Source organism: Pseudomonas sp. MF4836 (genome assembly GCF_002018875.1).
Classification (GTDB): Bacteria; Pseudomonadota; Gammaproteobacteria; order Pseudomonadales; family Pseudomonadaceae; genus Aquipseudomonas.
On record NZ_MVOL01000005.1, the window covers coordinates 285,550 to 340,828 of the forward strand.

Here is a 55,279-nt window from a genome sequence, read left to right on the forward strand (position 1 = left end):
TGGGCCTGCTGGCCAGCCGCTCGGTGAGCAAGCCGCGCACCGACGAGTCGTCATCTCACGCAGTAGGTTGAGCAGGGCAAAATCCGGGCACAAAAAAAAGCGACCCTAAGGTCGCTTTCTTTGGTGCTTCCAAGCGTTCAAGGGGCTTGGAGACTGAATAATGGCGCAGCGGACGGGACTCGAACCCGCGACCCCCGGCGTGACAGGCCGGTATTCTAACCGACTGAACTACCGCTGCGCGTAGCGTTGAAAGTAAGTGGTGGGTGATGACGGGATCGAACCGCCGACCCTCTGCTTGTAAGGCAGATGCTCTCCCAGCTGAGCTAATCACCCTTTACCTTCGTTGCGGGGCGCATTCTCTCACAAAAATTCATAACGTGCTGATTTAAATAAACAATTTATTAAAAAAAGCAGAAATAATTGCAAGATAACGGGCACCCGCAAAATACAGGCACAAAAAAACCCGCGTTAGCGGGCTTTCCGTGGTGACCTGGCGTTCAGCGTTCCAGGTAACCGAATATGGCGCAGCGGACGGGACTCGAACCCGCGACCCCCGGCGTGACAGGCCGGTATTCTAACCGACTGAACTACCGCTGCGCGTAACACTTGAAGCGAATGGTGGGTGATGACGGGATCGAACCGCCGACCCTCTGCTTGTAAGGCAGATGCTCTCCCAGCTGAGCTAATCACCCTTCACTTTCGGTGTGGCGCGCATTCTACGGAGCGACCCGAACTCTGGCAAGCACTTTTTATAATAATTTTTTCATGCCTTCCAAAGGCTTAGCGAAGGGTTGGCCTGAGCAGCCGCGAAGAGAATAATGCCCTCCTTTGTATAAAGGAGAGATTCACCCCATGTGGTTCAAAAACCTGCTTATCTATCGCCTGACCCAAGATCTGCCCTTTGATGCTGAGGCGCTGGAAACCGCACTGGCCACCAAACTGGCGCGTCCATGTGCAAGCCAGGAGTTGACCACCTACGGTTTCGTCGCGCCGTTCGGCAAAGGCGAAGATGCGCCCCTGGTCCACGTCAGCCAGGATTTCCTGCTGGTTGCCGCGCGCAAGGAAGAACGCATCCTGCCTGGCAGCGTCGTACGCGACGCCCTGAAGGAAAAGGTCGAAGAGATCGAAGCCGAACAAATGCGCAAGGTCTATAAAAAGGAGCGCGACCAGATCAAGGATGAAATCATCCAGGCTTTCCTGCCCCGCGCCTTTATTCGTCGTTCCTCGACCTTTGCCGCCATCGCGCCGAAACAGGGCCTGATCCTGGTCAACTCGGCCAGCCCGAAACGCGCTGAAGACCTGCTCTCCACCCTGCGCGAAGTGCTCGGCACCCTGCCGGTACGTCCGCTGACCGTCAAGACTGCACCGACCGCGATCATGACCGACTGGGTCAAGACCCAGGAAACCGCGGCCGACTTCTTCGTGCTCGACGAGTGCGAGCTGCGCGACACCCATGAAGATGGCGGCATCGTGCGCTGCAAGCGCCAGGACCTGACCAGCGAAGAGATCCAGCTGCACCTGAGCACTGGCAAAGTGGTCACCCAGCTGTCCCTGGCCTGGCAGGACAAGCTGTCCTTCATGCTCGACGACAAAATGACCGTCAAGCGCCTGAAGTTCGAAGACCTGCTGCAAGACCAGGCAGAACAGGACGGCGGCGAAGAAGCCCTCGGCCAGCTGGACGCCAGCTTCACCCTGATGATGCTGACCTTCGGCGAATTCCTGCCGGCACTGGTCGAAGCATTGGGTGGCGAAGAAATACCACAAGGCATCTGACCCTTGCGGGACCCGGCCTGGCCGCAGCCGCAACGCCGCAGCCAAGCCAGCTACTGTTTATAGACGCCACCGCCCGGGTGGCGTTTTCACATAATAAGGAACAGGCCATGCGTGCACTGGCTGCATTGAGTCGTTTTGTCGGCAATACCTTCGCTTACTGGGTGCTGATTTTCGCCGTGGTGGCGTTCCTGCAACCCGGCTGGTTCATCGGCCTCAAGGGCGCCATCGTGCCGCTGCTGGGCCTGGTGATGTTCGGCATGGGCCTGACCCTGAAGCTCGATGACTTCGCTGAGGTCGTACGCCATCCATGGCGGGTGGCGCTGGGGGTGGTCGCGCATTTCGTGATCATGCCGGGGGTGGCCTGGCTGCTGTGCCAGGTGTTCCATCTGCCCGCGGAAATCGCGGTCGGGGTGATCCTGGTGGGCTGCTGCCCGAGCGGCACCTCATCCAACGTAATGACCTGGCTGGCACGGGGCGACCTGGCGTTGTCCGTGGCCATCGCCGCCGTCACCACCCTCCTCGCCCCGGTGCTGACCCCGGCGCTGATCTGGATGCTGGCTTCAGCCTGGCTGCCGGTTTCGTTCATGGAGCTGTTCTGGTCGATCCTGCAGGTGGTGTTGCTGCCAATCGTGCTGGGCGTGGCGGCCCAGCGCCTGCTGGGTGATCGGGTGCGGCACGCGGTGGAGGTATTGCCCCTGGTGTCAGTGGTCAGCATCGTGATCATCGTGACCGCCGTGGTCGCCGCCAGTCAGGCGAAGATCGCCGAATCGGGCCTGCTGATCATGGCCGTGGTCATGCTGCACAACAGCTTCGGCTACCTGCTGGGCTACTTCACCGGCAAGCTGTTCAAACTGCCGCTGGCCCAGCGTAAATCCCTGGCACTGGAAGTCGGCATGCAGAACTCCGGCCTGGGCGCGGCGCTGGCCAGCGCGCACTTTTCACCCCTGGCGGCAGTGCCCAGCGCGCTGTTCAGTGTCTGGCACAATATTTCCGGAGCGCTGCTCTCGACCTATTTCCGCCGCATGAGTGAAAAGGAAGACCGCAAGCAGGCCGCGCAACCCACAGCCGAGTAAGCGCGGGCTTGATCGAGGGTTTATTAGTGGGCACTATACTGCGCATCGCGGGGACGACCTCGCGGCTCGATCGAGTTATCAATCTGGGGACGGCCCCATCAATCGATGGAGGTGTTCATGTCCTGGATCATTCTGTTTTTTGCCGGCCTGTTTGAAGTTGGCTGGGCCGTCGGCCTGAAATACACCGACGGCTTCAGCCGCCCGCTGCCCACCGCCCTGACCGTGATCGCCATGGCCATCAGCCTGGGCCTGCTGGGCCTGGCCATGAAGGAGTTGCCCCTGGGCACCGCCTATGCGATCTGGACCGGGGTCGGCGCAGTCGGCACGGTGATCGCCGGAATCATTCTGTTTGGTGAATCCATGGCCCTGGTCCGACTGCTGAGTGTCGGCCTGATCATCGCCGGGCTGGTCGGTCTGAAGGTCAGCGCCAGCTGACGGCAAGAAATCCGATGCCAATAAAAACGCCCGCAATCATGCGGGCGTTTTTTTGCCTGGCTGAAACTAGCGCACGCTGCCGCGCAACTGCCCCACCAGCGTCTGCAAGTGGGCCGGCTCGGCGGCCTCCACCGCCACCGGCGGACCGGCCACCAGGGTCACGTGCGACCAGAGCCGGCGAAACAGCCCCTTGCCCGGATCGCGGCTGAAGAAGCTGCCCCATAATCCTTGCAGCGCCAACGGAATCACGGGCACCGGAGTCTCCTGCAGAATCCGCGTCAAGCCACCCTTGAACTCATTGAGCTCGCCATCGGCGGTCAGTTTGCCTTCCGGGAAGATGCACACCAACTCACCGTCCTTCAGGTACTGGGCAATCCTTTTGAAGGCCTTTTCGTAAATCTGCAGGTCTTCGTGACGCCCGGCGATGGGAATGGTCCCGGCCGTGCGGAAGATAAAGTTCAGCACCGGCAGGTTGTAGATTTTGTAATACATCACAAAGCGAATCGGCCGACGCACCGCACCGCCGATCAACAAGGCATCGACGAACGAGACGTGGTTGCACACCAGCAGGGCGGCGCCTTCGTCGGGGATCAAGTCCAGGTTACGATGTTCGACGCGGTACATCGAGTGGCTCAGCAGCCAGATCATGAAGCGCATGCTGAACTCGGGCACGATCTTGAAGATGTAGCCGTTGACCAGAATGTTCAGCAGCGACACCACCAGGAACAAATGCGGGATCGACAGCTTGGCCACACTCAGCAACACGATGGAGACCAGCGCCGAGACCACCATGAACAAGGCATTGAGAATATTGTTGGCGGCAATCACCCGCGCCCGTTCCTTCTCCGGCGTGCGCGACTGGATCAAGGCGTACAGCGGCACGATATAGAAGCCACCGAACACACCGAGCCCGAGGATATCGAGCAACACCCACCAGCTCTGGCCAAACCCGAGCACCGCCAACCAGCTGTGCCCTTCAGGGTTGGCGCTCAGTGGAATGCCCCCCGAATGCCACCACAGCAACAGGCCGAAAATCGTCAAGCCCAGGGAGCCGAAAGGCACCAGGCCGATCTCGACTTTGCGCCCGGACAGCTTCTCGCACAGCATGGAACCGAGCGCGATACCCACCGAGAACACGGTCAGGATCAGCGTGACCACGGTCTCATCGCCGTGCATCCACTCCTTGGCGTAGGCCGGAATCTGCGTCAGGTAGATCGCCCCGACAAACCAGAACCAGGAGTTGCCGACAATCGAGCGCGACACTGCCGGCGTCTGCCCCAGGCCCAGGCGCAGGGTGGCCCAGGACTGGCTGAAGATATTCCAGTTCAGGCGCATTTCCGGGCTGGACGCAGCGGCCCGTGGAATGCTGCGACTGGCCAGATACCCCAGGACCGCGACGCCGATCATGGCCGTGGAGACGATGGGTGCGTAGTGCGCCGAGGACATCATGATCCCGGCGCCGATGGTCCCGGCCAGGATCGCCAGGAAGGTGCCCATTTCCACCAGGCCGTTGCCCCCCACCAGCTCTTCTTCACGCAGGGCCTGGGGCAGGATCGAATACTTCACCGGACCGAACAGCGCCGAGTGAGTGCCCATGGCGAACAGCGCCACCAGCATCAGCGACAGATGATCGAAGGCAAAGCCCACGGCGCCGACCACCATGATCGCGATTTCACCCAGTTTGATCAGACGGATCAGCGAGTCCTTGGCGAACTTTTCGCCAAACTGCCCGGCCAGCGCCGAAAACAGGAAGAACGGCAGAATGAACAACAAGGCACACAGGTTGACCCAGACCGAGCGATCGCCCTCGATGGTCAGCTTGTAGAGAATGGCAAGAATCAGCGACTGCTTGAAGATGTTGTCGTTGAATGCACCAAGGGACTGCGTGATGAAAAACGGCAAGAAGCGCCGCTTGCGGAGCAAGGTGAACTGCGAAGGGTGACTCATCTTCCATGTCCCTGAGTGGCGTGGATGCTGGTTATTGGAATGTCGATCTTTGATCCAGGCCACAACCTTACCTAATCCTGAGCAATTATTTCGCTAATCCTGCGATGCAGGGCGAAACAAACAGCTCGCCTTTATAGGCGCCTTGCACGGTGCGCTTGGCCACGATCAGCCACATGATCGCCAGTGCCAGCACCAGCACGCTGCCAAAGATACTGAAGAAGCTCAGGTTCAAGGTGCTTGCCAATTTCAGGGTGGCCAGCGCGTACACCCCCAAGGGAAAGGTAAAGCCCCACCACCCGAGGTTGAACGGGATGCCGGCACGCAGGTAGCGCCGAGTGATCAAGACCGCCATCAACATCCACCACAAGCCGAAGCCCCACAGCGTGATCCCGGCGACCAGCCCCAGCCCGGCTGCGATTTCGCCGATGCCCGGCAAGCCATTGGCGGCGAAGATCGCCGGCGCGTCGCTCCCCAGCAGCAACATGCCCAGGGCCCCGGTGCCGATCGGTCCGAGGGCCAGCCAGCTCGAGGCGGCCATGCTCTCGTGAGGCAATTTGTGCAAGGCCATGCGCAGCATGAGGATGGTCAGGATGCTGAAGGCCACGGGCAACGAAAACGCCCACAGCACGTAACTGGTCACCAGCACTACCCACTGCGAGTGCGCCTCAAGCAAATGGGGTGCAAGCAGGCCGCCACTGGCCGCCGCTACTTCCGCAGCCACCACCGGCAACAGCCAGACGGCCGTCATCTGGTCGATGCTGTGCTCCTGGCGGGTGAACATCATGTAGGGGATCAACACCCCGCAGGCCAGCGACAGGGCCACATCCAGCCACCACAAGACCTCGGCCAGCGACACCACGCCCTGGCCCCAGCGCGGTACGCCAAATAGCAGGAAGCCATTGATGATGGTCGCCAGCCCCATGGGAATGGTGCCGAAAAACATCGAGACCGTGGAATGGCCGAAGATCCGCCGCGCTTCATCGAAAAACAGCATCCAGCGCGCGGCATAGGCCGCGCTGAATAACAGAAACAGAAAAATGGTGAACCACCACAAGCCTTCGGCCAGCAGGTGCAAACCCGGGACTTGCAGCGGCAACTGGGCCAGGGCCAACGCCAGGACACCGGTGCCCATGGTGGCGGCGAACCAGTTGGGGGTGAATTGCCGAATGGCTTCCCGTGGGTGCTGCAACTGGCTCAGCGGACGGCGCTGGCTGGCGGGAGTTTTAGAGCATTGCATGGCGTGCCTCCTGTCCTCTGATGAGGTGGAGCCCATGATAGAAGCGAATCGAATATCTATATAACGGGTAATTTCTCTATCTGTTATCTACTTTGCAGATATAGATCAGACGCTGCCTTCGCTTTCGATCACCAGGATTCGCGCCACGCCTTGTGGATGGGCCACATGCTCGGTGCCGACATCCGCATAAAAGATATCGCCCACCTCCAACTGCACCGCCTTTTCAACGCCCGCCTCCCGGTAACGCATCTGCACGCAGCCATCGAGCACCACAAACACCTCCTGGCCATCGTTGATGTGCCATTTATAGGGCTGGTCGGTCCAGTGCAGGCGGGTGGTGATGCCGTTCATGGAGGCGATATCCAGCGCCGCCCAGGCACGCTCACCGGTGAAGGATTTGCTGCGAGTAATCTTGGTCACGGCGTGCTGCTCCATAACGGGGTCCATGCGCCCTGGCGCTTCAGGAACCCAAGGCTAACCCAAGGCGACAGGAAATCGGCGGCTGTTTTATCACCGGCCATTAGCGGTGCAGGCGTTGGCCGAACCTTGACGCACCAGAGCCAACAAGGCGCCGAGGGCCAGCATGATCAAGACCGCGCCATAGCCATCGGTGGTGGCGATCAGGCCGAAGGTCCGGGTCAGGTTGCCGGCCAACAGCGACGGCAGGCAGAACGCCAGGTAACTCAGGACATAAAACGCCGACATCAACCCCGCCCGCTCATGGGGCAAGGCCAGGGGCACCACACTGCGCAGCGCCCCGAGAAAGCCGGCGCCAAAGCCGCTGCCGGCCACCAGGGTGCCGAAGAAAAACAGCGCCAGGCTGGCGCTGTGCACCGCACACAGAATCAACATGACCCCGGCGGCCAGCAGCCCGGCGCCGAGGCGCAGCACCTTGTCGGCCGGGCGATTGCGCAGGGTGAAAATCATCAGCGCACCGCTCAGGGTCAAGACGGCAACCAGGCCGCCTCCTATCAGGTTCGAAGTGGACCCGGTGGCCGCCCGCACCAGGGAAGGCGCCAATGACAAGTAAAAACCGCCCATGGCCCAGACCGCTATATCCACCGGCAGCGCCAGCCACAAGGCCCGTCGCGCCTGGGGCGGCACATGCAGAGTCGGACGCAGCGAGGCCCAGGCGCCTGGCTGGGGGCTGACACTTTCCGGCAAGCGCCAGACGTACAACGCCTGCGCCACGAACAACAGCAACAGAATCCAGTAGGCCAACTGCAGCGGCAGCGGCGCGAACTCCACCAGCAACCCCGTGCCCATGGCGCCGCAGGCCATGCCCAGCAAGGGCGCCACGCTATTGACCAACGGCCCCTGCTGGCGATCCGTATCGAGCAGGGCCGCGCCCAGCACGCTGGTGGCCATGCCGGTGGCAAAGCCCTGCATCACCCGCGCAGCCACCAGCCACGCCACGCTGTGGCCATTGATAAACAGCAGCATCGCCAGAATATCCAGGAGCAAGGCAATAAAGATCACCGGCTTGCGCCCCAGGTAATCCGATAACGAACCCACCGTCAGCAAGGCGGCCAGCAGGCTCAGGGCATAGACGCCGAAAATCAGGGTCAGGGTGGCGGGGGAAAACCCCATGGCCTCCTGGTACAGGTGATACAGCGGGGTCGGCGCGCTGGAGGCAGCTAGGAAACTGAGCAAGGTGATAGCCAAAAACACCAGGCTGGGACGGTTTGACACCGGGGTGTCGGCAAGGCTGGACATGGGCACGCTCCGCTAAAGCTAATATTTTGCTTTTGCGCAGTGTGCTACTGGCTCGAGCTTAAAGCAAATTCTTTGTGTTAAGGTGCCGCCCATGGCTATTAAAGAAGGTTTACGCCCAGGCGGCCGCAGCGCCCGGGTTCAGGAATCCATCCACTCGGCAGTCCGCGAACTCCTGGAACAACAGGAGCGCGCGACCCTGACCGTGCCGCAGATCGCTGTACGCGCCGGGGTCACGCCGTCGACCATTTACCGGCGCTGGGGCGATTTGTCGGCGCTGCTGGCGGATGTCGCCCTGGCGCGCATGCAGCCGGACAGCGAGCCCGCCAACACCGGCAGCCTGCGCGGCGACCTGCGCGCCTGGGCCGAACAGTACCTGGATGAAATGAGCTCGGAGCCCGGGCGCAACATGATGCGTGACGTGCAGTGCAGCGCCACTCCCGGCTATTGCGTGACCATCCTCGGCGGCCAGTTGCAGATCATCCTCGCTCGCTACCCGTCTGCCGACACGCCGCCCAGCGTCGACCGCCTGCTTAACCTGGTGGTGGCGCCGACCGTATTCCGCATCCTGTTTTCAGCCACGCCGCTGACGGTTCCAGAGCTGCATGAACTGATCGAACTGGCGCTTGGGCAATAAGCTCGACGCCCGCTAGAAGCGCCACAAAACGCCACCTCCCCAGCCTGCCAGCCCATGCCGAAAATGGCTTGCAAGCCCTGCGACACCAGGCCACGCCAATACCATGGTCGACACTGACTAACCCCGGACATCGTGCGAGACTGTCGGGCCGGGCTGGAGTGCCCGGATGCCTTTTTGTCCGGAGTTCCCATGTCGCTGTCCAGCGGGCTGATCGCCGCCGTCGCCCTGGCCTATATGGCCATCATGTTCGCCATCGCCTTCTACGGCGACCGCCGCAGCGCGCCGTTGCCGCCGCGGGTGCGTGCCTGGGTGTACAGCCTGTCCCTGGCGGTGTACTGCACCAGCTGGACCTTCTTCGGCGCCGTGGGCCAGGCGGCGGAACAGCTCTGGTCATTCCTGCCGATCTACCTGGGGCCGATCCTGCTCCTGGTGCTGGCGCCCTGGGTCCTGCAAAAGATGGTGCTGATCAGCAAGCAGGAAAACATCACCTCAATCGCCGACTTCATTGCCGCACGTTATGGCAAATCCCAGTCCCTGGCGGTGGTGGTGGCGCTGATCTGCCTGGTCGGCGTCCTGCCTTACATCGCCTTGCAGCTCAAGGGCATCGTGCTCGGGGTCAACCTGCTGATCGGCGCCGGGGCCGATGCCATGGGCACTCGCGCGCAAGACACAGCACTGATCGTGTCGCTGATCCTGGCCTTGTTCACCATCGTCTTCGGCACCCGCAACCTCGACGCCACCGAGCACCACCGGGGCATGGTGCTGGCGATTGCCTTCGAATCCCTGGTCAAGCTATTTGCCTTCCTCGCCGTCGGTGCCTTCGTCACGTTCGGCCTCTATGACGGCTTCGACGACCTGTTCAACCAGGCCATGCTCGCCCCGCGTCTGGAGCAATACTGGAAAGAAACCATCAATTGGCCGTCGATGGTGGTCCAGACCGGTGTCGCGATGATGGCCATCATCTGCCTGCCCCGGCAGTTCCACGTCACCGTGGTGGAGAACATCGAACCCCAGGACCTGCGCCTGGCCAAGTGGGTGTTCCCGGCCTACCTGGCCCTGGCCGCGCTGTTTGTAGTGCCGATTGCCCTCGCCGGGCAGATGCTCCTGCCCAGCTCGGTGCTGCCCGACTCCTTCGTGATCAGCCTGCCCCTGGCCCAGGCCCACCCTGCCCTGGCCCTGCTGGCGTTTATCGGTGGCGCCTCGGCGGCCACCGGCATGGTGATCGTGGCCAGCGTCGCGCTGTCGACCATGGTCTCCAACGACATGCTGCTGCCCTGGCTGCTGCGGCGCAAAAACGCCGAGCGGCCGTTCGAAGTGTTTCGCCATTGGATGCTCTCGGTGCGCCGGGTCAGCATCGTCGTGATTTTGCTGCTGGCCTACGTCAGCTATCGCCTGCTGGGCTCTACCGCGAGCCTGGCGACCATCGGCCAGATCGCTTTTGCCGCCGTGACCCAACTGGCGCCAGCCATGCTCGGCGCGCTGTACTGGAAACAGGCCAATCGCCGTGGCGTGTTCGCCGGCCTGGCCGCCGGTACTTTCCTGTGGTTCTACACCCTGATCCTGCCGATTGCTGCCCACAGCCTGGGCTGGTCCCTGAGCAGCTTTCCAGGCCTGGCCTGGCTGCACAGCAACCCGCTGGGGCTGCCGATCACCCCGCTGACCCAGGGCGTGGTGCTGTCGCTGGCGGGCAACTTCACCCTGTTTGCCTGGGTCTCGGTGCTGTCGCGCACCCGGGTTTCCGAGCACTGGCAGGCCGGACGCTTTATCGGCCAGGAAATCAGCGGCCGCCCCAGTTCACGTTCGATGCTCTCGGTGCAGATCGATGACCTGCTGAAACTCGCGGCACGTTTTGTCGGTGAAGAACGCGCGCGCCAGAGCTTTATCCGCTTCGCCTACCGCCAGGGCAAAGGGTTCAACCCCAACCAGAATGCCGATGGCGAATGGATCGCCCACACCGAGCGCCTGCTGGCGGGTGTGCTCGGCGCCTCCTCGACTCGCGCGGTGGTCAAGGCCGCCATCGAGGGCCGGGAGATGCAGCTTGAAGACGTGGTGCGCATCGCCGATGAAGCCTCTGAGGTCTTGCAGTTCAACCGCGCGCTGCTGCAGGGCGCCATCGAGAACATCACCCAGGGCATCAGCGTGGTCGACCAGTCGCTGAAACTGGTGGCCTGGAACCGACGCTATCTGGAGCTGTTCAACTACCCGGAAGGGTTGATCAGCGTCGGCCGGCCGATCGCCGACATCATTCGCTACAACGCCGAGCGCGGCTTGTGCGGTGCAGGCGAGGCCGAAGTCCACGTGGCGCGGCGCCTGCACTGGATGCGCCAGGGCCGCGCCCACACGTCCGAACGGCTGTTCCCCAATGGCAGGGTCATCGAGCTGATCGGCAACCCGATGCCCGGTGGCGGTTTCGTCATGAGCTTCACCGACATCACCCCGTTCCGCGAAGCCGAGCAGGCGCTGACCGAGGCCAACGAAGGCCTGGAGCAGCGGGTTGCCGAACGCACCCACGAACTGTCGCAACTCAACGCCGCGCTGACGGAAGCCAAAGGCACCGCCGAGTCGGCCAACCAATCCAAGACACGCTTCCTGGCGGCCGTCAGTCATGACCTGATGCAGCCGCTGAACGCCGCTCGCCTGTTCTCCGCCGCTCTGTCTCACCAGGACGACGGCCTGTCCACCGAAGCCCAGCAACTGGTGCAACACCTGGACAGCTCGCTGCGCTCCGCCGAAGACCTGATCAGTGACCTGCTGGACATCTCGCGCCTGGAAAACGGCAAGATCACTCCCGACCGCAAGCCGTTCGTACTCAACGAACTGTTCGACACCCTCGGCGCCGAATTCAAGGCCCTGGCTCAGGAACAAGGCCTGAAATTCCGCCTGCGCGGCAGCCGCCTGCGGGTGGACAGCGATATCAAGCTCTTGCGGCGCATCCTGCAGAACTTCCTGACCAACGCTTTCCGCTATGCCAAGGGCCCGGTGCTACTGGGCGTGCGCCGTCGCGGCGATCAACTGTGCCTGGAGGTATGGGACCGCGGCCCGGGGATTCCACAGGACAAGCAGCAAGTGATTTTCGAGGAGTTCAAACGCCTCGACAGCCACCAGACCCGCGCCGAAAAAGGCCTGGGGCTGGGGCTGGCGATCGCCGATGGCCTGTGCCGGGTGCTCAACCATGGCCTGCAAGTCAGATCCTGGCCGGGCCAGGGCAGCGTGTTCAGCGTCAGCGTGCCCCTGGCGCGTACTCCTGCCGCCGCACCCGGCAAGACCGCCGAGCCCAACGGCACGCTGCCCAGCGGCGCCCAGGTGCTGTGCATCGACAATGAAGACAGCATCCTGATTGGCATGAACAGCCTGCTCAGCCGCTGGGGCTGCCAGGTGTGGACCGCGCGCAACCGCGAAGAATGCGCCGCGCTGCTCAGCGATGGCGTTCGACCGCAACTGGCCCTGGTCGACTATCACCTGGACGACGGCGAAACCGGAACCGAGCTCATGGCGTGGCTGCGTACCCAGCTTGGCGAGCCGGTGCCCGGGGTGGTGATCAGCGCGGACGGCCGCCCGGAGATGGTGGCCGAGGTGCATGCAGCGGGCCTCGACTACCTGGCCAAGCCGGTGAAGCCGGCCGCCTTGAGAGCCCTGCTCAGCCGCCACCTGCCGCTCTGAACCAGAGCGCCTCGGGGTCAGACCCGGCCCAGGACGATGCGCGTGGGGTTACTCGGGCAGTTCGAGCAACTCGCCATTGGCGTCGGTCATTGCCCGCTCCAGCAGGTCGGCCGGCAGGCTCTTGCTGGCACGGGCGCCGAGCAGCTTGAGTTGTTCGCTGCGGCTGACGAGGTTGCCGCGCCCTTCTGTAAGTTTGTTTCGCGCCGCACTGTAGGCCTTGTCCAGTTGCTGCAGACGATTGCCGACTTCATCCAGATCCTGAATAAACAGCACGAACTTGTCGTACAGCCACCCGGCCCGCTCGGCAATTTCCCGGGCGTTCTGGCTTTGCCGCTCCTGCTTCCACAGGCTGTCGATCACTCGCAGGGTGGCCAGCAAGGTGGTCGGGCTGACAATCACGATATTGCGGTCAAAGGCTTCCTGGAACAGATTCGGCTCGGCCTGCAGGGCTGCGGAAAAAGCCGCTTCGATCGGCACGAACAGCAGCACGAAATCCAGGCTGTGCAGCCCTTCAAGGCGCTTGTAATCCTTGCCGGCCAAGCCTTTGACGTGATTGCGCAAGGACAGTACGTGCTGCTTGAGCGCCGCCTGGCCAATCACCTCGTCATCGGCGACGACGTACTGCTGATAGGCGGTCAGGCTGACCTTGGAATCCACCACCACTTGCTTGTCGCCCGGCAACATGATCAGCACATCGGGCTGGAAGCGCTCGCCGTCCGGGCCCTTGAGGCTGACCTGGGTCTGATACTCGCGGCCCTTTTCCAGCCCGGCGTGCTCCAGCACGCGTTCCAGAATCAGCTCGCCCCAGTTGCCCTGGGTTTTCTGGCCCTTGAGGGCGCGGGTCAGGTTGGTCGCCTCGTCGCTCAGGCGCAGGTTCAACTGCTGCAGGCGCTCCAGCTCCTTGGCCAGGGAGAAACGCTCGCGGGCCTCGGCCTGGTAACTTTCCTCGACCCGCTTCTCGAACGACTGGATGCGTTCCTTCAATGGGTCGAGCAACTGCCCGAGGCGCTGCTGGCTGTTCTCGGCAAAGCGCTGCTCGCGCTCATCGAAGATTTTCCCGGCCAGCTCGGCAAATTGCGCCCGCAGTTCATCTCGCGAGCCCTGCAAATCGCTCAGGCGCTGTTGATGGCTTTCCTGTTGTTCCCGCAGTTCGGCATGCAGCGAGGCAGCCTGGGCATCCAGCCGGCGCAGCTCGGCCTCTTTGCCGGCACGTTCGAGGTTCCAGGCGTGGGCCGCGTCACGGGCGTTGTCGCGCTCGATCTGCAACAGCTCGACCTCACGGCGCACTGCCGCCAGATCGGCCTGCTTGGCGCCGTTGGCCTGGCTCAGGTCACTGATTTCGTCGCGACAGGCATCCAGTTGCGCCGCCAGGCCCTCCTGGGCCAGTTGCGCAGTGGCCAGGCGCTCTTCGAGCAACGACAGTTCAGTCTGACGGCTGCTGGCACGTCGTTGCAGTTGCCAGGCCAGCGCCAGCAGCGGTACCGCCGCCGCTGCCAGGCCGAGCAACAGGCTGGTCAAGTCCATCGCCATAGCGGCTCCCGCCCTTGAAATAAAGCCTGAAGGTTAACCAAGGCGCAGGTCCTTGGACAGCTCAGTCGTCGATCTGACCCAGCTCGCGCTGTGCACGGCGATCACCCGCGCGCGCCGCCTGGCGCAGCAGGTCCTGGCCGATCCGACGATCTCGGGCATTGCCGCACTCGCGGCACATCAATTGGCCCAGGCGGCTTTGCGCAGCCACGACCCCTTCACGGGCCGGCTGCTTGAGCAGGCGTCCGGCGAAATGCTTGACGTTGGGGTTGTCGCCCAGGCGTGGGCTGTCGAGCAGCCACAGGGCCACGCGCATGGAAAAGCGCTTGGGGGCGGTAACACTCGCAGGTGCGGCGGTAACAGCAGGTGATACTGAGCGAAACTTCATAAAACACTGTGGGGCAGATCGGAAGGCGCGCCACTCTACTCCTTTTTTCGCAGGGGTAAAGCTTAAAAAAGCCTGCATGCCCGTGCTAGAGCAAGCGCTTGGGACAATCCACAGAAGCTGTGGATAAGTCAGTGGACAACCCCTCCACAACTCGCCGAAAGCCCCATGGGACGGGGCTCACGCTCAAACTGACGATTTTTTCACCAGTAAAAAAAACCGATGTTTTTCATTGACTTAAATTTTCATCACAGGCAATGGCCGGCCCAACGACCCAAGTGACAGCGCGGTGACATGCCGCGCAACTAATGTGCACAAGTACCTTGCTCGGGGTTATATCGCCGCACCAGACCCGGGCACACCTGTGGAGAAAAGTGGCTACGACGCACCGGCACCTGGGTGACGACCCTGCATCCCCTGGCCTGAGCCCCATTGCTGGCCATGATAGATGTTTTTTCCTAACACACTTGCATCCTCGCATTCAACACGATACTATCCGCGGCGTTAGTACCAAGCTGAAAGTCAATTCTGGTCGAACAAGTCCCCCGGTAACGCTGCCCTCAAGCGCAGCTGCCACCGACAACATGGGATCGACCACCTCGATGGTTTCCAGGTAAAACTTACGACGGCACGGCCTTTGAATCGAAAGCAAAGGGTGTCGCGAAGCACATTTACTCTGACCGAACCAACCTGCAAATTGATCAGGATCTTCACCCCGGGCCCAGAACCTTTGCCCTTGTTGTGTTGCCTGCCCTCCTAAGTACCTACCTGCCAGCCTTAGCGCATTCACATCAAAAGCGCTTGCAACTGGCTGCTTTGTTCCAGTCGGGTTCGTCGTTCGACCAATGGTGGTCGACGTTACTGGAACGTTTTAACGTTGCACGGTTCTTAACCGTGTCATTTGTAGGAACACCTAATAACTATGTCTACTCAAATCCAGACTCAGGATGCCATTCGCACCCTAACCAACGCCTTTGCACCAATGAACTGCCTGATCATGGCCGCTCGCAAAGGCTGCTTCAGCTTCACCCTGGTCAACGAACACGGCATCGCTCGTCACAGCGAACGCCTGTACCCCGATCAATACTCCAGCGCAGAACCGCTGCAGGCAGTGATCGAGCGTACCCGTCAGGCACTGGTTGCCTGAAACGCCAGAACGTCGCAACCCCAAAAGCCTCGCCTGAACGCGGGGCTTTTTATTGCCTGTTGTTTCTGTTTATCCCCGGCCGAATAAAGTACGAATAGATATAACGGTTATAACGGGAAGCCGAAAATATTTTAAAAACAGTCCTTTACATCAAACATATGACACTACACTTCAACTCAAGCGGCATGATCCGCTTCCGGCGAACCTGACCCGTTCCACTGCTGCCAAGCCCGATGTCAGGCATCGCCGACCAATAACAAACCGGAGTGTCGAGGGTGTTATGGGGATTGCGGCCAGGGAACTGCGTCTGTATGTGATTCGTCCGACCCTGCAGTATCTGGGTCGCCACAGTCCATGCGCAGAATCGTTGTTGCTGGGCATCGCCGCCAGCCAATCGGACCTGGGCTCAGCCCTGCACGACCGCCGCGGCCATGGCCTCTACTGCATTGCCGAACGCCGCCACGCGGCACTCTGGGACCTGTACCTGGCCCTCGACCCCGAACTCGCCAGCCGGGTCCGGGGCCTGGCCAGCCAGCATGCTTTCCTGAGCAGCCCTCACCTGGAACTCACGGTAAATCTGCGCTATGCCACGGCCATAGCCTGGCTGCTGATCGAAGAACAACAAACCGCACTGCCGGCTGCCGACGACCTGCTCGGCATGGCCCGCCTCTGGAGACAGACTTTCCAACCCCAAGGACGGTTGCGGGATTTCACCTGCGCCTGGAAAACCCATGTCTCCCCGCTGAACCTCCTCCCCTGCTGATCGCGCTTTTTGCACGATCGGCGAAGAAACGCCATTTTTGGTCGGATTGTCCTACAAAACCGCTCTAAATCAAGGCATACAGCCTATAGCGCTAGGACGAAAATGTTGGTAATTTTCGCCCCGGTGATCACCAGGAGTTCTAATAATGAAAAAAGTAATGCTCAAAACAACCATCAGCCTCGCCGTTGCCATGGCATCCAGCCAACTTTTCGCGAGTGGCTTTGCCCTCAACGAACAGAGCATCAGCGGGATGGGTACTGGTTTCGCAGGTCGCTCTTCTTCTGCCGATGATGCAAGCACTGTATTTGGTAACCCTGCCGGCATGTCGCGCCTCAAGCGCCAGCAAGTCACCGGCGGGATGGCCGCGATTGATGCCTCGACCGACATCAAGGACACCAGCGGTAGCCGCAGCGGGACCAACAAAGGCGACATGGTGCCTTTCACCGCCGTACCAATGGGTTTCTATGTCAAGCCAATCGATGACCAGTGGGCCTTCGGTCTGGGCGTATACGCTCCTTTCGGTCTGATCACCGACTACGAAAGCTCCTTCCAGGGCCGTAACTTCGGCAGCAAAAGTGAAGTCAAGGTGGTGACCTTCCAGCCAACCGTCAGCTACGCCTTCAACGACAAGGTTTCGATCGGTTTCGGTCCAACCATCAACCGCATTTCCGGTGTGCTGGAATCCACGCTTAACACGCCGTTCACCGCGACCGATGGCCAAGTGCAGATCAAAGGCGACGATATCGGCTACGGCTACAACATTGGCGTTCTGGTTCAAGCCACTGACACCACCCGTGTCGGCCTGACCTACCACTCCAAGGTTGATTACAAGCTTGAAGGCCACACTACGGTCTCTCCAGGCGCAGGCACTCCGACTCCGGTCATGAAAGGCGCACGCTACGACGCGTCGCTGAAAATCCAGACGCCGGAATCCCTCGACCTGTCCGTAACCCAGGAACTCAACGACGCCTGGACCCTGTATGCAGGTACTACCTGGACTCGCTGGAGCCGCCTGAAAGACATCACCGTGGATAACGAAGGTGTAACCGTAGCTGCTGGCGGCGGCGCAGCCCCAGGCGCCTTCACCACCATCAAGGAAGACCAGAACTGGCATGACACCTGGGCCTATGCGATCGGTACTTCGTACCAGTTGAACAAGCAATGGGTCCTGCGTACCGGTCTGACCTTTGACCAGTCGCCAACCAACAACACCGATCGCTCGCCACGCATTCCTACCGGCGACCGGACGATTTTCAGCCTCGGTGCTGGCTGGTCGCCAACTGAAGACCTGACCATCGATGTGGCCTACTCCTACCTCAAGGAAGAAAAGGTCAACATCAACCGCAGCAACACCAGCCCGACCGCTTCGCCATTGGCACGTAGCTACAACGCCGAATACGAAAACAGCGCCCACGGTTTCGGTGTAGGTGCTACCTACCGCTTCTAAGCATCATCGCCGGGCCAACTCCCGCGCTGAGAAACGAAAAAGCCCCGCATCCAACAGGATCCGGGGCTTTTTTATTCAGTGCATTGAACTCAGGGTTGGGAAGCCAGGGCTTTTTCCACCGCCTCGATCAACTCCGGGCTGTCGGGCTTGGTCAAGCTGGAAAAGTTTGCAATCACCCGCCCCTGGCGGTCGACCACGTACTTGTAGAAATTCCATTTCGGCGCGCTGCTCTGTTCGGCCAGGACCTTGAACAGGTGCACGGCGTCCGGGCCCCGGACTTTCTGCGGCTCGCTCATGGTGAAGGTCACGCCGTAATTGACGTAACAGACCTTGGCGGTTTCCGCGCCGTCCTTGGCCTCCTGTTTGAAGTCATTGGAGGGCACGCCCAGCACCTCCAACCCTTGCTCCTTATAGCGCTGATACAAGGCTTCCAGACCTTTGAACTGCGGGGCAAAACCGCAGAAGCTCGCGGTGTTGACCACGATCAACGGCTTGCCAGCAAAGCGCTGGCACAGGTCGATGGACTCCTTGGCGTGGAGCTTGGGCAACGAGCCTTGCAACAGGGATGGGCAGTCTGCGGCCCAGGCCGAACTCCCCAGGGCAACGAATAGAGCTGGAACCGCAAGCCAGCGCATCAACATATTCTGCGTCCTTGATCAAATCGTCAGACTGCGACGTTACTCGTCTGCCGTCGCCCCTAGCAAGCGCCCATGCCCAACTCCATCAGCGCCAGCCCACCGCGCTGCCAGCCCCACCAGGCCAGCAGCACCAGACCGGTTCCGAGCACCAGGCCCAAGCCAAGCCAGCCTATACGGCTCACACCGCGCCTGCCTGGGCTTGCAGGCGTGCCACCGGGCGCTCCCGCACGGGCCAATTGAGAGCGGCCGCCAACAGACTCAAGAGAATCGCCACCTGCCAGATCAAGTCATAACTCCCGGTTCGGTCGTACACCACACCTCCCAGCCAGCCACCCAGGAACGAACCCAACTGGTGGAAGAGAAACACAATGCCGCCGAGCATGGACAAGTTGCGCACGCCGAACAAGGTCGCCACCGTGCCGTTGGTCAAGGGCACAGTCGACAGCCAGAGAAAGCCCATCGCCATGCCGAATAGGTAGGCGCTGGTCTGGGTCACCGGCAGCCACAGGAACAACCCGATGACCACCGCCCGCAGCAGATAGAGCCCGGTCAGCAAGCGCGGCTTGGACATCCGCCCGCCGAGCCAGCCGGCGGTATAAGTACCGAAGATATTGAACAGCCCGATCAGCGCCAGCACCGTGGTGCCCACCGTGGCCGGCAGGTGCTGATCCACCAGGTAGGCCGGCAAGTGCACGCCGATAAACACCACCTGAAAGCCACAGACGAAAAAGCCGAAGGCCAGCAGCCAGAACCCGGAATGCCCGCACGCCTCGCGCAGCGCCTGGCCCAGGCTCTGCTCATGGCCGAGCACCGGCAATGGCTTGTCCTTGAGCATGCTCACCAGCGGCACAATCAGCGCCACCAGCAGGCCCAGTACCAGCAGGGCCGAGGACCAGCCCAGCCAGCCAATCAGTCCCAGGGTGCCGGGCAACATGGCGAACTGGCCGAACGAACCGGCGGCACTGGCGACGCCCATGCCCATGCTGCGTTTTTCCGCTGGCAAGGCACGGCCGACGACGCCGAGAATCACCGAAAACGAGGTCCCCGACAGGCCGATGCCGATCAGCAGGCCGGCGCTCAGGGACAGCGACAACGGCGAATCCGAGAGCCCCATGAACACCAGGCCGATCGCATAGAGCACGCCGCCGATCAGCACCACCTTGGCCGCGCCAAAGCGGTCAGCCAAGGCGCCGGTGAAGGGTTGCGCCAGGCCCCAAATCAGGTTCTGCAAGGCGATGGCAAAGGCAAACACCTCACGCCCCCAGCCAAACTGCGCACTCATGGGCGGCAAGAACAGGCCAAAGCCGTGACGCACCCCGAGGGACAGCGCCAGAATCAACGCACTGCCCAGAAGCACCCAACCGCTGGTACGCCACATCGATGACATTTTTATTCTCCAAATTGCGGGTATCTACCCGCTTATAAGCGAACGAATGGCTTTCAAGCCAATTCGTTGAGCAAGGCCAACAAGGTTTCGCGCTTCTCTGCACCCAGGCGATCGATCAAACGCTGCTGCGCGGCTTCCCAGGCCGGCAGCGCCGCCACCAGGCGCTCACAGCCGGCTTCGGTCAGCAACACCAGGCGATTGCGCTGATCTTCACCCTCCACCAGCGTCACCAGGCCCTCGCCTTCCAGAACCCGCAAATTGCGCCCCAGGGTGCTGCGATCCAGGCCCATGGCTTCAGCCAGGCTGGAAATACTCGGCTGATCCAGGCGTTGCAGATTGCACAGCAAGGAATACTGGGCAACGTTGATCCCGAAGCCGTCGAGGGCGCCGTCGTAATACCTGCTGACGCCACGGGCGGCACGACGCAGGTTGGTGCACAAACATTGAGAAGGAAGCATGGTGCGTGTATATACCCGCGATTCATGTAAAGCAAGAATTTTGCATTCAAGGCCCGGCTCAGAACAACGCCAGGCCCACCAGCACCGCCACTTCCAACAATTCCAGCAAGGCCCCCGCGGTGTCGCCCGTGGTGCCGCCCAGACGGCGCAGCATCAGCTGGCGCAGCCAGAAAAACACCACGGCCGACAACAGCAGTGCGAACACGCCGAGGTAACCGGCAAGCAGCACGCACCCCAGCGCCACCACCGCCAGCACCTGGCGCCCGGCACGCCGTGGCAGATGATCGGCCAGCGCCTGCCCCAGCCCCCCGGGACGCACATAAGGCGTGCACAGGAACAGCCCCAGCAGCGAGGCACGTCCGATCAGCGGCGCCAGCAACAGAGCCACACCGTGATGCTGCTCGATCAACGCCACCAGCGCGACGAACTTGAGCAACAGCACCAACACCAGGGTCACCACCGCGATCGGCCCGCTGCGCGGGTCCTTCATGATGGTCAGCGTCCGTTCACGATCGCCAAAACCGCCGAGCCAGGCATCGGCGCTGTCCGCCAATCCGTCCAGATGCAGGCCGCCGCTGAGCAGCACCCAGGCACTGAGCAGCAAGGCCCCATGCAGCAGCAACGGCGTACCGTCGAGCAGCCCGTTGAGCCCCCACAACACAACGCCAAACAGCCCCCCCACCAGGGGATAGAACAGCAGCGAACGTCCCAGTTCCTGGGGTTGCGGCATGCCGGGCAGGCGAATCGGCAAGCTGCTGAGAAACTGCAAGGCGATCCAGAACGGCAGCATGTTCAGCGACCCTCGCTCAGGCGCCGATCCGCCTCGACCCGCAACGCAAACAAGGCGCCGTGAGCCACCTCGACATTCAGCAACTGCTCGCGGGGCAAGCCCCTTGCCCGGGCCAGCAACAGGCGCATCACTCCACCATGGCTGATCAACAACACACGCTGCCCGGCGTACGCCCCGTGCAGACGCTCGACAGCCGCCAATACACGCTCGGAAAATGCCAGCACCGGCTCGCCCGCAGGCGGCGTGAAGCTGTAAGGGTCAGCCCAGAACCGCCCCAGGACCTCGGCGTCGGTCTCCATCAGCGCGGCGGCACTCTGACCTTCCCAGGCGCCGAAATGCAGCTCCTGCAAGTCTTTCTCCAGGGTCACCGGCAACCCCAGGCGAGCCCCCAGTTCCTCGGCAAAGCGCGCGCAGCGCTGCAACGGCGAACTGACCAGCCGATCCCAGGGCCCCTGGGCCTCGACCGCCAGGCGCATCTGCTGCCAGCCCTTGGCAGTCAGAGCATCGTCCAGGCTGCCGCGCAAGCCGCCACCGAGTTCGGTTTCGCCATGGCGCAGCAGGTCAAGGCGCAAGGTCATGCCGGACGATCCGCCACGGCGGCTTCGGCAAAGGTCGCCATCTGCCCGTGCAGGTCGCAGGCCAGGCGCAACAGCGGCACCGCCAGCGCGGCACCACTGCCTTCACCCAGGCGCAGGCCAAGTTCGAGTAGCGGCTCGGCGCCGAGGATGTCGAGGACATGCCGATGACCCGGCTCAGCACCGCGATGGCCGAACAATAGCCACGGCCGGCAACCCGGGTTGAGGCGTACCGCCACCAGGGCGGCCACAGTGCAGATAAAACCATCCACCAGGACCGCGATCCCTTCCTGGGCGCACGCCAAGTAGGCCCCGACCAGGGCCGCCACTTCAAACCCGCCCAGGTTGAACAGGGTCTGCAGAACGTCTTCACGCTGGGCGCCGTGGAGCTGCAAGGCGCGCTCGATCACCTGCGCCTTGTGGCTGACACCCGCCGCATCGAGCCCGGTGCCGGGCCCGGCGAGATCCGCCACCGGAATCTCCAGCAGCGCGCAGGCAATGGCACTGGCCGAGGTGGTGTTGCCGATGCCCATTTCGCCACCGATAAACAACTGGCTGCCTGCGGCCAGGGCCCGTCGCGCGCTATCGCGACCGGCCTGCAAGGCTTGCTCACCCTGGGCCCGGGTCATGGCGGGGCCATTCACGAAGTTATGGGTACCGGGGCCGAGGTTGAGGTGGCGCACGCCTGGCAGATCCAGGCCCGGGTTGATGGTGCCCAGATCGACCACTTCCAGCTGCGCACCCAGTTGCCGCGCCAGCACGCTGATCGCCGCGCCGCCGCTAACGAAGTTGAGCAACATCTGCCCGGTGACGGCCTGCGGATAAGCCGAAACACCTTCGGCCACCACCCCGTGATCACCGGCGAAAATGGCGATCCACAGCTGGCTCAGCTCGGGCTTGACCCGCCCTTGCAGCCCGGCCAGTTGCACCGCTGCCAGCTCCAGGCGACCCAGAGACCCGGCCGGCTTGGTCAACTGCTGCTGACGGGCTTGCGCCTGTTCCAGGGCCTGGGCGTCCAGCGCTTTGCACGGTTGCAGCCACCAGGAGTCATTCATAACGCAGTTCCTTTCAAAGTCAGGGGCAGGCCGGCGACCGTCAGGATCACTCGCTGACAACGCTCGGCCAGGGCTTGATGCAACCAACCGGCTTCATCGACATAGCGGCGAGTCAATTCGCCCAGCGGCACGACACCCATACCGGTCTCGTTGCTGACAAAAATAATCTGCCCAGGCAATGCCTCCAGGCACTGCAACAGCGCTTCGCGCTCGGCCGCCAGGCGTTCGGCGTCATCGAGCATCAGCAGGTTGGTCAGCCACAGGGTCAGGCAATCCACCAACAGGCAACGCTCGGGCGCGGCGTTTTCCCGCAACACCCGGGCCAGGGCCAGGGGTTCTTCGATCAATGCCCAGTGCGCCGGACGTCGCTCGCGGTGATGCAGGATGCGCTGGTTCATCTCGCCATCCAGCGGCTGGCTGGTGGCGATATAAGTCACGGCCAGGGCGCTGTCGGCAGCGAGCTTCTCAGCCAGGCGACTTTTCCCGGAACGGGCACCGCCGAGTATCAGTTGCAGCATGCTTGGACACCTTAGAGGTTGAAGGGCGAACCGGATCGCCAGTTAAAGCCCACAGAGTTCACGCAGGTAGGCGGTGTCAAGGTGTTGCTCCACCAGGTCGGCCAGGCGCTCGATATCGCGCTCGCGCAGGGCGTGGTAATCGACTTCCTGCACGTCCGCCAGGCCCGCCCAGCGCAACAGCGCCGTACAAGCCGCCGGGGCCTCGAACAGGCCGTGCAGGTAGCTGCCGAGAATCTGCCCATCGGCGCTGCAGGCGCCATCGCTGCGGCCGTCGTCCAGCAGCACCGCCGCCCGCTCCAGGGCCGGCCCGGTGGTGACTCCGGCATGGATTTCATAGCCACTGACGGCGGCGTTTTCCAGGGTCAGGCGACCACGCACATTGCGCAGTTGCTTGTGCGCCTCAAGCTCGGTAGCGAACGCCAGCAAACCCAGGCCCGGGCTTGAACCCGACGGTCCTTCGAGCCCCAGCGGGTCATGGACCTGCTCGCCGAGCATCTGCAAGCCACCGCAAATGCCCAGCAGCTTGCCGCCGTAACGCAGGTGCCGGGCGATGGCCGCCTCCCAACCATTGGCCCGCAGGTAGGCCAAGTCGCTGCGCACGCTTTTCGAGCCGGGGAGGATGATCAGGTCGGCCGCCGGAATCGCCTGGCCCGGCCCGACGAACTGCAGATCGACCTGGGGGTGCAGGCGCAGGGGATCGAAATCGGTGTGATTGCTGATCCGCGGCAACACCGGCACCACCACCTTCAATACGTGTTCGACCTTGACGGCCTGGCGCTGGTCGATGCCGTCCTCGGCCTCCAGGTGCAGGTCCATCACATACGGCAGGACCCCGACCACCGGTTTGCCGGTGCGCGCCTCGAGCCAGTCCAGGCCCGGTTGTAGCAAGGCGATATCGCCGCGAAAACGATTGATGATGAAACCTTTGACCCGTGCCTGCTCAGTGGCCGACAGCAGCTCCAGAGTGCCCACCAGATGGGCGAAGACCCCGCCGCGGTTGATGTCGGCAATCAACAGCACCGGACAGTCAACCGCTTCGGCAAACCCCATATTGGCGATGTCGCCGGCCCGCAGATTGATCTCCGCCGGCGACCCGGCGCCCTCCACCATCACCACCGGATAAGCCGCGCTCAGCCGTTGGTGGGACGCCAGCACCGCCTGCATGGCGATGGCCTTGTAGTCGTGATAGGCCACCGCATTCATGCTGGTGACGGCGCGCCCATGAATGATGACCTGGGCCCCTGTATCACTGTTGGGCTTGAGCAGCACCGGGTTCATGTCAGTGTGCGGTTCGAGGTTGGCAGCCTGGGCCTGGACCGCCTGGGCCCGACCGATTTCGCCGCCATCGGCGGTGACCGCGCTGTTGAGCGCCATGTTCTGCGGCTTGAACGGCACCACGCTGACACCCTGGCGGATCAGCCAGCGGCACAGCGCGGTGACCAGGGTACTTTTACCGGCATCCGAAGTGGTGCCTTGCACCATCAGGGTGGTCATGGGGTGTCCTTGGAATAGGCCTGCAGCGCTTGCTCCAGGCGCGACCAGTCGGCTTCATCGGCCGGCAGGCCAAAACGCAGGCTGCTGTTGTGCATGAACAGCCGCAGGAGGATGCCGCGCCGCGCCATGAACTCGTAGAGGTTCTCGGCATCGGCCACGATCAACCATTGAAACAGCGCGCAGCCGCCCTGCGGCTTGAGGCCGTGGTGCTCAAGAATGGCCGCCAGGCGCAGGCTGGCCGCGTCGCAGCGCAAACGCTGGCGGGCATGCCCCGGGGCATCCTGCAGGCAGGCCTGGCCCACCACCCGGGTCGGGCCGCTCACTGCCCACGGGCCCACCTGCTCGGCCAGCAGTTTGAGCAGCTTGCGTTCAGCCAGGACAAAACCCAGGCGCACACCGGCCAGGCCGAAGAACTTGCCAAACGAACGCAGCACAATCAGCCCCACCTGATGCGCGTGGGACGCCAGGCTCAGTTGCGGGGTGGTGTCCATGAAGGCTTCATCCACCACCAACCAGCCACCGCGCTGGGCCAGGCGCCCATGCCAGTCGAGCAGGCGCTCCGGAGTCAGGCTCAGGCCGGTGGGGTTGTTCGGGTTGACAACCACCAGCACATCGAGGCTGTCGAGGAAGAAGTCGACCTCCTGCTCCAGCACCTCGCGCACGATATAGCCACTGCGGCGCCAGGCCTCGGCGTGTTCGGCGTAACAGGGCGACAACACCCCGACCTTGCCGGCGCGGCGCAAACGCGGCAGCAACTGGATCGCCGCCTGCGACCCGGCGACCGGCAATACCTCGCTGGCGCCGTAGTAGTCACACGCCGCGCGCTCCAGGCCGTCATCGGTTTCCGGCAGGCGTGCCCAGGCGCGCTCGGGGATCTCCGGAATCGGAAATGGCCAGGGGGCCAGGCCACTGGACAGGTCCAGCCAGGCGTTCTCCGCGATGCCGTATTGCGCCGCGGCCTTGCGCAGCCGTCCGCCGTGCTCAAGCATAAAACTCAGCCCCCACACAAAGGATCAATAGCCATAACCACACCCCGCGCTGCACCAGTTGCCAGCCGCGATCGATGGACGCGGCATCCGCCGGCACGCCCTCACCCAACGGCGGGCGCTGGTGCAGCTCACCGTGATAGATCGCCGCGCCGCCCAGTTCCACCCCCAGGGCTCCGGCGCCCGCCGCCATGACCGGGCCGGCATTCGGGCTGTCCCAGGTCGGGCCCTGGCGCCGCCAGCACTTGAGCGCCAGACGGGTCTTGCCTAGCAGCGCGTAGGTCAGAGCCACCAGCCGCGCCGGAATGTAATTGAGCACATCGTCGATTTTTGCTGCCGCCCAACCGAAGCGTTCGAAGCGTTCATTACGATAGCCCCACATTGCGTCCAGGGTGTTGCTCAGGCGATAGAGCACCACCCCCGGCGCGCCTGCCACGGCAAACCAGAACAACGCCGCGAACACCGCATCGCTGCCGTTCTCCAGCACCGATTCGGTGGCGGCGCGAGCGACGGCGGTGGCGTCCAGCTCGCTGGTCTCACGACTGACCAGGTAACCGACCCGCTGCCGCGCCTGCTCCAGGTTATCGCTGCGCAGCGCCTGAGCCACCGGCTCGACATGCTCACCCAGGCTGCGCAGGCCCAGAGCGCAATACAACGCCAGAATCTCCACCAGCCAGCCGATATAAGGCAGCCATGAGAGCGCCGTGGCCAACAGGGTCAGCGGCAGCACCGCCAGTACCCAGGCCGTCACCCCATGGCTGCGCCAGCCGCGTCCGGCAGAATTGAAACGTTGCTCGATGCGATCGGCAAAACGGCCGAACGCCACCAGCGGATGCCAGCGCTTGGGCTCGCCCAGCAGCGCATCCAGCGCAACTCCGGCGACACTCAGCAACGCCACACTCATTGACTCACTCCCCAGAAATTTTCATACAGCAATTCACTCAGCGGACGCGGTTGCGCCCAGCCTTCCAGCGCCAGCATCGGCGCCGGGTAAAACTCGGTGACCGGCCCCAGGCACAGCACCGCCAGCGGTTTGGCCCCTGGCGGCAATCCCAGCAAGTCAGCCAGGGCCTGGGGTTCGAACAGCGACACCCAGCCCATGCCCAGGCCCTCGGCCCGCGCCGCCAGCCACAGGTTCTGGATCGCGCAGGACAGCGAGGCCATGTCCATTTCCGGCAGCGTACGGCGGCCGAAGATGTGCCGTTCACGCCCATCCATCAAGGCCGCCACCAGCACCTCGGCACAATCGTTGATGCCCTCGACCTTGAGTTTCATGAACTCATCGGAGCGCTCGCCCAGGGCCTCGGCCGTGCGCACCCGCTCTTCTTCAACCAACTGTTGGATCTTGCCGCGCAGCTCAGGGTTGCTGATGCGGATAAAACGCCACGGCTGCATCAAGCCGACACTGGGCGCCTGGTGCGCGGCCTCGAGCAGGCGCTGCAACAGCACCGGCTCGACGCTGCCACCGGCGAAGTGGCGCATATCACGCCGCTCGGCAATGGCCCGATAGACCGCGGCCCGTTCGGCAGCCGAAAAAGCATTGTCGGTCATGAAGGTTCAGCTACCGCTGGCGCCGGCTTGCCGACAGTCGCCAGCGACGGCTCCGGGGCGAACAGCGCCGCCACCGCCACCGGGTTGGACGGGAAATAGAAGTGCACATACGAGGCGGTCATCCGCCCATCGCGATACACCGCTTCGGCGCCGCGCCCGCCATTGGGGCTCACGCCACGGGCAATCGGCGTCAGTTCGGTACTGGTCAGCGAATGGTGGTAGGTGTGGCCGCGCAAGGTTCCTTCCGGCAACTGCACATCTTGCAGGGCCAGGGCCGCCAGGCGCTTTTGCATCACCGCATCACCGGGCAGCAGCCCCAGCAGACGGGCACTGTGCCCCTCGACATCGGTCAGGGAATCCAGCAGGTAGAGCATGCCGCCACATTCGGCGAGCAAGGGTTTGCCGGCGCCGTGGTGGGCGCGGATCGCTGCGAGCATCGCACTGTTTTCGGCAAGGGCCTGGTGATGCAGTTCCGGGTAGCCACCGGGCAGGTACAGGCTGTCGGCAGGTGGCAGCTCGCGGTCGTGAATCGGCGAAAAGAACGACAACTCGGCGCCCATGGCCCGCAGCAGGTCCAGGCTCGCGCCATAGGTGAAGGCAAAGGCCTCGTCCCGGGCCACGGCGATGCGCACCCCGGCCAGCAACGGCTCGGCGCTCACTACCTCGGGGGCGGCGAAGGTGACCGCTGGCGGCAGCGCCACTTCGCAACTGCCGGCCAGGGCCTGCGCCGCCGCGTCCAGGCGCAGGTCGAGGTCGTTGAGTTCGCTGGCCTGCACCAGCCCCAGGTGGCGGCTCGGCAGTTCGATGCCGGTCTCCCGAGACAAGGCGCCATACCAGCGCAAGCCTTCGGTCAGGCTGCCTTCGAGCAACTGGGCGTGGCGCAGGGTGCCGACCCGATTGGCCAGCACGCCGGCGAATGGCAAGTCCGGCTGGTAGCGTGCCAGCCCCAGAGCCAGGGCGCCGAAGGTCTGGGCCATGGCCGTGCCGTCGATCACCGCCAGCACCGGCACGCCAAAATGCCGCGCCAGGTCGGCGCTGGACGGCGTGCCGTCGAACAGGCCCATGACCCCTTCGATCAGAATCAGATCCGCCTCGGCGGCGGCCTCCCACAACAGGCGCCGGCTCTCTTGCTCGCCGACCATCCACATATCCAGCTGATACACCGGCGCGCCGCTGGCACGTTCGAGGATCATCGGGTCGAGAAAGTCCGGGCCGCACTTGAACACCCTGACCTTGCGCCCCTGATTGCGGTGCAAGCGGGCCAGGGCGGCGGTCACGGTGGTCTTGCCCTGGCCGGAAGCCGGGGCGGCGATCAATACCGCCGGGCAATGACGAGCATCACTCATGCTCGGGCACTCACAGTTCCACCCCTTTCTGCGCCTTGATCCCGGCCTGGAACGCGTGTTTGACCACGCCCATTTCGGTGACGGTGTCCGCCAGTTCGATCATTTCCGGCTTGGCGCCGCGACCGGTGACCACCACGTGCTGCATGGGTGGACGGGCCTGCAGGTCGCTGAGCACCTGGTCCAGGTCGAGGTAACCGTGCTTGAGGGCGATATTCAGCTCATCGAGCACCACCAGGCCGATGGCCGGGTCGCGCAGTAACTGACGGGACACTTCCCAGGCAGCCTCGGCGGCGGCGATATCGCGCTGGCGATCCTGGGTCTCCCAGGTGAAGCCCTCGCCCATCACATGAAAACGCACCTGTTCGGGGAAGCGCCGGAAAAACAATTCTTCCCCGGTGCTGTTGCGGCCCTTGATGAATTGCACAACGCCGCATTGCATGCCGTGGCCCATGGAGCGAGCGAGCATGCCAAAGGCCGAGCTGCTCTTGCCTTTGCCATTGCCGGTCAACACCAGCAGCAGCCCGCACTCGTTCGGCGAGTTGGCGATGCGTTCATCGATCACGGCTTTTTTGCGCAACATGCGCGCCAGATGGCGCTCGTCACGATCGGGGGATTGGGTCATGGGGCAGCTCTCCGTTGGGGCTGGATAACGGGGGGCAGGAATAGAAATAGACGGCGCAAGCCTGGCATCGCCCACCGTGATGCCGTTGGATGGATCAGGCCGGTCTCCGGGCTTGTGAGCAGCACTAATGCCGAACCGCGCGCCTTCCCATGTCGGTTCGACACAGTGGCACCAAGCGCGGTCTTGACTCACTTACCGTTGCGGGGGCAGCGCCGGAATCGTCGCCCGTTCCTGTTCGGAACACGCACTCACCGGCTTCCCTGTTTCACCCTGTCGACCCATGGCCACAGAGCACCTGAAACAAGTCGCGAAGGTTAGAGGGTTGGGGGTGGAGCGTCAATTAAAGCCGGCCCTGCGTGAGCGCGAAGAACTGCACCAGATCAATAAAATGACGCCAATCTTGTGCCACACTGCAAGCAGTGATATCAAATAGCCACAATTCGGCTACCCAAATCTATCTGACAAAAACAAGGGTGAGTTCAATGCAAGGCATGATCATCAGCAATCCGAAACTGGAGTTTCTGCGCCCGATGCTGGAGCGCTGGTTTGATTGCATTGACCGCTATAACGAGGTGCGCGGCGACAACGAATGCCCGTACTGGTTTGATGAGCAGGCCAACCTCGGCCTGCTGTCGGCCGCCGCCTGGATGGCAGAAATGGTCACCTTGCAGCACAGCCCGAGCAAAAAGCAGCTCGAAGAAGGCAATCGCAATGGCCGCGCCGACCTATACGTGGCCACCCGGGAGGAACGCGCCTTCCTCCAGGTCAGCCAGCGCTGGCCACGGGTCAACAACCTGCAACTGACCCAGGCCCTGCTGGACGCCAGCAGTGATGCCAGAAGCATCGCCTACCCCAATGAGCTGCGGCTGGGCTGTCTGTTTATCGCCCCGCTCAAGGCCCAGCACAGCGCCACACCGGAAGAACTCCAGGACATGCTCGACGACTTGCAGAAGGAACACACCTGCGCCGTCGCCTGGTACTTCCCCTACGCCTACCGCAAGTTGCACAACGACAGCGGCAACTACCACCCCGGGGTCGCCGTGCTGTTCAAAGAGGCCCGCTGATCAGGTTGAACCATCGGCTGGCTATGCTCCTCTATGAATACAACGACTCCAGTGCATTCACAGGGACATCGGCATGCTCATCAAGCCCCAATTCGCTCTTCTGATCGCCGTCGCCGCGGGCCTTGCCGGCTGCGGCGAAACCTCCACCCTGCAAGTGTCGGACGGCACCGGCCCGTCACCGCAATTGCCGGAGCCAAATAAAACCCTGATCCCTACGGTGAATATCGCGCCGGCCATCGGCTGGCCCGAGGGCGCTACGCCCATCGCCGCGCCAGGCACCCAGGTCGCGGCCTTCGCCGAAAAGCTCGATCATCCACGCTGGCTCTATGTGCTGCCCAATGGCGACGTGCTGGTGGCCGAGACCAACGCCCCGCCCAAGCCCGATGACAGTAAAGGCATCCGTGGCTGGGTCATGGAGAAGGTCATGGGTCGGGCCGGTGCCGGCGTGCCGAGCGCCAACCGCATCACCTTGCTGCGCGATCAGGACCACGACGGGGTGGCGGAAACCCGCACCGTATTCCTCGAGAACCTGAACTCGCCGTTCGGCATGACCCTGGTCGGCAACGATCTATATGTGGCCGATACCGATCAGTTGCTGCGCTTCCCCTATAAAGACGGTGAAACCTCCATCAGCGCGCCGCCAACCAAAGTCGTCGACCTGCCGGGCGGCACCCTCAACCACCACTGGACCAAGAACGTGATTGCCAGCAAGGACGGCAGCAAGCTTTACGTCACGGTCGGCTCCAACAGCAACGTCGGCGAAAACGGCTTGGACCAGGAGCAGGGACGGGCAGCGATATGGGAGGTGGATCGCGCTACGGGCAACCACCGGATCTTCGCCTCGGGCCTGCGCAACCCCAACGGCCTGGCCTGGGAACCACACAGCGGAAAACTCTGGACCGCGGTCAACGAGCGCGATGAAATCGGCAGCGACCTGGTGCCGGACTACATCACCTCTGTCAAGGACGGCGCCTTCTACGGCTGGCCATTCAGCTACTACGGGCAGCACGTGGACGTGCGGGTCTCGCCACAGAATCTCGACCTGGTGGCCAAGGCCATCGCGCCGGATTATGCAGTCGGGCCGCACACCGCCTCACTGGGCCTGACCTTTGCCGAAGGCAGCAAGTTGCCGGCCTTCACCCAGGGCGCGTTTATCGGCCAGCACGGCTCATGGAACCGCAAGCCCCACAGTGGCTACAAAGTGATTTTCGTCCCGTTCAGCGACGGCAGGCCTCAGGGACAACCGGTGGATGTACTCACGGGCTTTCTCAGCGACGACGAAAAAGCCATGGGCCGCCCGGTCGGCGTAGTGATCGATCAGCAGGGCAGCCTGCTGGTGGCCGACGATGTCGGCAACAAGATCTGGCGCGTATCACCCGCCAAGGCGCAATAACCTCAGCGCTTGCGGCACAAGGTCAGACCGTCCCCCAGGGGTAACAGCGACAGATCGACACGCGGATCATCCTTCAAGGCGCGATTGAGCGCCTGGATGGCCCGGGTGTCGGCGCTGTCCGGCTCGACCTGCAGCACCCTGCCGCTCCACAAGGTGTTATCAAACACCGCCAGCCCGCCCACTCGCAGCAGGCTCAGCGCACTTTCCAGGTAGGCCGGATAATTGGCCTTGTCGGCATCGATAAAGATCAGGTCGAAACTGCCCTGATGCCCCGCCCCCAGCAGTTGACCGAGGGTGTCCAGGGCCGGTGCCAACCGCAGCTCGATGCGCCCCGCCAAGCCGGCTTCCTGCCAGTAGCGGATCGCGGTGGCGTTGTAGTCACCCGGGATATCGCAACAGATCAGTGAACCATCATCCGGCAGCGCCGCCGCCATGCATAACGCGCTATAGCCGGTGAAGGTGCCAACCTCCAGCAGACGGCGTGCGCCCATGAGGCGCACCAATAACGCCAGGAACTGACCCTGCTCCGGCGCCACCTGCCAGCGCGCCATGGGCAGGGCTTGGGTTTCTTCGCGCAAACGGCGCAACAGGGGCGTCTCACGCAAGGAGACGTCCAGCAGATAGTGGTAGAGGGCGTCGTCGAGATTGAGGCTACGGGCAGTCATCAACACCTCGACGCAGGCGGGAAACTAAGGGTTGTGGGCCAACTGCCCGGGTTGCAGGACGCGCTTAGCGCTGAGGTAGGCCTTTTGCCAATAGGCCTTGGACAGGCTGTCCAGCTTGACCGTACCGCCGGTGGCCGGGGCATGGACGAAACGCCCCTCACCGACATAGATCCCGGCATGACTGACCTGGGAACCGCCATTGGTGGCGAAAAAGATCAGGTCACCGGTTTGCAGCGAATCCTTGCTGATATCCGGGGCGCGCATACCGATCATCTCGCGGGTCGAGCGCGGCAGGGAAATGCCCGCGGCGTCGCGATAGACGTAACCGATCAGGCCACTGCAATCGAAACCGGCATCCGGGGTATTGCCACCCCAGCGATACGGCGTACCCACCAGGCCCAAGGCACGAAACAGCACATCTTCGGCAGCAGGGGAAAAGGTCTGAGTGGTATTGAAGACAGGGGCGCGTACTACCGGCGCAGGCGGTGGAGTACGGCTGGCGCAGGCGCTGAGCAGCGCTGCGAGAACAATGAGGGTGAGGCGGGCCGACGTCGACATAAGCAGAACAACCCTGATCCGGATGCGGCTTTCTCTGCCGTGAGGCTGAAAACAAAACCGCGTAAGCAAGGCTTACGCGGTTAGTCATCAACAATAGATCAGGATTCTAGCGGCTACGCGCCAAACTTCAAGTAAGACTTTAAGTTCGCCTTACAAAAAGTACGCTTACTTGCGAGCAGTGACCGTGGTCGGCGCCATGGCGAGTGCACGCTTGGCTTCGATAAAGGTTTTGCTCCAGTAGCGATCGCCCAGGCTATCGACTCGAACACCACCGCTGCGGCGGCTGCTGGAGTGGATGAACTGATCATCGCCCAGGTAGATCCCGGCATGGCTGACACGGCCACGACCATTGGTGCTGAAGAACAGCAGATCACCAGGCTTGAGGTTGTTGCGAGCGACCAGAGGGGCATTCACGTTGATCATCTCGCGGGTGGAGCGCGGCAGGTTCATGCCGGCCTCTTCACGAAACAGATAACCGATAAAACCGCTGCAATCGAAACCGGCTTCAGAGGTGCCGCCGAAACGGTAACGGGTACCGATCAGGGACATGCCGCGTTCAAGGATGCTGTCGGCCAGAACAGGCAGCTGATAAGGCTTGCTATCAGCGAACTCGGCCAGTTCTTTTTCGGTGGCCAGCTCTTCCTGGTAAACAACGGAAGACTGAGCCTTAACAGAGTGTTGAACCTGCTGCACTTGTTGCTGCTGGGTCACTGGAGAGTGAGCGGCGCAACCAAACAACAGGGTGACGAGTGCGAGAGGCACGAGGGGTGCGAAGCGATTTAGCATGGGCACGACCGTGGCTGAAGTTGTAAAGAAGCCGAGACTATGCCCTCTATCGTCCTCATTTGCAAATTCAATCGATCCAAATGTGACTTATGGGTTTCTCCTTTACATCTAAGGCCTTAAGCCCAATTTAAAAGCTGCGCGCGTCCTGATGCGTTTCAGGAAGCGATTTTTTTGGCGCCTGGAATATGCCAAAACCCGCTGCAGGCCGCAGTTTTACCAGCCCAGGGTTTCTTTGAGGAAGGGGATTGTGAGCTTGCGCTGGGCCTGCAAAGAGGCCTGATCGAGACGCTCAAGCAGCTCGAACAACGCGCTCATGCTGCGGGTGCCGCGGGTCAAAATAAAATGCCCGACTTCGTCGGTCAGGTGCAGTCCGCGACGGGAAGCGCGCAACTGCAAGGCACGCAATTTGTCCTCATCGGACAAGGGCCGCATCTGAAAAATCAGCGCCAGGGTCAGGCGCGACTTCAAGTCCGCCAGCTTGACCGGCAATTCCCGAGGCGAGGTCGAGGCCGCGATCAGCAACCGCCGGCCACTGTCACGCAAGCGATTGAACAGGTGGAACAGCGCCTCTTCCCAATCCGCCTTGCCTGCGACCGCCTGCAGGTCATCCAGGCACACCAGTTCGTATTGCTCAAGGTTGTCGAGGATTTCGATACCGCGATCGAGCAGCTCCGCCAATGGCAGGTAGACCGCCGGCTCACCCATTTGCTCGAAACGCAGGCAGGCCGCCTGCAGCAGATGGGTACGCCCTACCCCATCCTTGCCCCACAGGTAGATCAGACTTTCGGTCCAGCCGGCGTCGGCTTCGCAAAGCCGCTCGACATAGCCGAGTGCAGCGGCATTGGCGCCTGGGTAGTAATTGATGAAGGTGGCGTCATCACGCAGACGCACACCTAGGGGCAGCTGAATCGGTTTCATGCTGACTGAACAGTTCGAAATGAACCGTTAGTGGCCTCTGTGTAAAGTTTGCAAAGTTTATACCCGTGACGCCGGCCGCACAATGCAGCAGACCACAAGCAAAATCAAAGGTTTGCGTTAACCGGAGGGAATCAGGGGCGCGGCTTTGACGGCAAATGTGACAGCCAGAAGAAGCGCCAGGGCGACCCCGATCCTGCCGGGGCCGCTCTGGCGCTGTCCCATGAGCGGCTACAAATCCGGGTCTTCGACACCACTGTAGATGTCAGAGTCCTTGTACAAGTCGTGCATATGGCGCACCAGCACCATAATCACCGCCGCCACCGGCAAGGCCAGCAGCACCCCGGTAAAGCCGAACAGTTCGCCGCCCGCCAGGATCGCGAAGATTACCGCCACCGGATGCAGGCCAATGCGATCACCCACCAGCAGCGGCGTCAGGACCATGCCCTCAAGCGCCTGGCCGACCATAAACACCGCGACGATGCCGATCATGGGATACAGGTCGCCGCCGAACTGGAACAACCCGGCAATCAACGCCGCACCAATACCGATGACGAACCCCATATAAGGCACGATGGCCGCCAGGCCGGCGATCAGGCCGATCAACAGCCCCAGCTCCAGCCCTACTAGCATCAAGCCGGCAGCGTAGATCACCCCCAGCGCCAGCATCACCAACAACTGTCCGCGGACAAACGCCCCCAGCACCTCATGGCACTCGCCGGCCAGGGCCACCACGCGCTCTTCGCGATCGCGGGGCAGCAGGCTGCGGATCTTGGCCATCATCAGGTCCCAGTCACGCAACAGATAGAAGCTGACAACCGGGATCAGGACCAGGTTGGCCAGCCAGCCGATCAGCGCCAGGCTCGACGCAGTCGCCTGGCTCAGTACCACGCTGACAATGTCGGTGGTCTGCCCCATATGCTCGCTGATCGCGGCCTTGACCTTGTCGAACTTCCAGAAGCCATCGGCCAGCCCGAGCTTGGACTGCACCCACGGCATGGCCGTGTGCTGCAACCAATCGAGCATCTGCGGCGCCAGCTCGTACAGGCGGAACAGTTGCTTGGCCAGCATCGGCACCAGGATCAGCAACAGCGCCATGACGATCAGCGTAAACAGCGCGAACACCGCCACCACGCCCCAGGTGCGCGAAAGGCCATGTTTTTCCAGGCGATCCACCAGCGGGTCGAACAGATACGCCAGCAGCAGGGCCACTAGGAACGGCGTCAGGATCGGATGCAACAGGTACACAAACGCACACAACAGGGCCAACCCGCCCAACCAGACCCAACGACGCGAATCGGCCATGAACCACTCCATCTTCTATATAAGGAAAGAACTGCTTACCAACGAAAGCGCAACTGCGGAGTCGGTGCCGCCACAGCGCCTTCGACCGCCGGCTGAGCCGGCGCCGGGGCCTCGCCAGGCGCTACCTCCGCCAGCTTGGCCAGGGACAACTGCGCCCGCACCTGCTCCGGGCTGCCATTGACCCGGTAGACCACGCGATCACCCTCGACGCTCTGCAACTGCGCACCAAAAGGCTCCAACAAATGCTCCAGCGCCGCGTAGCGTTCCAGGTTCATGCCCTGCACTTCGAGCAACTGCTCGCTGGCCGTTCCCGGCTTGCTGACAAAACGCGGCGCCAGGCGCTGGCTGACCGCCAGCAACACGGCATCGGCCAGCGCCGCGGTATCGGCCCCCTGGACGCTGCCCTGCTCTTTTTGATCCCCCAGCCACAGGCGCCATTTGGCCTGCCACTGACCGCCCTCTTCCCGGGCATGCACGGCCAGCAAGGCATCGGCCCCATAACGTTCGGATGCCGCGCGTAACGGCGCCGGGTCCGCCCCCTCCAGGTTCGGAGCAGTGGCCACCAATTGCTCTTCCAGGTCACCCAGCGGCAGACGCAGTGGCAAACCGCGATGCTGCGCCGCGCGCCGCAGCGGCAAGGCGCTGGCCTGGCCATCCCCCACCAGGCTCGAGCCCTCGACCGAGTCGCTCAACCACCAGCCAAGGATGGAGGGGCGATTAGTGCCCCACAACGACAAACCCGCCTGGCGCAGCGCGCGATCAGTACTCACCGGGTCGAAATCGACCTGCAGGCTCTCCGGCGGCCCGGCGTCATAACCGTATTGGCTGATGATCTGCTGCGGGTCCTTGCGCACTGCCGCCAGCCCGGGGCCCTGGGCCGCCTTGGCGTCGCCGGTCAAGCGCAATACCAGGGTCTCCAGCGCACGCTGGGTGGCCTGCTCACGCTCTTCCGGAGTTTGGCTGCTGACCGGTTCGCGAACTTGATAAAGGCCATTGAGGGTTTCGGCATGACTCGCCAGGCTGACCAACGACAAACAGCCCACAAAAAGAAATTTACACAGACGCATGGAAGATTCCCGACGACAAAAAACGGTTGAAACAGAACCTGTGAAGCAGATCGCGCAAGGCTGTGACCACTGACTCCGGCAAAACATTCACAGGTCCCGGGTAAGTTTTCGTACTGCCATAACGATAGCCGCTTAGAGGCTATACCTTATACAGCCATGTACACGGCCACCAACATGCGCCGTAATGGTTTTTTTAACGCGATATACCCCTGCCCGTCGGCCCGAGGATGGCCGCTGCCTCTCAAGCCTGATAAAATCGCGCGCCTTCGCAGACCGGCTATAGCTGGGCACCCTGAAATACTCCGACGGCAAACCCGCTCGCAGTGTCTTGGCGGTCTCACTGGACTCGGTCGATACCCCTGAATCCCCCCTAAAGGCCTGGATCATGAGCAAGCAACCCTCCCTGAGCTACAAGGACGCCGGTGTAGACATCGACGCCGGTGAAGCATTGGTCGAACGCATCAAGAGCGTCGCCAAGCGCACTGCGCGCCCGGAAGTCATGGGCGGCCTGGGCGGTTTCGGCGCCCTCTGCGAAATCCCGGCCGGCTACAAACAGCCTGTGCTGGTCTCCGGCACCGACGGCGTGGGCACCAAATTGCGCCTGGCGCTGAACCTGAACAAGCACGACAGCATCGGCATCGACCTGGTAGCCATGTGCGTCAACGACCTGGTGGTCTGTGGCGCCGAGCCGCTGTTTTTCCTCGACTACTACGCCACCGGCAAGCTCAACGTTGAAACCGCCACCCAAGTGGTCACCGGTATCGGCGCTGGCTGCGAACTGTCCGGCTGCTCCCTGGTCGGCGGCGAAACCGCTGAAATGCCTGGCATGTACGAAGGCGAAGACTACGACCTGGCCGGCTTCTGCGTCGGCGTCGTGGAAAAATCCGAAATCATCGACGGCTCGAAAGTCGCTGCCGGCGACGCCCTGCTGGCCCTGCCATCGTCCGGCCCGCACTCCAACGGCTACTCGCTGATCCGCAAGATCATCGAAGTGTCGGGTGCCGACATCGAAAACATCCAGCTCGACGGCAAACCGCTGACCGACCTGCTGATGGCTCCGACCCGCATCTACGTCAAACCGCTGCTCAAGCTGATCAAGGACACCGGCGCAGTCAAGGCCATGGCCCACATCACTGGCGGCGGCCTGCTGGACAACATTCCGCGCGTCCTGCCAAAAGGCGCCCAGGCGATTGTCGACGTGGCCAGCTGGCAGCGTCCTGCGGTATTCGACTGGCTGCAAGAGAAAGGCAACGTCAATGAAACCGAAATGCACCGCGTGCTGAACTGCGGCGTGGGCATGGTCATCTGCGTGGCTCAAGAGCACGTTGAAACCGCGCTGAACGTACTGCGTGAAGCCGGCGAGCAGCCTTGGGTCATCGGCCAGATCGCCACCGCCCCTGAAGGCGCGGCTCAGGTTGAACTGAAGAACCTTAAGGCGCACTGATGCCTGCAACCTGTGATGTCGTGGTGCTGCTCTCCGGCACCGGCAGTAACTTGCAGGCCCTGATCGACAGCACGCGCACCGGCGACAGCCCGGTGCGCATCGCTGCGGTGATCTCCAACCGCGCCGACGCCTACGGCCTGCAACGCGCCAAGGATGCGGGGATCGCGACCCGCGCCCTGGATCACAAGGCCTTCGAAGGCCGCGAAGCCTTCGATGCCGCGCTGATCGAACTGATCGACGCCTTCCACCCCAAACTGGTGGTACTGGCCGGCTTCATGCGCATTCTCAGCGCGGACTTCGTGCGTCACTACCAGGGCCGCCTGCTCAATATCCATCCCTCGCTGCTACCCAAATACAAAGGGTTACATACTCACCAGCGCGCGCTGGAGGCCGCAGACACTGAGCACGGCTGCAGCGTGCACTTTGTCACCGAGGAACTCGATGGCGGACCTCTGGTCGTACAGGCAGTGATCCCGGTAGAGTTGGACGACTCGCCGCACAGCCTGGCGCAGCGAGTACATGCCCAGGAACACCATATCTACCCGCTGGCCGTGCGCTGGTTTGCCGAAGGTCGGCTGACGCTCGGCGAACAGGGTGCTTTACTGGATGGTCAGCTACTTGCCGCCAGCGGCTATTTGATTCGAACCTAGGAGATTTTATGCGTCGTGCCCTGCTCTTCGCTTGCGCTCTGCTCGCCCTGCCCGTTGTGCAGGCGGCGGACCTTCAACCTTTCTCCGCCAGCTATACCGCCGACTGGAAACAGCTTCCAATGAGCGGTACCGCTGAACGCAGCCTTGAAAAAACCAGCAATGGCGCCTGGAAGCTGAGCTTCAAGGCCTCCATGATGATTGCCAGCCTCACCGAAGAAAGCACCCTGACTCTGGACAAGGACACCTTGCTGCCTCAGTCCTACCACTTCGAACGTGGCGGCCTGGGCAAAGCCAAAAAAGCTGACCTGGACTTCGACTGGACCGCCAAGATGGTCACCGGCACCGACCGTGGCGATCCGGTGAAGCTGTCGCTCAATCGCGGCATGGTCGACAAGTCCACCTATCAACTGGCCCTGCAGCACGATGTAGCCGCCGGCAAGAAGAGCATGAGCTACCAGGTCGTCGACGGTGGCGAAGTCGACACCTATGACTTCCGTGTCCTGGGTGCCGAGAAGGTCGATACCAAGGCCGGCCAGATCGAAGCGATCAAGGTCGAGCGCGTGCGTGATCCGACGCAAAGCAAGCGCACCACGGTGATGTGGTTCGCCAAGGACTGGGACTACCTGCTGGTCCGCCTGCAGCAGGTTGAAACCGACGGCAAGGAGTACAACATCATGCTCCTCAACGGCACCGTCAACGGCAAGGCTGTCAAAGGCAGCTGATCCGACTTCACCCGATAAAAAGCCTCGCTCATGCGGGGCTTTTTTTCGCCTGCCTTTCCGAAGATCCGCCTTCGACAGGCCTAACCCGCAAGCCGGCGAAGATGAAACTTTTGTCATAAAACTCAGCGGCCTGCGGCGAAATGTCACGGTTTCCGCGGCCTGCAGGACTTTTGCCGATTCTGCAAATATCTGTTGCAGCTCAAGAGCATTTACTTAGCAAGCTAACAAAATATATAACGAAGGCCTGCACACGCCTTGCTGCAGATCAACAGAGATTGGAGCTAGCAGATGACTGTAAAAGTAACTGAACGCGACGATTCACATATGTCCCATGAAGGCGTAGCCGCAGGTATACGGATCTGGGACGTGCATCAACAAGACATGCTGGTGGGGATGTTTCATTCCGAAACCGACGCCCACAGCTATAAAGCTGAACTTGAAAAGCAAGAGCAGGGCCGAACGACTCAGGCCTCCTGACCGACTTGAAAAACCACAAACCCCGCCATAAGCGGGGTTTGTCGTTTACTGCGGCCTTACCACATCAGATCGTCAGGGATCTGGTAGGCGGCGTACGGATCATCCTCATCCGGCGCCTCGGTCGGCGTATTGAGCTGGACGATGCGCTGCGGATCGCGTTCCTGGATCTTCAGCGCCGCCTCACGAGGGATCACCTCGTAGCCGCCGCCGTGGTGCACGATGGCCAACGAACCACTGCTCAACTTGTTGCGCATCAGCGCGTTCACCGACAAGCGCTTGACCTTCTTGTCGTCGACGAAGTTGTAGTAGTCCTCGGTGGTCAGCTTGGGCAGGCGTGACACCTCGATCAACTGCTTGACCTGAGCCGCACGGGCCTTCTGCTCGGCCTTCTCCTGCTGCTGACGGTTCAGCTCCTGGTCACGCTTGACCTTTTCGGCCATCGCTTCCTGAGCCGCACGTTGCTGCGAATCGTCCAGTTCAATCTGGCCTTTATGGGCCAGGCGTTGCTGCTTCTGCTTGTCTTTGCCGACCTGTTTGGCCTGCTTTTGGTTGACCAGCCCTGCTTTGAGCAACTGGTCGCGAAGGGAAAGGCTCATGGTGCTTACTCACTTAGGCAACAGCCTCAGCCACAGCTGGGCGAATTCTTTTCCTGACGTTTGGCTTCGCCCCACAAGGCGTCCAACTCTTCGAGGGTGCAATCTTCCATGGGACGGTGGGTCTCGCGCAATGCCTGCTCGATAAATCGGAAGCGTCGCTCGAACTTGGCATTGGCACCGCGCAAGGCGGTTTCGGGGTCGACCTTCAGATGCCGGGCCAGGTTGACCGCAGCAAACAGCAGATCGCCGATTTCATCGGTGATCGCCGCCGGGTCGTTGTCGACCATGGCTTCGAGCACCTCATCGAGCTCTTCACGGACCTTGTCCACCACCGGCAGCGCGTCCGGCCAATCGAACCCGACCTGGGCTGCGCGTTTTTGCAACTTGGCGGAGCGCGACAACGCCGGCAGGACTGCCGGTACATCATCGAGCAGGGACAACTGCAACGGGGCCGCCGACTGCTCGGCGCGCTCCTGGGCCTTGATCTCTTCCCAGCGGCGCTTGACCTGCTCTTCATCGAGCCGTGGCGTGTCCAGCGGTGCGTACAGGTCACCGGTAGGGAATACGTGGGGATGACGCCGGATCAACTTGCGGGTGATGCTGTCGACCACGCCGTCGAATTCAAAGCGACCCTCCTCCCGCGCCAGCTGGCTGTAATACACCACCTGGAACAGCAGGTCGCCCAATTCACCCTGCAAATGATCGAAGTCGCCGCGCTCGATGGCGTCGGCCACTTCATAGGCTTCTTCGAGGGTATGCGGGACGATGCTGGCGTAGGTCTGCTTGATATCCCAGGGGCAACCGTATTGCGGGTCACGCAGCCGGGCCATCAGGTGCAACAAATCTTCAAGGCTGTACATCAATTCATCCATTTCACACAGGCCATGGCCGCCGCCGGTCGAAACCGGCGGCGACGACAGGTCATGGGGTCCGGTTGCGGCGGGTTTCGATGATGTTCGGCAGCTGGGAAATCCGCCCCAGCAACCGCCCCAGCGCGTCCAACCCCGGGATCTCGATGGTCAGGGACATCAACGCCGTGTTGTCCTCTTTGTTCGAGCGGGTGTTGACCGCCAGCACGTTGATCCGCTCGTTGAGCAGCACCTGGGAAACATCGCGCAGCAACCCGGAGCGGTCGTAGGCGCGGATGATGATGTCGACCGGGTAGGTCAACACCGGTACCGGGCCCCAACTGACCTGGATGATCCGCTCCGGCTCGCGCCCGGACAGTTGCAGCACCGAGGCGCAATCCTGGCGGTGAATGCTCACCCCCCGGCCCTGGGTGATGTAACCGACGATCGCATCCCCGGGCAGCGGCTGGCAGCAGCCGGCCATCTGGGTCATCAGGTTGCCCACGCCCTGGATCTGGATATCGCCGCGCTTGCCCGGCTTGTAGCCAGTGGCCTTGCGTGGAATCAGCTCCAGTTGCTCGTTGCCGCGTTCCGGCTCCACCAGTTGCTGGGCCAGGTTGACCAGTTGCGCCAGGCGCAGGTCGCCAGCCCCGAGAGCAGCAAACATGTCCTCGGCGATTTTCATGTTGGCCTTTTCGGCCAGCTTGTCGAAATCCACCTGGGGCAGGTCGAGGCGATTGAGCTCACGCTCGAGCAAGGTCTTGCCGGCGGCGACGTTCTGATCGCGAGCCTGCAACTTGAACCAGTGCACGATCTTCGCCCGTGCCCGGGACGTGGTCACGTAGCCCAGGTTCGGGTTCAGCCAGTCGCGACTCGGCGTACCGTGCTTGCTGGTGATGATCTCCACCTGCTCGCCGGTCTGCAGGCTGTAGTTGAGCGGAACGATACGCCCGTTGATCTTCGCACCGCGGCAGTTATGGCCGATTTCGGTGTGTACCCGGTAGGCGAAGTCCAGCGGCGTCGCACCTTTGGGCAGGTCGATGGCGTGACCGTCCGGGGTGAAGATGTACACCCGGTCCGGCTCGATATCGACCCGCAGCTGCTCGGCCAGGCCGCCGATATCACCCAATTCTTCATGCCATTCGAGCACCTGGCGCAGCCAGGAAATCTTCTCTTCGTAATGGTTCGAGCCGGATTTGACGTCAGTGCCCTTGTAGCGCCAGTGTGCGCAGACGCCCAGTTCCGCCTCCTCATGCATCGAGTGGGTGCGGATCTGCACTTCCAGCACCTTGCCCTCGGGCCCGATCACTGCGGTGTGCAGGGAGCGGTAGCCGTTTTCCTTGGGGTTGGCGATGTAGTCGTCGAACTCTTTGGGAATGTGCCGCCACAGGGTGTGGACGATCCCCAGCGCGGTGTAGCAGTCGCGCATTTCCGGGACCAGCACCCGCACCGCACGCACGTCGTAGATCTGGCTGAACTCCAGACCCTTGCGCTGCATTTTCCGCCAGATCGAATAGATGTGCTTGGCCCGGCCGCTGATGTCGGCATCGACGCCGGTGGCCTGCAATTCAATCTGCAACTGATTCATCACGTCAGAGATAAACCGCTCGCGATCCAGGCGCCGCTCGTGGAGCAGGGTCGCGATCTGCTTGTATTGCTCGGGCTCCAGGTAACGGAACGACAGGTCTTCGAGCTCCCACTTGATATGGCCGATACCGAGTCGGTGAGCCAGGGGGGCGTAGATATCGAAGACTTCGCGGGCAACCCGGTTGCGTTTTTCATCGTCGGCGGTTTTTACCGCACGAATCGCACAGGTGCGTTCGGCCAGCTTGATCAGGGCCACGCGCACGTCGTCGACCATGGCCACCAGCATCTTGCGCAGGTTCTCGACCTGCGCCTGGGTGCCTAGCACCAGGGACTGGCGCGGGCTCAGGCTGGCGCTGATCGCCGCCATGCGCAGCACGCCGTCAATCAGCTTGGCCACGACCGTGCCGAAGCGCTGACTGACCGCAGGCAACTGGATCTGGCCTTCGCGGACGCCACGATAAAGTATCGCCGCCACCAGCGAATCCTGGTCCAGCTTGAGGTCGGCGAGGATCTCGGCGATCTCAAGGCCGGTGCGAAAACTCGAGGTGCCTTCGGCCCACAGGTTCTTCGCCGCATTGTGTTGTTGCTCGGCCTCGCGAGCGTACTCGCAGGCTTCTTTCAAGGCTTCACGGTCAAGTGCCAGATCGACGCTGACCGCATGATCGAGCCATGCCTCGAGATTGATACTGCCGTCGGTGTTGATCGGCTGGTGCGCTCTCACCTGTACCATCTTGCTTTACCTTCCCTACGACGCACATTCAATGCGTCAAATCGCTGACCTTAGGTGCCAGGGCCTGCTCGCAGGGCCAGCGAGCGGTGCCTGGCGGCCAGTCGGATTAGACGAGCCATCCTAGCTCGCTTCAAATAACGCCATGGCTTCGACATGCGCCGTCTGAGGAAACATATCGAGGATCCCGGCACGTTTTAACCGATAGCCCTGTTTGACCAATTCGACCGTGTCACGCGCCAAAGTTGCAGGGTTGCATGACACATAGACCAACCGTTGGGCGCCGAGGCTCGCAAGCTTGCGGACTACCTCGAAAGCACCGTCACGGGGTGGGTCCAAGAGTACCGCAGAAAAGCCCTCTTCCGCCCACTCGACAGCACCCAGAGGCTGCGATAAATCGGCCTGAAAAAACTGCGTGTTATGCAAATTGTTGCTGGCTGCGTTTTCAGCCGCGCGAGCCACCATGCTCGCCACGCCTTCAACCGCCACCACCTGGCGAACCTGCTGCGCCAGGGGCAAGGCAAAATTGCCCAGGCCGCAGAACAGGTCTAGGACCCGCTCATCAGCCTTCGGTGCCAGCCACTCCAGAGCCTGGGCCACCATCGCTTCGTTGACGCCGGCATTGACCTGGACGAAGTCCCCTGGTCGATACGCCAGGTGCAAATTCCAGGATTCCAGGCGAAAGCCCAGTGCCTGATTCGGCTCCAGGGGCTGTGGATCGCCTTCGCCATGCAGCCACAACTGGGCATCATGGAAGGTGCAGAATTCCTTGAGAATGCTCAGGTCAGCCTCGGACAACGGCGCCATGTGCCGCAGCAGCACGGCAATCGCCGAGCCGCTGAACAGCTCCACGTGCCCCAGGGCCTGAGGCTTGCTCAAGCGCTGCAACATGGCCGGCAAGCGGCTCATGATCGGTTGCAAGGGCTGTACCAGCACTGGGCACTCGCTGATGGCAACGATGTCCTGGCTGCCGGCGGCACGGAAACCCACTTCAAGTTTTTTCGCCTTGGCATCCCAGCGCACGGCGATCCGCGCGCGACGCCGATAGCCAAACTCGGGACCGCTCAGCGGCGCCGCCCATTCATCGGGCTGCACGCCGGCAACCCGCGACAATTGTTCGGCGAGCATGCGCTGTTTCAGGGCCAGTTGTTCGTCGTGGGGCAGATGCTGGACACTGCAACCGCCGCAGCGGCCGGCATGGGCGCACGGCATCGGCCGACGCAGCTCGCTGGCCTGGAACACACGCTCGGTGCGCGCTTCTACGACCTTGCCGTGAGCACCCAGCACCCGCGCCTCGACCTCCTCCCCCGCCAGCGCCCCGGTGACAAACCAGGTGCGTCCGTCGAGAAAGGCAATCCCCCGGCCGTCATTGGCCAGGCGCTCGATGCTCAGGCGCTGCTTTTTACCGGTCGGTATCTGTGGGGCCCGGCTACCGCCCGTGGGCTGGAAGCGCAGGCCTCTCTCGTGCTTGGCCATCAGTTGGGCGCATCGAAGATGCCGGTCGACAGGTAACGATCGCCACGGTCACAAATGATCGCGACCATCACCGCGTTTTCCACTTCCCGGGACAGGCGCAGCATCGCCGCCACCGCACCGCCTGAAGAGACGCCACAGAAAATGCCCTCTTCACGGGCCAGGCGCCGGGTTACGTCTTCGGCTTCGCTCTGGGCCATGTCGACGATGCGGTCGACGCGGCTGGCCTGGTAGATCTTCGGCAGGTATTCCTCGGGCCAGCGGCGAATGCCGGGGATGGCCGAGCCTTCCATCGGCTGCAGGCCGATGATCTGCACATTGGGGTTCTGTTCTTTCAGGTAGCGCGAGGTGCCCATGATGGTACCGGTGGTCCCCATGGAGCTGATGAAGTGGGTGATCCCGCCCTCGGTCTGACGCCAGATTTCCGGGCCGGTGCCGGTGTAATGCGCCTCGGGGTTGTCGCCGTTGGCGAACTGGTCGAGCACCTTGCCACGGCCTTCGGCCTGCATCCGCTCAGCGAGATCGCGCGCGCCTTCCATGCCCTCTTCCTGGCTGACCAGGATCAACTCGGCACCGTAGGCTGTCATCGCGGCCTTGCGCTCGGCACTGGAGTTGTCGGGCATGATCAGGATCATTTTGTAACCCTTGATCGCCGCTGCCATGGCCAGGGCAATCCCGGTGTTGCCGGAGGTCGCCTCGATCAGGGTGTCGCCCGAGTGGATCTGCCCACGCAACTCGGCGCGAGTGATCATCGACAGCGCCGGACGGTCCTTGACCGAGCCGGCCGGGTTATTACCCTCAAGCTTGAGCAGCAGGGTGTTGCTGGTGGCTCCGGGCAGGCGCTGCAGGCGCACCAGCGGGGTGTTGCCGACGCAATCGGCGATGGTTGGGTACTGCAAGGTCATGACGTATTCGCAATCCAGACTGCGGGGGCGCCTATCATACCGGCAAACGTGCGCAGGCCATATCACGCAAAGTGCGGGGCTTATGGCTTAAAGGCATAAGCCCCACTCAGACCCATCGCGACCTTAGGGCTTATACGCTGGCAGCCAGCAGGCGCATGTGCAGGCGCAAGCCGCGCTCGGTGTTTTCCGCCCAGATCTGGCCGCCCTGGCGCTGCACCGCATTGCGCGCGATGCTCAGGCCCAGGCCGAAGCCACCGTTGCCAGGCCGCGAACCGTCGAGGCGGGTAAAGGGCGCGAAAATCCGCTCCAGGTCCGCTTCGTCCACCCCTCCTCCCTGATCTTCCAGCCACAGGTGCCAGTATTCCCCCTCGCGGCAGCCATCAAGGCTGACCACCGCACCGAACGGCGAATGGCGGATGGCATTGCGCAGGACATTTTCCAGGGCCTGGGCCAGGGTATTGAGGTTGCCGCGCACCCAGCACGCCGCCGTCAGTTCGCATTGCAACTGCTGCGCCGACCAGCCACTTTCAAAGCAGGCATTTTCCGTGAGCATTTCCCACAGCGCCTGCACCTGGATTTCCTCCGCCGCCAGGGGCGCGCGCTCGGTGTCGAGCCAGGCCAGTTGCAGGCTGTCTTCCACCAAGCGCTGCATGCCGTCGACTTCCCGAGACAAACGTTCGCGCAGAGCGGCCAGGCTGTGTTCGCTGTCGCACGCCACGCGCAGGCGACTCAGCGGCGTGCGCAGTTCATGGGAAAGGTCGCGCAGCAGTTGTTGCTGGAGGGACACGGTGCCTTGCAGGCGCTCGGACATTTGATCGAAGGCCCGGCCCAGTTCGCCCAATTCATCCTGGCGGCTGGTGGTCTGGCTGGAGACGCGTGCATTCAATTGATCGGCGTTCCAGGCGTTGGCCTGTTCCCGCAACTGGTTCAGGGGCACCACCAGCAACCGGTACAGACCGACGCACAGCAACAGGGTGAACAAACCGGGGATCACGCCATTGGTCAGCACCCGCCACAGCAACCGGTACTGCCCGGGCATGAAACGCTGCGGCAACTCGATCACCAGGCTGCCGGCATCCGGGTCGCTGGGAAAGGGAATCCGCAACCAGGGCAAGCCACGGGTGTGCAGGCTCACCGGCCAATCAAGGCCGCGCAGAAAGGTCAGGCGCTGGTTTTCCCGGGTGCTCAGGGGCTTGCTGCTCAGTGACTGCAAGTCCTCGCCTATGACCCCGATCCAGGTCGATTCACGCGTGCCCATGTCCTGCAGCCAGGCATCGACCCCTTCGTTCTGCCCCTGGGCCCAGGCCTGTTCGGCCTGGGCGGCGTACTCCAGCAAGGTGCTGCGCGCCTCATGGGAGAGGAACAGGTTCTTCTGTTCCATGTAGCGGCCCCAGGACCAACTGAGCCAGATCATCAGCAGGCAGAAGGCAACCAACAACAACGCCAATTTCCAGAACAGTGAGTGCCGACCCGGCACGTCAGACCACCTCATCGACGGCACTCAGTACATAGCCCTTGCCCCAGACCGTGCGCACCTCGCGCTCGGCGTAGCCGATGGCCTTGAGCTTGCGGCGGATCTGGCTGACATGCATGTCCAGGCTGCGGTCATGGGGGGCATAACCGCGCTGCAGGACATGCTGATAAAGGAAGGCTTTGCTGAGGACTTCATCGGCGCTGCGGTTCAAGGTCTCCAGCAGCCGGTACTCGCTGCGGGTAAACCCGGCCCATTGCTGGCCAAAATACACATCGCACAGTTCATCGTCGAAACGCAGGCTGTGACTGTCGCGGTTCAAAGGAATAGCCACCGGACGCCGGTCGAGGGCCACGCGTCGCAGGATGGCTTCGATGCGCACCCGCAACTCGGCCATGCTGAACGGCTTGGGCAGGTAGTCGTCAGCCCCCAGGCGAAAGCCACTGATGCGATCGGCCTCGGCGCCCAGGGCCGACATCAGCACCACGGGTGTCGAGTGGCTCTGGCGCAGATGGGTCAGCACCGACAAGCCGTCCATGCCGGGCAGCAGAATATCCATCAACACCACGTCAAATGAACGCTCGCGCGCCATCTCCAGGCCTTCCCAGCCATTCTGGCACCAGGTCACCTCGAAACCGGAACGGCCCAATTGCTCGTGCACATAAGCGCCGAGCACAAGATCATCTTCAATCGCCAGGATGCGCGGATGGCCAACAGATACGGGAGTCATTAGCTTCTGCAAGTAATTCTCAATCATGCAATTATTCAAGATTGCCCGACCACGAGCAACCAATGCCTGGATTCGGGCCCGATAAACGCCCAACGGTTGTTTCGGGCCCTGCGCAATTTGCCAAGATCGCTGACTCGCAAATCGCTACACTGCGCGAGTGGCGCCTCACGGAAGTGCGCGTCGTTCATTCAAAACAACAGGTTGGCAGGAGAGTCAGGTGCTTAAGAAACTGGGAATCAAAGGTCGCGTACTGCTGCTGACCTTGTTACCGACGAGCCTGATGGCCCTGGTGCTGGGTGGGTATTTCACCTGGATGCAGCAAGCGGACCTGCAAACCCAACTTCTGCAACGTGGCGAAATGATCGCCGAGCAATTGGCACCCCTGGTGGCCCCGGCCATGGGACACAAGGACAACGACCTGCTGGAGCGCATCGCCACCCAGTCCCTGGAGCAGTCGGATGTACGCGCAGTGTCGTTTCTCGCCCCGGATCGTACCCTCCTGGCCCACGCCGGCCCGAGCATGCTCAACCAACCGCCGATCGGTAACAGCAACCATATGCTGCAACGCACCGGCAACGATGCGACCCGCTACCTGCTGCCCGTCTTCGGGCGCCACCGCAACCTCGCCGGCGACCTGATACCCGATGAAGCCGACCGCCTGCTGGGCTGGGTCGAACTGGAGCTGTCCCACAGCGGCATGCTGCTGCGCGGTTACCGCAGCCTGTTCGCCAGCCTGCTGTTGATCGCCGCAGGCCTGGCCGGCACCACGTTGCTGGCCCTGCGCATGAGCCGCACCATCAACACCCCACTGAGCCAGATCAAGCAGGCCGTGGCCCAGCTCAAGGACGGCAACCTGGAAACCCGCCTACCACCACTGGGCAGCCAGGAACTGGACGAACTGGCCTCGGGCATCAACCGCATGGCCGGCACCCTGCAGAACGCCCAGGAAGAATTGCAGCACAGCATCGACCAGGCCACCGAAGACGTGCGCCAGAACCTGGAAACCATCGAGATCCAGAACATCGAGCTGGACCTGGCCCGCAAGGAGGCCCTGGAGGCCAGCCGGATCAAGTCCGAGTTCCTGGCCAACATGAGTCACGAGATCCGTACCCCGCTCAACGGCATTCTCGGCTTCACCCATTTGCTGCAGAAAAGCGAGCTGACCCCACGTCAGCTGGATTACCTGGGGACCATCGAAAAGTCCGCCGACAGCCTGCTGGGCATCATCAACGAAATTCTCGACTTCTCGAAAATCGAGGCCGGCAAGCTGGTGCTCGACAGCATTCCATTCAACCTGCGGGACTTGCTGCAAGACACCCTGACCATCCTCGCCCCGGCGGCCCACGCCAAACAGTTGGAGCTGGTCAGCCTGGTCTATCGCGATACGCCACTGGCGCTGCTCGGCGACCCGCTGCGGCTCAAGCAGATCCTCACCAACCTGGTGAGCAACGCGATCAAGTTCACCCGCGAAGGCACCATCGTCGCCCGCGCCATGCTTGAAGAGGAACACGAAGACAGCGTGCAGTTGCGGATCAGCATCCAGGACACCGGCATTGGTTTGTCGAACCAGGACGTGCGGGCGTTGTTCCAGGCCTTCAGCCAGGCCGACAACTCGCTGTCGCGGCAACCCGGCGGCACTGGCCTGGGGCTGGTGATTTCCAAGCGCCTGATCGAGCAGATGGGCGGCGAGATCGGGGTCGACAGCACGCCGGGCGAAGGCTCGGAGTTCTGGATCAGCCTCAGCCTGCCCAAGACCCGCGACGACGCCGAGGACCTGCCGGGCCCGCCTTTGCTCGGGCGCCGGGTGGCGATCGTGGAAAATCACGAACTGGCGCGCCAGGCGTTGCAGCACCAACTGGAAGACTGCGGCCTGGAGGTGACCCCGTTCAACACCCTGGAAGCCCTGACCAACGGCATTACCGGAGTGCACCAGACCGATCAGGCGATCGACCTCGCGGTGCTGGGCATCACCAGCAACGACATGCCGCCCGAGCGGCTCAACCAATATATCTGGGACCTGGAGCACCTCGGCTGCAAGGTCCTGGTGCTGTGCCCGACCACCGAGCAGACGCTGTTCCAGCTATCGGTGCCCAATCCCCACAGCCAGTTGCAGGCCAAGCCGGCCTGTACCCGCAAACTGCGCCGCGCCCTGTCCGACCTGGTCAACCCGCGCCAGGTGCGCAACGAGCCCGGCGAACCCTTGTCGAGCCGCGCACCGCGGGTGCTGTGTGTCGATGACAACCCGGCCAACCTGCTGCTGGTGCAGACCCTGCTCGAAGACATGGGTGCCAAGGTGCTGGCGGTCGAAAGTGGTTATGCCGCGCTCAAGGCGATCCAGAACGAATCGTTCGACCTGGTGATGATGGACGTGCAGATGCCCGGCATGGACGGGCGACAAAGCACCGAGGCGATCCGCCTGTGGGAAAGCGAGCGCCATGGTTCGCCGCTGCCCATCGTCGCCCTCACCGCCCACGCCATGGCCAACGAAAAACGCGCGCTGCTGCAAAGCGGCATGGATGATTACCTGACCAAACCCATCAGCGAACGCCAATTGGCTCAGGTGGTGTTGAAGTGGACCGGCCTGGCCCTACGTAACCAGGGTCCCGAACGCTCCAGCGAGTTTCATGGCAAGAGCATCGAACTGCAGGTGCTGGACCACGATGAAGGCCTGCGCCTGGCCGCTGGCAAGGCTGATCTGGCAGCCGACATGCTGGCCATGCTGCTCGCGTCCCTGGAGGCCGACCGCGAAGCGATCCGTGCCGCGCGCGAAGCCAATGACCGCAACGCGCTGATCGAGCGGGTCCACCGCCTGCACGGCGCCACCCGTTACTGCGGCGTGCCGCAATTGCGCGCCACCTGCCAACGCAGCGAAACCTTGCTCAAGCAGGAAGATGTCAAGGCCTTCGCCGCACTCGACGAACTGGATCGGGCGATAACCCGTCTGGCCAGCGAGGCGCGTTTCAACACCTGACCCAAGGCAATGCCCGGCTCGCCCCGAGCCGCCATGCTGTGCCACCCCTTTAATCAGGATCACTCCATGCGCACGATTCTCTTCAGCAGCCAGACCTACGATCGCGACAGCTTCCTGGGCGCCGACCTGCCACCGGGCATCGAGCTGCAATTCCAGCCCGCCAGGCTAAGTCTGGATACCGTGGCCCTGGCCGAACAGCATGAAGTGGTCTGTCCCTTTATCAACGATGACCTGAGCGCACCGGTGCTGGAACAACTGGCGGCTGGCGGCACACGCCTGATCGCCCTGCGCTCGGCCGGTTACAACCACGTCGACCTGGTGGCAGCCAAGCGCCTGGGGCTGGCGGTGGTGCGGGTACCGGCCTACTCGCCCCATGCCGTGGCCGAACACGCGGTGGCGCTGATCCTGGCCCTGAACCGGCGCCTGCACCGCGCCTACAACCGCACCCGCGAGGGCGACTTCAGCCTGCACGGCCTGACCGGGTTCGACCTGGTGGGCAAGACTGTCGGCGTGGTCGGCACCGGCCAGATCGGCGCGACGTTCGCCAGGATCATGGCCGGGTTCGGGTGCCAACTGCTGGCCTATGATCCCTACCCCAACCCGCAGGTCGAAGCCCTCGGCGCCCGCTATATGGAGCTGCCGCAGTTGCTGGCCGAATCGCAGATCATCAGCCTGCACTGCCCGCTCACGGCCGACAGCAAGTACCTGATCAACAGCCGCAGCCTGGCGCACATGCAACCCGGCGCCATGCTGATCAACACCGGCCGTGGTGGCCTGGTGGATACCCCGGCGCTGATCGACGCCCTGAAAAACGGCCAGTTGGGCTACCTGGGGCTGGATGTCTATGAAGAGGAGGCCCAGCTGTTTTTCGAGGACCGTTCCGACCTGCCGCTGCAGGATGATGTGCTGGCACGGCTGTTGACCTTTCCCAACGTGATCATCACCGCCCACCAGGCGTTTCTGACCCGCGAGGCATTGGGCGCGATTGCCGACACCACCCTGCACAACATCGCCGCCTGGGCCGCCGGCACCCCGCAGAACCTGGTACAGAACTGAATCGACGGACCGACGGTGGCGTGAAGGTCGGCTCGCTGCAAAGTCGCGTGCTAGCATAGCCGCCTACTTGGAGGACCCATGGTCGAACACGATTTCCGCTACACCCTGATGAACCCGCAACACACCCTGATCGAGTGCCGCGCCCTGGTGCCGGGGCGGTATCAGGTCACTGGCAACGGTGGCTCGATTCGCAACGATGACGTGTTAATCGTCACGCTCAAGGGCAGCAAGGACTTGTCCATGCGCCTGACCGTGGAAACCGTGCGCCACCTGATCAACCCCCTCGGTCAGTGGGTCGCCGTCGCCCGAGGCCCGGTGTTCGGCGAATTGGCCATTCATCAGTGGCAAGTCAATTGCGACAGCTGCGCCAGCGAATTGAGCTTTGAGTTCGCGGTCGACGCCAAGCTCGGCAACAAGGCCGAGAAACCGGCCGCCAGTGCGCGCATCGCCGAACTGGGCTGGGTCAGCGAAGGTGAAAAGCATCGCTGCCCGAAATGCCAGCAGGCCGCGCAATGAAACGCCTGGCACTGAGCGCCGCAGTGGCCGCAGGGTTGCTGGGTTGCGCCGCCGAGCCGCTGAAACTCCAGCACGACCGCAGCTACGTCCTGGAATGGATTGGCGAGCGGCCATTGATCGACAACAGCCACCTGACCATCACCCTGGGTGAAGACGGTCGCGCCTACGGCAACGGCGGCTGCAACCACTGGTTCGCGCCTTATACCCTGGACGGCGACAAGCTCAGTTTCGGCAAGGTCGGCAACACCCGCAAACTCTGCGCGCCGGCGTTGATGGAGCAGGAGCGGCGCTTCCTGCAAGCGCTGGAAACCGTAGAGCGTTGGGATGTGTCGCCGATCGAGCAAGTGCGCTTCTGGCCGGCTGAAGGCAAACCGCTGCGCTTGTGGCTGGAAGAAGGCTGACTTGTAGCCGCAGCCTTCGGCAGCGGCTACAGATGCCCTGCAGACGTTATCGGGCTACGGGTTACTGACCGCGCAGGGCTTGCAGCTTGGCGATAACACCCGCTGCGGTCTGCTCGCCCATCAGTTGTTCGCGCACCTTGCCCTTGTCGTCGATCAGGTAGGTCACCGGCAGCGCCTCGCTGCGCGGCAGGTCGAAGATCGGCGCCGGGTCCTGGGCCAGCACGGTGAACTTGATCCCCAGCTTGTCGCTGGCGGCTTTCAGTTCATCGCCCTGCACATTATCGAAATTGACCCCCAGTACACTCACCGGCTGCCCCTTGAGCTGCTCGGCCAGCGCATTCAGTTCGGGAATCTCGGTGCGGCACGGCCCACACCACTCAGCCCAGTAATTGAGCACCAGCCATTGTTTATCAATACGCTCACCCGCCACTTTCTGGCCATATTGGTCAACGCCGTAGTCGTTGCCGCAGCCGCCGAGCAACACCGTGGTGCAGAGTGCCAATGCCGCTGCCAGTCGCCTTGCCATGCCTTGATCCTTGTCTGAAAAATCATCTGAAACCGCTGTTGCCTGCGACCCATCGCCTCTCAAGGTTCAGGACAGCCCGCGGCGCAGGTAGAATAGCCGCCACCTAAGGCAAGATGCGACCCGCACATGACCGATCTGACGCTTTATCACAACCCGCGCTGCTCGAAATCCCGCGGTGCGCTGGAACTGCTGGAGGCCCGTGGCCTGGCTCCAACCGTGGTGCGCTACCTGGAAACCCCACTCGACGCCCCGCAATTGCAACGCCTGCTGGGCAAGCTCGGCATCGGCGCACGCCAACTGCTGCGCACCGGTGAAGACGAGTACAAGAGCCTCAACCTGGCGGACAGCAGCCTCACCGAGGCGCAGTTGATCGATGCCATCGCCGCACACCCGAAACTGATGGAACGGCCGATTCTCGAAGCCGGCGACAAAGCCATCATCGGCCGACCGCCGGAAAAAGTGCTGGAGATCCTGCCGTGAGCGACTCCTACGTCCTGGTGCTGTATTACAGCCGCAACGGCTCGACCACCGAGATGGCCCGGCAGATTGCCCGGGGCATCGAACAGGGCGGACTGGAAGCCCGCCTGCGTACCGTGCCGGCGATCTCCAGCGAATGCGAAGCCGTGGCGCCGAGCATTCCCGAAGATGGCGCGCTGTATGCCAGCCTCGATGACCTGAAAAACTGCGCCGGCCTGGCCCTGGGCAGCCCAACCCGTTTCGGCAACATGGCGGCGCCGCTCAAGTACTTCCTCGACGGCACCAGCAACCTGTGGCTGACCGGTGCCCTGGTGGGCAAACCTGCCGGGGTCTTCACCTCCACCGCCAGCCTGCACGGCGGCCAGGAAACCACCCTGTTGTCGATGATGCTGCCGCTGTTGCACCACGGGATGCTGATCACCGGCCTGCCCTACAGCGAATCGGCGCTGCTGGACACCCGTGGTGGCGGCACGCCTTATGGCGCCAGCCATCACGCCGGCGCCGACGGCAAGAGCCCGCTGAACGAGCACGAAGTCACCCTGTGCCGGGCCCTGGGCCTGCGCCTGGCGAAAACCGCCCGGCAACTGGAGAGCAACCGTGGCTAAAAAGCCGAAAATCCTGCCCGCCGTCGAATGGCTGGAACCACGGGTGCGCCTGACGCGCGTCCTCAGCCTGCTGTGCTTTCTCGGCCTGGTCGGCCTGCTGTGCGGTTATTACCTGCTGGTGGCCGACCTGCACGGCGCGCGCCCCTGGGTGATCCTGCTGATCGAGCTGGTGCCACTGCT

The 55,279-nt window shown here is 62.5% G+C and carries 56 protein-coding genes, 4 tRNA genes and 1 riboswitch (2 of these 61 running past the window's edge); of the genes, 22 read left to right on the plus strand and 38 right to left on the minus strand.

The annotated features are described in order from the left end of the window. Positions 1–71, plus strand: the 3' end of a protein-coding gene (gene tatC / locus MF4836_RS13965) for a twin-arginine translocase subunit TatC (protein ID WP_078470778.1). It extends 694 nt beyond the left edge of the window; 71 of the gene's 765 nt are visible here — the last part of the coding sequence; the start codon falls outside the window, past its left edge; its stop codon occupies positions 69–71. A gap of 90 nt (positions 72–161) precedes the next feature. On the opposite strand, the gene MF4836_RS13970 is transcribed toward tatC, so the two are convergent. The 4 genes from MF4836_RS13970 to MF4836_RS13985 all read right to left on the minus strand — a co-directional run bounded on the left by MF4836_RS13970 (position 162) and on the right by MF4836_RS13985 (position 692). Continuing rightward, a tRNA-Asp gene (locus MF4836_RS13970) sits at positions 162–238 on the minus strand. A gap of 19 nt (positions 239–257) precedes the next feature. After that, positions 258–333, minus strand: a tRNA-Val gene (locus MF4836_RS13975). Positions 334–520: 187 nt separating this feature from the next. Continuing rightward, positions 521–597: transfer RNA gene (locus MF4836_RS13980), tRNA-Asp, on the minus strand. Positions 598–616: 19 nt separating this feature from the next. Then, positions 617–692, minus strand: a tRNA-Val gene (locus MF4836_RS13985). Between the two features lie 160 nt (positions 693–852). Here MF4836_RS13985 and rdgC point away from each other — a divergent pair. The 3 genes from rdgC to sugE all read left to right on the plus strand — a co-directional run bounded on the left by rdgC (position 853) and on the right by sugE (position 3,281). After that, positions 853–1,773, plus strand: a complete 921-nt coding sequence (gene rdgC / locus MF4836_RS13990; RefSeq protein ID WP_020295578.1) for a recombination-associated protein RdgC — start codon at positions 853–855, stop codon at positions 1,771–1,773. Between the two features lie 107 nt (positions 1,774–1,880). Beyond that, on the plus strand, positions 1,881–2,846 hold the full coding sequence (locus MF4836_RS13995) for a bile acid:sodium symporter family protein (RefSeq protein WP_078470779.1): 966 nt from the start codon (positions 1,881–1,883) through the stop codon (positions 2,844–2,846). A 117-nt stretch (positions 2,847–2,963) separates the two neighbouring features. Beyond that, a complete protein-coding gene (gene sugE / locus MF4836_RS14000) occupies positions 2,964–3,281 on the plus strand; it encodes a quaternary ammonium compound efflux SMR transporter SugE (RefSeq protein WP_020295580.1) in 318 nt (105 codons plus the stop codon). Positions 3,282–3,347: 66 nt separating this feature from the next. On the opposite strand, the gene MF4836_RS14005 is transcribed toward sugE, so the two are convergent. The 4 genes from MF4836_RS14005 to MF4836_RS14020 form a co-directional block, all read right to left on the minus strand. Continuing rightward, positions 3,348–5,228, minus strand: a complete 1,881-nt coding sequence (locus tag MF4836_RS14005) for an MFS transporter (protein ID WP_078470780.1) — start codon at positions 5,226–5,228, stop codon at positions 3,348–3,350. Positions 5,229–5,313: 85 nt separating this feature from the next. After that, a complete protein-coding gene (locus MF4836_RS14010) occupies positions 5,314–6,465 on the minus strand; it encodes a TDT family transporter (protein WP_078470781.1) in 1,152 nt (383 codons plus the stop codon). A gap of 105 nt (positions 6,466–6,570) precedes the next feature. Next, positions 6,571–6,900, minus strand: a complete 330-nt coding sequence (locus MF4836_RS14015) for a cupin (RefSeq protein WP_078470782.1) — start codon at positions 6,898–6,900, stop codon at positions 6,571–6,573. Positions 6,901–6,975: 75 nt separating this feature from the next. After that, entirely contained in the window at positions 6,976–8,181 is a 1,206-nt protein-coding gene (locus MF4836_RS14020; protein WP_078470783.1) for an MFS transporter, read from the minus strand. 91 nt (positions 8,182–8,272) lie between these two features. On the opposite strand from MF4836_RS14020, the gene MF4836_RS14025 reads away from it, so the two are divergent. Further along, entirely contained in the window at positions 8,273–8,815 is a 543-nt protein-coding gene (locus MF4836_RS14025; RefSeq protein ID WP_078470784.1) for a TetR/AcrR family transcriptional regulator, read from the plus strand. 189 nt (positions 8,816–9,004) lie between these two features. Then, positions 9,005–12,475, plus strand: coding sequence for a hybrid sensor histidine kinase/response regulator (locus MF4836_RS14030; RefSeq protein ID WP_078470785.1), 3,471 nt, complete (start codon positions 9,005–9,007; stop codon positions 12,473–12,475). Positions 12,476–12,523: 48 nt separating this feature from the next. Here the strand turns inward: MF4836_RS14030 and rmuC are convergent, their stop codons facing one another. Together rmuC and MF4836_RS14040 are read right to left on the minus strand one after the other, a co-directional pair. Beyond that, positions 12,524–13,891, minus strand: coding sequence for a DNA recombination protein RmuC (gene rmuC / locus MF4836_RS14035; protein WP_178102950.1), 1,368 nt, complete (start codon positions 13,889–13,891; stop codon positions 12,524–12,526). A 175-nt stretch (positions 13,892–14,066) separates the two neighbouring features. Then, complete coding sequence (locus MF4836_RS14040) at positions 14,067–14,390, minus strand: hypothetical protein (protein ID WP_043228694.1); 324 nt, start codon at positions 14,388–14,390, stop codon at positions 14,067–14,069. A gap of 919 nt (positions 14,391–15,309) precedes the next feature. Between MF4836_RS14040 and MF4836_RS14050 the strand changes: the two genes are divergently transcribed. The 3 genes from MF4836_RS14050 to MF4836_RS14060 all read left to right on the plus strand — a co-directional run bounded on the left by MF4836_RS14050 (position 15,310) and on the right by MF4836_RS14060 (position 17,744). Beyond that, positions 15,310–15,534 (plus strand): hypothetical protein, encoded by a 225-nt coding sequence (locus MF4836_RS14050; RefSeq protein ID WP_008051046.1) that lies wholly within the window; start codon positions 15,310–15,312, stop codon positions 15,532–15,534. Positions 15,535–15,814: 280 nt separating this feature from the next. After that, complete coding sequence (locus tag MF4836_RS14055) at positions 15,815–16,297, plus strand: hypothetical protein (RefSeq protein ID WP_078470787.1); 483 nt, start codon at positions 15,815–15,817, stop codon at positions 16,295–16,297. Between the two features lie 145 nt (positions 16,298–16,442). Then, the gene (locus tag MF4836_RS14060; RefSeq protein WP_078470788.1) at positions 16,443–17,744 is read left to right on the plus strand and encodes an OmpP1/FadL family transporter; all 1,302 of its coding nucleotides are present in this window, start codon (positions 16,443–16,445) and stop codon (positions 17,742–17,744) included. Between the two features lie 89 nt (positions 17,745–17,833). Here MF4836_RS14060 and MF4836_RS14065 read toward each other — a convergent pair whose 3' ends face one another. The 14 genes from MF4836_RS14065 to cobO are packed head-to-tail and all read right to left on the minus strand — an operon-like array spanning position 17,834 to position 29,164. Beyond that, entirely contained in the window at positions 17,834–18,385 is a 552-nt protein-coding gene (locus MF4836_RS14065) for a glutathione peroxidase (RefSeq protein WP_078470789.1), read from the minus strand. 56 nt (positions 18,386–18,441) lie between these two features. Then, on the minus strand, positions 18,442–18,564 hold the full coding sequence (locus MF4836_RS35965) for a hypothetical protein (protein WP_274522640.1): 123 nt from the start codon (positions 18,562–18,564) through the stop codon (positions 18,442–18,444). Continuing rightward, positions 18,561–19,769: an MFS transporter gene (locus tag MF4836_RS14070; protein WP_078470790.1), complete on the minus strand. Its 1,209-nt coding sequence runs from the start codon at positions 19,767–19,769 to the stop codon at positions 18,561–18,563. Before MF4836_RS14070 ends, MF4836_RS35965 begins: the two co-directional genes overlap by 4 nt. Before the next feature lie 53 nt (positions 19,770–19,822). Beyond that, positions 19,823–20,227 (minus strand): MarR family winged helix-turn-helix transcriptional regulator, encoded by a 405-nt coding sequence (locus MF4836_RS14075; RefSeq protein ID WP_078470791.1) that lies wholly within the window; start codon positions 20,225–20,227, stop codon positions 19,823–19,825. A 58-nt stretch (positions 20,228–20,285) separates the two neighbouring features. After that, positions 20,286–21,017 carry an adenosylcobinamide-GDP ribazoletransferase gene (locus MF4836_RS14080; protein ID WP_078470792.1) on the minus strand — a complete coding sequence of 244 codons (732 nt, stop codon included), beginning with the start codon at positions 21,015–21,017 and terminating at the stop codon, positions 20,286–20,288. A gap of 2 nt (positions 21,018–21,019) precedes the next feature. Next, a complete protein-coding gene (gene cobC / locus MF4836_RS14085; RefSeq protein ID WP_078470793.1) occupies positions 21,020–21,595 on the minus strand; it encodes an alpha-ribazole phosphatase family protein in 576 nt (191 codons plus the stop codon). Beyond that, positions 21,592–22,647 carry a nicotinate-nucleotide--dimethylbenzimidazole phosphoribosyltransferase gene (gene cobT, locus MF4836_RS14090; RefSeq protein WP_078470794.1) on the minus strand — a complete coding sequence of 352 codons (1,056 nt, stop codon included), beginning with the start codon at positions 22,645–22,647 and terminating at the stop codon, positions 21,592–21,594. Before cobT ends, cobC begins: the two co-directional genes overlap by 4 nt. Beyond that, positions 22,644–23,165, minus strand: coding sequence for a bifunctional adenosylcobinamide kinase/adenosylcobinamide-phosphate guanylyltransferase (gene cobU / locus MF4836_RS14095; protein ID WP_078470795.1), 522 nt, complete (start codon positions 23,163–23,165; stop codon positions 22,644–22,646). Before cobU ends, cobT begins: the two co-directional genes overlap by 4 nt. A gap of 42 nt (positions 23,166–23,207) precedes the next feature. Next, complete coding sequence (locus MF4836_RS14100) at positions 23,208–24,659, minus strand: cobyric acid synthase (RefSeq protein WP_078470796.1); 1,452 nt, start codon at positions 24,657–24,659, stop codon at positions 23,208–23,210. Further along, a complete protein-coding gene (cobD, locus tag MF4836_RS14105) occupies positions 24,656–25,648 on the minus strand; it encodes a threonine-phosphate decarboxylase CobD (protein ID WP_078470797.1) in 993 nt (330 codons plus the stop codon). Before cobD ends, MF4836_RS14100 begins: the two co-directional genes overlap by 4 nt. Next, a complete protein-coding gene (gene cbiB / locus MF4836_RS14110) occupies positions 25,641–26,549 on the minus strand; it encodes an adenosylcobinamide-phosphate synthase CbiB (protein WP_078470798.1) in 909 nt (302 codons plus the stop codon). The genes cobD and cbiB overlap by 8 nt, the downstream gene beginning before the upstream one ends. Further along, the gene (gene bluB / locus MF4836_RS14115; RefSeq protein ID WP_078470799.1) at positions 26,546–27,196 is read right to left on the minus strand and encodes a 5,6-dimethylbenzimidazole synthase; all 651 of its coding nucleotides are present in this window, start codon (positions 27,194–27,196) and stop codon (positions 26,546–26,548) included. Before bluB ends, cbiB begins: the two co-directional genes overlap by 4 nt. Next, positions 27,193–28,542: a cobyrinate a,c-diamide synthase gene (locus MF4836_RS14120; protein WP_078470800.1), complete on the minus strand. Its 1,350-nt coding sequence runs from the start codon at positions 28,540–28,542 to the stop codon at positions 27,193–27,195. Before MF4836_RS14120 ends, bluB begins: the two co-directional genes overlap by 4 nt. A 10-nt stretch (positions 28,543–28,552) precedes the next feature. Then, positions 28,553–29,164 (minus strand): cob(I)yrinic acid a,c-diamide adenosyltransferase, encoded by a 612-nt coding sequence (gene cobO / locus MF4836_RS14125; protein ID WP_020295604.1) that lies wholly within the window; start codon positions 29,162–29,164, stop codon positions 28,553–28,555. Between the two features lie 80 nt (positions 29,165–29,244). Then, positions 29,245–29,478, minus strand: a riboswitch (cobalamin riboswitch). A 168-nt stretch (positions 29,479–29,646) separates the two neighbouring features. Between cobO and MF4836_RS14130 the strand changes: the two genes are divergently transcribed. Continuing rightward, the gene (locus MF4836_RS14130) at positions 29,647–30,228 is read left to right on the plus strand and encodes a hypothetical protein (RefSeq protein ID WP_078470801.1); all 582 of its coding nucleotides are present in this window, start codon (positions 29,647–29,649) and stop codon (positions 30,226–30,228) included. Between the two features lie 73 nt (positions 30,229–30,301). Beyond that, on the plus strand, positions 30,302–31,621 hold the full coding sequence (locus tag MF4836_RS14135) for a PQQ-dependent sugar dehydrogenase (RefSeq protein WP_078470802.1): 1,320 nt from the start codon (positions 30,302–30,304) through the stop codon (positions 31,619–31,621). 2 nt (positions 31,622–31,623) lie between these two features. On the opposite strand, the gene MF4836_RS14140 is transcribed toward MF4836_RS14135, so the two are convergent. The 6 genes from MF4836_RS14140 to MF4836_RS14165 form a co-directional block, all read right to left on the minus strand. Continuing rightward, positions 31,624–32,286, minus strand: a complete 663-nt coding sequence (locus MF4836_RS14140) for a class I SAM-dependent methyltransferase (RefSeq protein ID WP_078470803.1) — start codon at positions 32,284–32,286, stop codon at positions 31,624–31,626. Positions 32,287–32,310: 24 nt separating this feature from the next. Continuing rightward, positions 32,311–32,844 (minus strand): C40 family peptidase, encoded by a 534-nt coding sequence (locus MF4836_RS14145; protein WP_020295608.1) that lies wholly within the window; start codon positions 32,842–32,844, stop codon positions 32,311–32,313. Between the two features lie 165 nt (positions 32,845–33,009). Beyond that, positions 33,010–33,630 (minus strand): C40 family peptidase, encoded by a 621-nt coding sequence (locus MF4836_RS14150; RefSeq protein ID WP_043228701.1) that lies wholly within the window; start codon positions 33,628–33,630, stop codon positions 33,010–33,012. A gap of 213 nt (positions 33,631–33,843) precedes the next feature. Beyond that, positions 33,844–34,548: a DnaA regulatory inactivator Hda gene (gene hda, locus MF4836_RS14155; protein ID WP_078470804.1), complete on the minus strand. Its 705-nt coding sequence runs from the start codon at positions 34,546–34,548 to the stop codon at positions 33,844–33,846. 228 nt (positions 34,549–34,776) lie between these two features. Then, complete coding sequence (locus tag MF4836_RS14160) at positions 34,777–35,850, minus strand: AI-2E family transporter (protein ID WP_078470805.1); 1,074 nt, start codon at positions 35,848–35,850, stop codon at positions 34,777–34,779. Between the two features lie 35 nt (positions 35,851–35,885). After that, positions 35,886–36,917 (minus strand): DUF2066 domain-containing protein, encoded by a 1,032-nt coding sequence (locus tag MF4836_RS14165; RefSeq protein ID WP_178102942.1) that lies wholly within the window; start codon positions 36,915–36,917, stop codon positions 35,886–35,888. A gap of 385 nt (positions 36,918–37,302) precedes the next feature. On the opposite strand from MF4836_RS14165, the gene purM reads away from it, so the two are divergent. The 4 genes from purM to MF4836_RS14185 all read left to right on the plus strand — a co-directional run bounded on the left by purM (position 37,303) and on the right by MF4836_RS14185 (position 40,210). Next, on the plus strand, positions 37,303–38,361 hold the full coding sequence (gene purM / locus MF4836_RS14170) for a phosphoribosylformylglycinamidine cyclo-ligase (RefSeq protein WP_020295613.1): 1,059 nt from the start codon (positions 37,303–37,305) through the stop codon (positions 38,359–38,361). Further along, entirely contained in the window at positions 38,361–39,011 is a 651-nt protein-coding gene (gene purN, locus MF4836_RS14175; protein ID WP_078470807.1) for a phosphoribosylglycinamide formyltransferase, read from the plus strand. Before purM ends, purN begins: the two co-directional genes overlap by 1 nt. Before the next feature lie 8 nt (positions 39,012–39,019). Beyond that, positions 39,020–39,733: a DUF3108 domain-containing protein gene (locus tag MF4836_RS14180; protein ID WP_020295615.1), complete on the plus strand. Its 714-nt coding sequence runs from the start codon at positions 39,020–39,022 to the stop codon at positions 39,731–39,733. A gap of 288 nt (positions 39,734–40,021) precedes the next feature. After that, positions 40,022–40,210 carry a hypothetical protein gene (locus MF4836_RS14185; RefSeq protein ID WP_020295616.1) on the plus strand — a complete coding sequence of 63 codons (189 nt, stop codon included), beginning with the start codon at positions 40,022–40,024 and terminating at the stop codon, positions 40,208–40,210. 56 nt (positions 40,211–40,266) lie between these two features. Here MF4836_RS14185 and MF4836_RS14190 read toward each other — a convergent pair whose 3' ends face one another. From MF4836_RS14190 to MF4836_RS14220, 7 genes are all read right to left on the minus strand, one after another. Next, positions 40,267–40,806 carry a DUF2058 domain-containing protein gene (locus MF4836_RS14190; protein WP_020295617.1) on the minus strand — a complete coding sequence of 180 codons (540 nt, stop codon included), beginning with the start codon at positions 40,804–40,806 and terminating at the stop codon, positions 40,267–40,269. 26 nt (positions 40,807–40,832) lie between these two features. Further along, positions 40,833–41,666: a nucleoside triphosphate pyrophosphohydrolase gene (mazG, locus tag MF4836_RS14195; protein WP_078470808.1), complete on the minus strand. Its 834-nt coding sequence runs from the start codon at positions 41,664–41,666 to the stop codon at positions 40,833–40,835. A gap of 61 nt (positions 41,667–41,727) precedes the next feature. Further along, the gene (relA, locus tag MF4836_RS14200; protein WP_078470809.1) at positions 41,728–43,971 is read right to left on the minus strand and encodes a GTP diphosphokinase; all 2,244 of its coding nucleotides are present in this window, start codon (positions 43,969–43,971) and stop codon (positions 41,728–41,730) included. A gap of 120 nt (positions 43,972–44,091) precedes the next feature. Beyond that, positions 44,092–45,444 (minus strand): 23S rRNA (uracil(1939)-C(5))-methyltransferase RlmD, encoded by a 1,353-nt coding sequence (rlmD, locus tag MF4836_RS14205; RefSeq protein WP_078470810.1) that lies wholly within the window; start codon positions 45,442–45,444, stop codon positions 44,092–44,094. Further along, a complete protein-coding gene (gene cysM, locus MF4836_RS14210) occupies positions 45,444–46,346 on the minus strand; it encodes a cysteine synthase CysM (protein WP_078470811.1) in 903 nt (300 codons plus the stop codon). The genes rlmD and cysM overlap by 1 nt, the downstream gene beginning before the upstream one ends. Positions 46,347–46,476: 130 nt before the next feature. After that, a complete protein-coding gene (locus MF4836_RS14215; RefSeq protein ID WP_078470812.1) occupies positions 46,477–47,838 on the minus strand; it encodes a HAMP domain-containing sensor histidine kinase in 1,362 nt (453 codons plus the stop codon). Beyond that, positions 47,825–48,547: a response regulator transcription factor gene (locus MF4836_RS14220; RefSeq protein WP_078470942.1), complete on the minus strand. Its 723-nt coding sequence runs from the start codon at positions 48,545–48,547 to the stop codon at positions 47,825–47,827. The genes MF4836_RS14215 and MF4836_RS14220 overlap by 14 nt, the downstream gene beginning before the upstream one ends. A 217-nt stretch (positions 48,548–48,764) precedes the next feature. Here MF4836_RS14220 and MF4836_RS14225 point away from each other — a divergent pair, with 217 nt between their 5' ends. The 4 genes from MF4836_RS14225 to MF4836_RS14240 all read left to right on the plus strand — a co-directional run bounded on the left by MF4836_RS14225 (position 48,765) and on the right by MF4836_RS14240 (position 53,491). Continuing rightward, a complete protein-coding gene (locus MF4836_RS14225) occupies positions 48,765–51,518 on the plus strand; it encodes a response regulator (RefSeq protein ID WP_078470813.1) in 2,754 nt (917 codons plus the stop codon). A gap of 66 nt (positions 51,519–51,584) precedes the next feature. Continuing rightward, positions 51,585–52,574 carry a 2-hydroxyacid dehydrogenase gene (locus MF4836_RS14230; protein WP_078470814.1) on the plus strand — a complete coding sequence of 330 codons (990 nt, stop codon included), beginning with the start codon at positions 51,585–51,587 and terminating at the stop codon, positions 52,572–52,574. Positions 52,575–52,652: 78 nt separating this feature from the next. Beyond that, entirely contained in the window at positions 52,653–53,090 is a 438-nt protein-coding gene (locus MF4836_RS14235; RefSeq protein WP_078470815.1) for a hypothetical protein, read from the plus strand. Further along, positions 53,087–53,491, plus strand: a complete 405-nt coding sequence (locus tag MF4836_RS14240) for an META domain-containing protein (RefSeq protein ID WP_078470816.1) — start codon at positions 53,087–53,089, stop codon at positions 53,489–53,491. Before MF4836_RS14235 ends, MF4836_RS14240 begins: the two co-directional genes overlap by 4 nt. A gap of 61 nt (positions 53,492–53,552) precedes the next feature. Here MF4836_RS14240 and MF4836_RS14245 read toward each other — a convergent pair whose 3' ends face one another. Continuing rightward, positions 53,553–54,017, minus strand: coding sequence for a TlpA family protein disulfide reductase (locus MF4836_RS14245; protein WP_078470817.1), 465 nt, complete (start codon positions 54,015–54,017; stop codon positions 53,553–53,555). A gap of 126 nt (positions 54,018–54,143) precedes the next feature. Here MF4836_RS14245 and arsC point away from each other — a divergent pair, with 126 nt between their 5' ends. The 3 genes in view from arsC to MF4836_RS14260 are tightly spaced (each overlapping or abutting the next) and all read left to right on the plus strand, a layout consistent with a single transcriptional unit that may run on beyond the window. Then, positions 54,144–54,497, plus strand: coding sequence for an arsenate reductase (glutaredoxin) (gene arsC, locus MF4836_RS14250; protein WP_078470818.1), 354 nt, complete (start codon positions 54,144–54,146; stop codon positions 54,495–54,497). Then, on the plus strand, positions 54,494–55,099 hold the full coding sequence (wrbA, locus tag MF4836_RS14255; RefSeq protein ID WP_020295630.1) for an NAD(P)H:quinone oxidoreductase: 606 nt from the start codon (positions 54,494–54,496) through the stop codon (positions 55,097–55,099). The genes arsC and wrbA overlap by 4 nt, the downstream gene beginning before the upstream one ends. Further along, positions 55,092–55,279 carry the start of a DUF2069 domain-containing protein gene (locus MF4836_RS14260; protein ID WP_078470819.1) on the plus strand. 238 nt of this gene lie beyond the right edge of the window, so the window shows 188 of its 426 coding nt (coding positions 1–188); its start codon is at positions 55,092–55,094; the stop codon falls past the right edge of the window. The genes wrbA and MF4836_RS14260 overlap by 8 nt, the downstream gene beginning before the upstream one ends.

What these genes read in the sequence shown, in the direction of transcription:
- rdgC (WP_020295578.1), top strand. Translation starts at nt 853, where the DNA reads ATGTGGTTCAAAAACCTGCTTATCTATCGCCTGACCCAAGATCTGCCC.
- MF4836_RS13995 (WP_078470779.1), top strand. Translation starts at nt 1,881, where the DNA reads ATGCGTGCACTGGCTGCATTGAGTCGTTTTGTCGGCAATACCTTCGCT.
- sugE (WP_020295580.1), top strand. Translation starts at nt 2,964, where the DNA reads ATGTCCTGGATCATTCTGTTTTTTGCCGGCCTGTTTGAAGTTGGCTGG.
- MF4836_RS14005 (WP_078470780.1), bottom strand. Translation starts at nt 5,228, where the DNA reads ATGAGTCACCCTTCGCAGTTCACCTTGCTCCGCAAGCGGCGCTTCTTG.
- MF4836_RS14010 (WP_078470781.1), bottom strand. Translation starts at nt 6,465, where the DNA reads ATGCAATGCTCTAAAACTCCCGCCAGCCAGCGCCGTCCGCTGAGCCAG.
- MF4836_RS14015 (WP_078470782.1), bottom strand. Translation starts at nt 6,900, where the DNA reads ATGGAGCAGCACGCCGTGACCAAGATTACTCGCAGCAAATCCTTCACC.
- MF4836_RS14020 (WP_078470783.1), bottom strand. Translation starts at nt 8,181, where the DNA reads ATGTCCAGCCTTGCCGACACCCCGGTGTCAAACCGTCCCAGCCTGGTG.
- MF4836_RS14025 (WP_078470784.1), top strand. Translation starts at nt 8,273, where the DNA reads ATGGCTATTAAAGAAGGTTTACGCCCAGGCGGCCGCAGCGCCCGGGTT.
- MF4836_RS14030 (WP_078470785.1), top strand. Translation starts at nt 9,005, where the DNA reads ATGTCGCTGTCCAGCGGGCTGATCGCCGCCGTCGCCCTGGCCTATATG.
- MF4836_RS14040 (WP_043228694.1), bottom strand. Translation starts at nt 14,390, where the DNA reads ATGAAGTTTCGCTCAGTATCACCTGCTGTTACCGCCGCACCTGCGAGT.
- MF4836_RS14050 (WP_008051046.1), top strand. Translation starts at nt 15,310, where the DNA reads ATGTCTACTCAAATCCAGACTCAGGATGCCATTCGCACCCTAACCAAC.
- MF4836_RS14055 (WP_078470787.1), top strand. Translation starts at nt 15,815, where the DNA reads ATGGGGATTGCGGCCAGGGAACTGCGTCTGTATGTGATTCGTCCGACC.
- MF4836_RS14060 (WP_078470788.1), top strand. Translation starts at nt 16,443, where the DNA reads ATGAAAAAAGTAATGCTCAAAACAACCATCAGCCTCGCCGTTGCCATG.
- MF4836_RS14065 (WP_078470789.1), bottom strand. Translation starts at nt 18,385, where the DNA reads ATGTTGATGCGCTGGCTTGCGGTTCCAGCTCTATTCGTTGCCCTGGGG.
- MF4836_RS14070 (WP_078470790.1), bottom strand. Translation starts at nt 19,769, where the DNA reads ATGTCATCGATGTGGCGTACCAGCGGTTGGGTGCTTCTGGGCAGTGCG.
- MF4836_RS14075 (WP_078470791.1), bottom strand. Translation starts at nt 20,227, where the DNA reads ATGCTTCCTTCTCAATGTTTGTGCACCAACCTGCGTCGTGCCGCCCGT.
- MF4836_RS14080 (WP_078470792.1), bottom strand. Translation starts at nt 21,017, where the DNA reads ATGCTGCCGTTCTGGATCGCCTTGCAGTTTCTCAGCAGCTTGCCGATT.
- cobC (WP_078470793.1), bottom strand. Translation starts at nt 21,595, where the DNA reads ATGACCTTGCGCCTTGACCTGCTGCGCCATGGCGAAACCGAACTCGGT.
- cobT (WP_078470794.1), bottom strand. Translation starts at nt 22,647, where the DNA reads ATGAATGACTCCTGGTGGCTGCAACCGTGCAAAGCGCTGGACGCCCAG.
- cobU (WP_078470795.1), bottom strand. Translation starts at nt 23,165, where the DNA reads ATGCTGCAACTGATACTCGGCGGTGCCCGTTCCGGGAAAAGTCGCCTG.
- MF4836_RS14100 (WP_078470796.1), bottom strand. Translation starts at nt 24,659, where the DNA reads ATGACCACCCTGATGGTGCAAGGCACCACTTCGGATGCCGGTAAAAGT.
- cobD (WP_078470797.1), bottom strand. Translation starts at nt 25,648, where the DNA reads ATGCTTGAGCACGGCGGACGGCTGCGCAAGGCCGCGGCGCAATACGGC.
- cbiB (WP_078470798.1), bottom strand. Translation starts at nt 26,549, where the DNA reads ATGAGTGTGGCGTTGCTGAGTGTCGCCGGAGTTGCGCTGGATGCGCTG.
- bluB (WP_078470799.1), bottom strand. Translation starts at nt 27,196, where the DNA reads ATGACCGACAATGCTTTTTCGGCTGCCGAACGGGCCGCGGTCTATCGG.
- MF4836_RS14120 (WP_078470800.1), bottom strand. Translation starts at nt 28,542, where the DNA reads ATGAGTGATGCTCGTCATTGCCCGGCGGTATTGATCGCCGCCCCGGCT.
- cobO (WP_020295604.1), bottom strand. Translation starts at nt 29,164, where the DNA reads ATGACCCAATCCCCCGATCGTGACGAGCGCCATCTGGCGCGCATGTTG.
- MF4836_RS14130 (WP_078470801.1), top strand. Translation starts at nt 29,647, where the DNA reads ATGCAAGGCATGATCATCAGCAATCCGAAACTGGAGTTTCTGCGCCCG.
- MF4836_RS14135 (WP_078470802.1), top strand. Translation starts at nt 30,302, where the DNA reads ATGCTCATCAAGCCCCAATTCGCTCTTCTGATCGCCGTCGCCGCGGGC.
- MF4836_RS14140 (WP_078470803.1), bottom strand. Translation starts at nt 32,286, where the DNA reads ATGACTGCCCGTAGCCTCAATCTCGACGACGCCCTCTACCACTATCTG.
- MF4836_RS14145 (WP_020295608.1), bottom strand. Translation starts at nt 32,844, where the DNA reads ATGTCGACGTCGGCCCGCCTCACCCTCATTGTTCTCGCAGCGCTGCTC.
- MF4836_RS14150 (WP_043228701.1), bottom strand. Translation starts at nt 33,630, where the DNA reads ATGCTAAATCGCTTCGCACCCCTCGTGCCTCTCGCACTCGTCACCCTG.
- hda (WP_078470804.1), bottom strand. Translation starts at nt 34,548, where the DNA reads ATGAAACCGATTCAGCTGCCCCTAGGTGTGCGTCTGCGTGATGACGCC.
- MF4836_RS14160 (WP_078470805.1), bottom strand. Translation starts at nt 35,850, where the DNA reads ATGGCCGATTCGCGTCGTTGGGTCTGGTTGGGCGGGTTGGCCCTGTTG.
- MF4836_RS14165 (WP_178102942.1), bottom strand. Translation starts at nt 36,917, where the DNA reads ATGCGTCTGTGTAAATTTCTTTTTGTGGGCTGTTTGTCGTTGGTCAGC.
- purM (WP_020295613.1), top strand. Translation starts at nt 37,303, where the DNA reads ATGAGCAAGCAACCCTCCCTGAGCTACAAGGACGCCGGTGTAGACATC.
- purN (WP_078470807.1), top strand. Translation starts at nt 38,361, where the DNA reads ATGCCTGCAACCTGTGATGTCGTGGTGCTGCTCTCCGGCACCGGCAGT.
- MF4836_RS14180 (WP_020295615.1), top strand. Translation starts at nt 39,020, where the DNA reads ATGCGTCGTGCCCTGCTCTTCGCTTGCGCTCTGCTCGCCCTGCCCGTT.
- MF4836_RS14185 (WP_020295616.1), top strand. Translation starts at nt 40,022, where the DNA reads ATGACTGTAAAAGTAACTGAACGCGACGATTCACATATGTCCCATGAA.
- MF4836_RS14190 (WP_020295617.1), bottom strand. Translation starts at nt 40,806, where the DNA reads ATGAGCCTTTCCCTTCGCGACCAGTTGCTCAAAGCAGGGCTGGTCAAC.
- mazG (WP_078470808.1), bottom strand. Translation starts at nt 41,666, where the DNA reads ATGTACAGCCTTGAAGATTTGTTGCACCTGATGGCCCGGCTGCGTGAC.
- relA (WP_078470809.1), bottom strand. Translation starts at nt 43,971, where the DNA reads ATGGTACAGGTGAGAGCGCACCAGCCGATCAACACCGACGGCAGTATC.
- rlmD (WP_078470810.1), bottom strand. Translation starts at nt 45,444, where the DNA reads ATGGCCAAGCACGAGAGAGGCCTGCGCTTCCAGCCCACGGGCGGTAGC.
- cysM (WP_078470811.1), bottom strand. Translation starts at nt 46,346, where the DNA reads ATGACCTTGCAGTACCCAACCATCGCCGATTGCGTCGGCAACACCCCG.
- MF4836_RS14215 (WP_078470812.1), bottom strand. Translation starts at nt 47,838, where the DNA reads ATGAGGTGGTCTGACGTGCCGGGTCGGCACTCACTGTTCTGGAAATTG.
- MF4836_RS14220 (WP_078470942.1), bottom strand. Translation starts at nt 48,547, where the DNA reads ATGACTCCCGTATCTGTTGGCCATCCGCGCATCCTGGCGATTGAAGAT.
- MF4836_RS14230 (WP_078470814.1), top strand. Translation starts at nt 51,585, where the DNA reads ATGCGCACGATTCTCTTCAGCAGCCAGACCTACGATCGCGACAGCTTC.
- MF4836_RS14235 (WP_078470815.1), top strand. Translation starts at nt 52,653, where the DNA reads ATGGTCGAACACGATTTCCGCTACACCCTGATGAACCCGCAACACACC.
- MF4836_RS14240 (WP_078470816.1), top strand. Translation starts at nt 53,087, where the DNA reads ATGAAACGCCTGGCACTGAGCGCCGCAGTGGCCGCAGGGTTGCTGGGT.
- MF4836_RS14245 (WP_078470817.1), bottom strand. Translation starts at nt 54,017, where the DNA reads ATGGCAAGGCGACTGGCAGCGGCATTGGCACTCTGCACCACGGTGTTG.
- arsC (WP_078470818.1), top strand. Translation starts at nt 54,144, where the DNA reads ATGACCGATCTGACGCTTTATCACAACCCGCGCTGCTCGAAATCCCGC.